At 46.5% G+C, this 57,671-nt stretch carries 56 protein-coding genes, 2 pseudogenes and 1 riboswitch (2 of these 59 cut by a window edge); of the genes and pseudogenes, 53 read left to right on the top strand and 5 right to left on the bottom strand.

The genetic code is table 11. From position 1 onward, the window contains the following. From AC6I2O_RS17090 to AC6I2O_RS16965, 26 genes and pseudogenes are all read left to right on the top strand, one after another. Positions 1–3,874 carry the 3' portion of a tape measure protein gene (locus AC6I2O_RS17090; protein ID WP_497743326.1) on the top strand. Its footprint begins 3,326 nt before the window's first position, so only the last 3,874 of its 7,200 coding nucleotides appear in the window; the start codon falls outside the window, past its left edge; the stop codon is at positions 3,872–3,874. Further along, positions 3,871–4,785: a phage distal tail protein gene (locus AC6I2O_RS17085; RefSeq protein WP_350336458.1), complete on the top strand. Its 915-nt coding sequence runs from the start codon at positions 3,871–3,873 to the stop codon at positions 4,783–4,785. The genes AC6I2O_RS17090 and AC6I2O_RS17085 overlap by 4 nt, the downstream gene beginning before the upstream one ends. Positions 4,786–4,787: 2 nt before the next feature. Continuing rightward, a complete protein-coding gene (locus AC6I2O_RS17080; RefSeq protein WP_497743325.1) occupies positions 4,788–5,861 on the top strand; it encodes a siphovirus ReqiPepy6 Gp37-like family protein in 1,074 nt (357 codons plus the stop codon). Then, positions 5,861–7,369, top strand: a complete 1,509-nt coding sequence (locus AC6I2O_RS17075) for a hypothetical protein (protein ID WP_497743324.1) — start codon at positions 5,861–5,863, stop codon at positions 7,367–7,369. The genes AC6I2O_RS17080 and AC6I2O_RS17075 overlap by 1 nt, the downstream gene beginning before the upstream one ends. A gap of 11 nt (positions 7,370–7,380) precedes the next feature. Continuing rightward, a complete protein-coding gene (locus tag AC6I2O_RS17070; protein ID WP_497743323.1) occupies positions 7,381–7,707 on the top strand; it encodes a hypothetical protein in 327 nt (108 codons plus the stop codon). A gap of 21 nt (positions 7,708–7,728) precedes the next feature. Next, entirely contained in the window at positions 7,729–8,709 is a 981-nt protein-coding gene (locus tag AC6I2O_RS17065) for a hypothetical protein (protein ID WP_497743322.1), read from the top strand. A 105-nt stretch (positions 8,710–8,814) separates the two neighbouring features. Beyond that, entirely contained in the window at positions 8,815–9,123 is a 309-nt protein-coding gene (locus tag AC6I2O_RS17060) for a hypothetical protein (protein WP_497743321.1), read from the top strand. A gap of 19 nt (positions 9,124–9,142) precedes the next feature. After that, positions 9,143–9,283, top strand: a complete 141-nt coding sequence (locus tag AC6I2O_RS17055; protein ID WP_120484335.1) for an XkdX family protein — start codon at positions 9,143–9,145, stop codon at positions 9,281–9,283. Beyond that, positions 9,283–9,774 (top strand): hypothetical protein, encoded by a 492-nt coding sequence (locus AC6I2O_RS17050; RefSeq protein WP_120484336.1) that lies wholly within the window; start codon positions 9,283–9,285, stop codon positions 9,772–9,774. The genes AC6I2O_RS17055 and AC6I2O_RS17050 overlap by 1 nt, the downstream gene beginning before the upstream one ends. Before the next feature lie 202 nt (positions 9,775–9,976). Then, a complete protein-coding gene (locus AC6I2O_RS17045; RefSeq protein WP_497743320.1) occupies positions 9,977–11,194 on the top strand; it encodes an RNA-directed DNA polymerase in 1,218 nt (405 codons plus the stop codon). Position 11,195: 1 nt separating this feature from the next. Next, positions 11,196–11,531 carry a hypothetical protein gene (locus AC6I2O_RS17040; RefSeq protein WP_497743319.1) on the top strand — a complete coding sequence of 112 codons (336 nt, stop codon included), beginning with the start codon at positions 11,196–11,198 and terminating at the stop codon, positions 11,529–11,531. Next, entirely contained in the window at positions 11,518–11,724 is a 207-nt protein-coding gene (locus AC6I2O_RS17035) for a phage holin (RefSeq protein ID WP_497743318.1), read from the top strand. The genes AC6I2O_RS17040 and AC6I2O_RS17035 overlap by 14 nt, the downstream gene beginning before the upstream one ends. A 124-nt stretch (positions 11,725–11,848) precedes the next feature. After that, positions 11,849–12,181, top strand: a complete 333-nt coding sequence (locus AC6I2O_RS17030; protein WP_289133331.1) for a hypothetical protein — start codon at positions 11,849–11,851, stop codon at positions 12,179–12,181. Position 12,182: 1 nt separating this feature from the next. Then, positions 12,183–12,488, top strand: a complete 306-nt coding sequence (locus tag AC6I2O_RS17025; protein WP_289133333.1) for a hypothetical protein — start codon at positions 12,183–12,185, stop codon at positions 12,486–12,488. Then, positions 12,475–13,053, top strand: coding sequence for a hypothetical protein (locus AC6I2O_RS17020; RefSeq protein ID WP_289133335.1), 579 nt, complete (start codon positions 12,475–12,477; stop codon positions 13,051–13,053). The genes AC6I2O_RS17025 and AC6I2O_RS17020 overlap by 14 nt, the downstream gene beginning before the upstream one ends. Before the next feature lie 4 nt (positions 13,054–13,057). Then, positions 13,058–13,309, top strand: coding sequence for a hypothetical protein (locus AC6I2O_RS17015; protein ID WP_289133336.1), 252 nt, complete (start codon positions 13,058–13,060; stop codon positions 13,307–13,309). Between the two features lie 220 nt (positions 13,310–13,529). Next, positions 13,530–13,895, top strand: coding sequence for a DUF3847 domain-containing protein (locus AC6I2O_RS17010; protein WP_497743317.1), 366 nt, complete (start codon positions 13,530–13,532; stop codon positions 13,893–13,895). Then, positions 13,895–15,622: a MobQ family relaxase gene (gene mobQ / locus AC6I2O_RS17005; protein ID WP_120392829.1), complete on the top strand. Its 1,728-nt coding sequence runs from the start codon at positions 13,895–13,897 to the stop codon at positions 15,620–15,622. Before AC6I2O_RS17010 ends, mobQ begins: the two co-directional genes overlap by 1 nt. Before the next feature lie 38 nt (positions 15,623–15,660). Continuing rightward, the gene (locus AC6I2O_RS17000) at positions 15,661–17,535 is read left to right on the top strand and encodes an AAA family ATPase (RefSeq protein ID WP_120392940.1); all 1,875 of its coding nucleotides are present in this window, start codon (positions 15,661–15,663) and stop codon (positions 17,533–17,535) included. A gap of 157 nt (positions 17,536–17,692) precedes the next feature. Next, positions 17,693–18,001: a type II toxin-antitoxin system RelB/DinJ family antitoxin gene (locus tag AC6I2O_RS16995; RefSeq protein ID WP_118640800.1), complete on the top strand. Its 309-nt coding sequence runs from the start codon at positions 17,693–17,695 to the stop codon at positions 17,999–18,001. After that, the gene (locus AC6I2O_RS16990; protein ID WP_120392828.1) at positions 17,998–18,330 is read left to right on the top strand and encodes a type II toxin-antitoxin system RelE/ParE family toxin; all 333 of its coding nucleotides are present in this window, start codon (positions 17,998–18,000) and stop codon (positions 18,328–18,330) included. The genes AC6I2O_RS16995 and AC6I2O_RS16990 overlap by 4 nt, the downstream gene beginning before the upstream one ends. 91 nt (positions 18,331–18,421) lie before the next feature. Beyond that, positions 18,422–18,631 carry a DUF6462 family protein gene (locus AC6I2O_RS16985; RefSeq protein ID WP_118640798.1) on the top strand — a complete coding sequence of 70 codons (210 nt, stop codon included), beginning with the start codon at positions 18,422–18,424 and terminating at the stop codon, positions 18,629–18,631. Positions 18,632–18,724: 93 nt separating this feature from the next. After that, positions 18,725–18,895 (top strand): hypothetical protein, encoded by a 171-nt coding sequence (locus AC6I2O_RS16980; RefSeq protein ID WP_441054100.1) that lies wholly within the window; start codon positions 18,725–18,727, stop codon positions 18,893–18,895. A gap of 36 nt (positions 18,896–18,931) precedes the next feature. Then, positions 18,932–20,166 (top strand): annotated as a pseudogene (locus AC6I2O_RS16975) (site-specific integrase). A 266-nt stretch (positions 20,167–20,432) separates the two neighbouring features. Beyond that, positions 20,433–20,816 (top strand): annotated as a pseudogene (locus AC6I2O_RS16970) (lysine--tRNA ligase); the annotation flags it as partial. 272 nt (positions 20,817–21,088) lie between these two features. Then, entirely contained in the window at positions 21,089–21,931 is an 843-nt protein-coding gene (locus AC6I2O_RS16965; RefSeq protein ID WP_120392825.1) for an RNA polymerase sigma factor, read from the top strand. Positions 21,932–21,999: 68 nt separating this feature from the next. Here AC6I2O_RS16965 and dinB read toward each other — a convergent pair whose 3' ends face one another. Next, positions 22,000–23,259: a DNA polymerase IV gene (dinB, locus tag AC6I2O_RS16960; protein WP_497743355.1), complete on the bottom strand. Its 1,260-nt coding sequence runs from the start codon at positions 23,257–23,259 to the stop codon at positions 22,000–22,002. Between the two features lie 196 nt (positions 23,260–23,455). Here dinB and AC6I2O_RS16955 point away from each other — a divergent pair, with 196 nt between their 5' ends. The 25 genes from AC6I2O_RS16955 to AC6I2O_RS16835 all read left to right on the top strand — a co-directional run bounded on the left by AC6I2O_RS16955 (position 23,456) and on the right by AC6I2O_RS16835 (position 51,366). Further along, the gene (locus AC6I2O_RS16955; protein WP_120392823.1) at positions 23,456–23,929 is read left to right on the top strand and encodes an LURP-one-related/scramblase family protein; all 474 of its coding nucleotides are present in this window, start codon (positions 23,456–23,458) and stop codon (positions 23,927–23,929) included. Positions 23,930–23,997: 68 nt separating this feature from the next. Continuing rightward, on the top strand, positions 23,998–26,583 hold the full coding sequence (locus AC6I2O_RS16950) for a response regulator (RefSeq protein ID WP_120392822.1): 2,586 nt from the start codon (positions 23,998–24,000) through the stop codon (positions 26,581–26,583). 86 nt (positions 26,584–26,669) lie between these two features. Further along, positions 26,670–27,989 (top strand): ABC transporter substrate-binding protein, encoded by a 1,320-nt coding sequence (locus tag AC6I2O_RS16945; RefSeq protein ID WP_497743316.1) that lies wholly within the window; start codon positions 26,670–26,672, stop codon positions 27,987–27,989. A 215-nt stretch (positions 27,990–28,204) separates the two neighbouring features. After that, on the top strand, positions 28,205–30,721 hold the full coding sequence (locus AC6I2O_RS16940) for a glycoside hydrolase family 3 N-terminal domain-containing protein (RefSeq protein ID WP_497743315.1): 2,517 nt from the start codon (positions 28,205–28,207) through the stop codon (positions 30,719–30,721). A 144-nt stretch (positions 30,722–30,865) separates the two neighbouring features. After that, the gene (locus tag AC6I2O_RS16935; protein ID WP_497743314.1) at positions 30,866–31,657 is read left to right on the top strand and encodes a sugar-binding protein; all 792 of its coding nucleotides are present in this window, start codon (positions 30,866–30,868) and stop codon (positions 31,655–31,657) included. Between the two features lie 177 nt (positions 31,658–31,834). Then, entirely contained in the window at positions 31,835–32,794 is a 960-nt protein-coding gene (locus AC6I2O_RS16930) for a beta-ketoacyl-ACP synthase III (protein ID WP_120392818.1), read from the top strand. A gap of 82 nt (positions 32,795–32,876) precedes the next feature. Further along, the gene (gene acpP / locus AC6I2O_RS16925) at positions 32,877–33,095 is read left to right on the top strand and encodes an acyl carrier protein (RefSeq protein ID WP_120392939.1); all 219 of its coding nucleotides are present in this window, start codon (positions 32,877–32,879) and stop codon (positions 33,093–33,095) included. 15 nt (positions 33,096–33,110) lie between these two features. Continuing rightward, positions 33,111–34,049, top strand: coding sequence for an enoyl-[acyl-carrier-protein] reductase FabK (fabK, locus tag AC6I2O_RS16920; RefSeq protein ID WP_120392817.1), 939 nt, complete (start codon positions 33,111–33,113; stop codon positions 34,047–34,049). Further along, a complete protein-coding gene (fabD, locus tag AC6I2O_RS16915) occupies positions 34,042–34,968 on the top strand; it encodes an ACP S-malonyltransferase (protein WP_497743313.1) in 927 nt (308 codons plus the stop codon). The genes fabK and fabD overlap by 8 nt, the downstream gene beginning before the upstream one ends. A gap of 30 nt (positions 34,969–34,998) precedes the next feature. Beyond that, the gene (gene fabG / locus AC6I2O_RS16910; RefSeq protein WP_497743312.1) at positions 34,999–35,739 is read left to right on the top strand and encodes a 3-oxoacyl-[acyl-carrier-protein] reductase; all 741 of its coding nucleotides are present in this window, start codon (positions 34,999–35,001) and stop codon (positions 35,737–35,739) included. A 9-nt stretch (positions 35,740–35,748) separates the two neighbouring features. Beyond that, positions 35,749–36,990 (top strand): beta-ketoacyl-ACP synthase II, encoded by a 1,242-nt coding sequence (gene fabF / locus AC6I2O_RS16905; RefSeq protein ID WP_497743311.1) that lies wholly within the window; start codon positions 35,749–35,751, stop codon positions 36,988–36,990. Between the two features lie 89 nt (positions 36,991–37,079). After that, positions 37,080–37,541 carry an acetyl-CoA carboxylase biotin carboxyl carrier protein gene (gene accB / locus AC6I2O_RS16900; protein ID WP_120392815.1) on the top strand — a complete coding sequence of 154 codons (462 nt, stop codon included), beginning with the start codon at positions 37,080–37,082 and terminating at the stop codon, positions 37,539–37,541. 15 nt (positions 37,542–37,556) lie between these two features. Continuing rightward, positions 37,557–37,985 carry a 3-hydroxyacyl-ACP dehydratase FabZ gene (gene fabZ, locus AC6I2O_RS16895; protein WP_120392814.1) on the top strand — a complete coding sequence of 143 codons (429 nt, stop codon included), beginning with the start codon at positions 37,557–37,559 and terminating at the stop codon, positions 37,983–37,985. A gap of 8 nt (positions 37,986–37,993) precedes the next feature. Then, positions 37,994–39,346: an acetyl-CoA carboxylase biotin carboxylase subunit gene (locus AC6I2O_RS16890; protein WP_497743310.1), complete on the top strand. Its 1,353-nt coding sequence runs from the start codon at positions 37,994–37,996 to the stop codon at positions 39,344–39,346. Then, positions 39,343–41,043 (top strand): acetyl-CoA carboxylase carboxyltransferase subunit alpha, encoded by a 1,701-nt coding sequence (locus AC6I2O_RS16885; protein WP_497743309.1) that lies wholly within the window; start codon positions 39,343–39,345, stop codon positions 41,041–41,043. Before AC6I2O_RS16890 ends, AC6I2O_RS16885 begins: the two co-directional genes overlap by 4 nt. Positions 41,044–41,149: 106 nt before the next feature. Further along, on the top strand, positions 41,150–41,635 hold the full coding sequence (locus tag AC6I2O_RS16880; RefSeq protein WP_120392811.1) for a MarR family winged helix-turn-helix transcriptional regulator: 486 nt from the start codon (positions 41,150–41,152) through the stop codon (positions 41,633–41,635). A gap of 41 nt (positions 41,636–41,676) precedes the next feature. After that, positions 41,677–42,759, top strand: coding sequence for a M24 family metallopeptidase (locus tag AC6I2O_RS16875; RefSeq protein ID WP_120392810.1), 1,083 nt, complete (start codon positions 41,677–41,679; stop codon positions 42,757–42,759). 152 nt (positions 42,760–42,911) lie between these two features. Next, on the top strand, positions 42,912–43,844 hold the full coding sequence (locus AC6I2O_RS16870; protein ID WP_120392809.1) for an ABC transporter permease: 933 nt from the start codon (positions 42,912–42,914) through the stop codon (positions 43,842–43,844). A gap of 14 nt (positions 43,845–43,858) precedes the next feature. Then, the gene (locus AC6I2O_RS16865; protein ID WP_120392808.1) at positions 43,859–44,737 is read left to right on the top strand and encodes an ABC transporter permease; all 879 of its coding nucleotides are present in this window, start codon (positions 43,859–43,861) and stop codon (positions 44,735–44,737) included. Positions 44,738–44,747: 10 nt separating this feature from the next. Then, entirely contained in the window at positions 44,748–45,761 is a 1,014-nt protein-coding gene (locus AC6I2O_RS16860) for an ABC transporter ATP-binding protein (RefSeq protein WP_120392807.1), read from the top strand. Further along, entirely contained in the window at positions 45,745–46,695 is a 951-nt protein-coding gene (locus AC6I2O_RS16855) for an ABC transporter ATP-binding protein (RefSeq protein ID WP_120392806.1), read from the top strand. Before AC6I2O_RS16860 ends, AC6I2O_RS16855 begins: the two co-directional genes overlap by 17 nt. A 68-nt stretch (positions 46,696–46,763) precedes the next feature. Next, the gene (locus tag AC6I2O_RS16850) at positions 46,764–48,305 is read left to right on the top strand and encodes an ABC transporter substrate-binding protein (protein WP_120392805.1); all 1,542 of its coding nucleotides are present in this window, start codon (positions 46,764–46,766) and stop codon (positions 48,303–48,305) included. Between the two features lie 18 nt (positions 48,306–48,323). Next, complete coding sequence (locus AC6I2O_RS16845) at positions 48,324–49,445, top strand: aminopeptidase (protein WP_497743308.1); 1,122 nt, start codon at positions 48,324–48,326, stop codon at positions 49,443–49,445. A gap of 122 nt (positions 49,446–49,567) precedes the next feature. Continuing rightward, positions 49,568–50,689 (top strand): aminopeptidase, encoded by a 1,122-nt coding sequence (locus tag AC6I2O_RS16840; RefSeq protein WP_497743307.1) that lies wholly within the window; start codon positions 49,568–49,570, stop codon positions 50,687–50,689. A 128-nt stretch (positions 50,690–50,817) separates the two neighbouring features. Next, positions 50,818–51,366 carry a GNAT family N-acetyltransferase gene (locus tag AC6I2O_RS16835; protein ID WP_120392802.1) on the top strand — a complete coding sequence of 183 codons (549 nt, stop codon included), beginning with the start codon at positions 50,818–50,820 and terminating at the stop codon, positions 51,364–51,366. A gap of 42 nt (positions 51,367–51,408) precedes the next feature. On the opposite strand, the gene AC6I2O_RS16830 is transcribed toward AC6I2O_RS16835, so the two are convergent. The 3 genes from AC6I2O_RS16830 to AC6I2O_RS16820 all read right to left on the bottom strand — a co-directional run bounded on the left by AC6I2O_RS16830 (position 51,409) and on the right by AC6I2O_RS16820 (position 54,257). Next, positions 51,409–52,164 carry an ABC transporter ATP-binding protein gene (locus AC6I2O_RS16830; RefSeq protein ID WP_497743306.1) on the bottom strand — a complete coding sequence of 252 codons (756 nt, stop codon included), beginning with the start codon at positions 52,162–52,164 and terminating at the stop codon, positions 51,409–51,411. After that, complete coding sequence (locus AC6I2O_RS16825) at positions 52,161–53,219, bottom strand: FecCD family ABC transporter permease (RefSeq protein WP_497743305.1); 1,059 nt, start codon at positions 53,217–53,219, stop codon at positions 52,161–52,163. Before AC6I2O_RS16825 ends, AC6I2O_RS16830 begins: the two co-directional genes overlap by 4 nt. A gap of 72 nt (positions 53,220–53,291) precedes the next feature. Beyond that, positions 53,292–54,257 carry an ABC transporter substrate-binding protein gene (locus AC6I2O_RS16820; protein ID WP_497743304.1) on the bottom strand — a complete coding sequence of 322 codons (966 nt, stop codon included), beginning with the start codon at positions 54,255–54,257 and terminating at the stop codon, positions 53,292–53,294. A gap of 201 nt (positions 54,258–54,458) precedes the next feature. Beyond that, a riboswitch (cobalamin riboswitch) is annotated at positions 54,459–54,644 on the bottom strand. Positions 54,645–54,965: 321 nt separating this feature from the next. Here AC6I2O_RS16820 and AC6I2O_RS16815 point away from each other — a divergent pair. Beyond that, the gene (locus AC6I2O_RS16815; protein WP_497743303.1) at positions 54,966–56,090 is read left to right on the top strand and encodes a metallophosphoesterase; all 1,125 of its coding nucleotides are present in this window, start codon (positions 54,966–54,968) and stop codon (positions 56,088–56,090) included. A 155-nt stretch (positions 56,091–56,245) separates the two neighbouring features. After that, positions 56,246–56,524, top strand: a complete 279-nt coding sequence (locus tag AC6I2O_RS16810) for a type II toxin-antitoxin system HicB family antitoxin (RefSeq protein ID WP_120392938.1) — start codon at positions 56,246–56,248, stop codon at positions 56,522–56,524. Positions 56,525–56,649: 125 nt separating this feature from the next. On the opposite strand, the gene AC6I2O_RS16805 is transcribed toward AC6I2O_RS16810, so the two are convergent. Then, positions 56,650–57,671 carry the 3' portion of a branched-chain amino acid aminotransferase gene (locus AC6I2O_RS16805; RefSeq protein WP_497743354.1) on the bottom strand. 4 nt of this gene lie beyond the right edge of the window, so the window shows 1,022 of its 1,026 coding nt (coding positions 5–1,026); its start codon lies off the right edge, out of view — the gene reads right to left on this strand; it ends in the stop codon at positions 56,650–56,652.

Raw genomic sequence — 57,671 nt, 5'->3', positions numbered from 1 at the left:
TGTAGGAGTATTTGACGATATAGCAAATCTGGATACTACAAAGATGAAAACCAACATGGAGGCTTTTGTAGGGATTTTTGGAACTTTTGCCGTCCTTATGATCTCTAGCAAGTTTGCCGGGGCAAATGCGGCTAAGGCTGGGGTTGGTATTCTGGCTATGTCTGCGGCGCTTCTTTTGATAACGGCAACCTTAAAGATACTTGGAAAAATGGAAGCCGGTGATTTGCGGAAAGCTACCGGTGCCGTTGCGCAGTTGCTTGTACTGTTTGCCGGAGTGGTCGCTGTGTCTAAGTTCGCGGGGGCAAATGCTGTTAAGGCAGGAGCGATGCTGTTGCTGATGTCAGGGGCTTTATTGATTTTATCCGGGGCAATGGTAATTATCAGTCACATAAAACCGGATGGATTAAACCAAGCATTAAAAGCTATAGCTCTGCTTGAGATTTTATTTGCGGGATTGATCGCTGTTTCATATCTGGCGAAAGACTGTAAGAGCACTTTAACCCTTATTTCTGTAACAATCGGAATTCTGGCAGTCGCGCTTGGTACGCTTTCTATGATTAACCCGGAAAATCTTTTCGCAGCATCTTTGTCATTATCCATGGTGATGGCGATGTTTGGTGTCCTTGTTGCCTCTACGTCACTGGCAAAAAAGGCTAATGGGACTCTTGTTGTTTTAACGGGGGTAGTGATAGCTTTGGGCGGGGTTTTATATTTATTGTCCGGCTTACCAGTGGATTCAGTAATGGGCGTTTCTGCAGCATTATCGTTGCTGCTATTGTCCTTGTCGGCATCCATGCTCATTATTAGTAAAGCCGGAAACGTAGCTCCGGGAGCGTACGTCACGCTTGGCGTTATGACTTTGGTTGTAGCCGGTCTAGCTGGAATTATAGGCGTGCTTGCTTACATGAATGTTGGATCTGTTTTGGAAATAGCGGAAGGATTATCGGTTCTGTTGTTATCATTATCGGCATCATGCCTGATATTGAGCGCTGTCGGCGCCACAGGTCCAGCGGCTTTTATCGGGGTCGGTGCGTTACTGACTCTTATTACCGCTGTTGGCGGGCTTATGATTGGAATCGGTGCACTTGCCGAGCATTATCCAGGAATGGAAGAATTCTTAAACAAGGGTCTTTCCCTTCTTGAAAAAGTCGGATACGGGCTGGGCTCCTTCTTTGGGAATATCATAGGCGGGTTTGTTGCCGGCGCGACGTCCGGGCTTCCGGAGATAGGGACAAATTTGTCTTCGTTTATGGAAAATGCCTCCCCGTTCTTTGAGGGGGTAAAAAACTTAGACGAAGCGGCAATGTCCGGGGTAAAAGCATTAGCTGAAACAATTCTGATTCTTACGGCGGCCGATATTCTTCAGGGTATAGCCTCTTGGATTACTGGTGGTTCATCCATGTCAGATTTTGCGGAGCAGCTCGTTCCATTCGGAGAAGCCATGAGGGACTTTTCGATTGCGATAGGCGATATGAAGAGCGAAGTAGTAGAGCAGGCGGCTACAGCAGGCAAGACTCTGGCTGAAATGGCCGCAACGCTTCCGAACAGCGGTGGTGTGCTTGGTTTCTTTGCCGGCGAAAACGACATGAAAGAATTTGGCGAGCAGCTTGTTCCGTTTGGCGAAGCTATGATGGGATTTTCTCTTGCTGTGAAAGGACTGGATGCTGATGCCATTGTTAATTCCGCGACGGCAGGAAAGTCTTTGGCCGAGTTGGCGAACACATTACCGAATAAAGGTGGTGTGCTTGGTTTCTTTGCCGGCGAAAACGACATGAAAGAATTTGGCGAGCAGCTTGTTCCGTTTGGCGAAGCTATGATGGGATTTTCTCTTGCTGTGAAAGGACTGGATGCTGATGCCATTGTTAATTCCGCGACGGCAGGAAAGTCTTTGGCCGAGTTGGCGAACACATTACCGAATAAAGGTGGTGTGCTTGGTTTCTTTGCCGGCGAAAACGACATGAAAGAATTTGGCGAGCAGCTTGTTCCGTTTGGAAAGGCGATGAAGTCTTACTCGGATGCAATATCCGGAATTGACGTAGACGCTATAACAAATTCCGCGACGGCAGGAAAGTCTTTGGCCGAGTTGGCGAACACATTACCGAATAAGGGTGGTCTTGTAAGTTGGTTTGCCGGAGATAACGATATCGGAGCGTTTGGCGAACAGCTTGTTCCGTTTGGAAAGGCGATGAAGTCTTACTCGGATGCAATATCCGGAATTGACGTAGACGCTATAACAAATTCCGCGACGGCAGGAAAGTCTTTGGCCGAGTTGGCGAACACATTACCGAATAAGGGTGGTCTTGTAAGTTGGTTTGCCGGAGATAACGATATCGGAGCGTTTGGTGAAAGCTTGGTACTGTTTGGCGAGAACTTTTCAAAATACTCTGATTACATGAAAAATGTTGATGCCGGTATCGTGACGTCAACCACAAATGCTGCAACTTCAATTGTCGAGCTTCAAAAGAGCTTGCCAAAAGAAGGTGGCTGGTTCTCCGATGACAAAACGCTTGCCGATTTTGGTAAAGATATGAGTTCTTTCGGTTCATATTTCAGCTCCTACTACAGTTATATCAGCAGCATTGATACCGGACTGTTATCGAGTGTGATTACACAGACAAACAGATTGGTTGATATGGCAAACGGTATGGCTGGATTGGATACCAGTGGAATGACATCGTTCGACTCCGCTCTGACGAAACTTGGAGAAGCTGGAATTACCGGTTTTATCAACGCGTTCAATAACGCAAATTCAAAGGTGACGGCGGCTGCGTCTAATATGCTGACGACCTTCGTGAATGCCGCAAACGCCAAGAAAGGCACGTTGACAACGACATTCACAGCATTGGTTCAGGCGGTGCTTATAGCAATCAATGCAAAGCAGCGAGATTTCCAAACTGCGGGTTCTACTCTGATGGTGAAATTCATCGCCGGGGTAAAAACCCAGGACAACAGCGCTCGGAGCACATTCACAAACATCATCAGCGGCTGTTTGACGGCGATCAAGAACAAGTATTCAGAGTTTCAGTCGGTTGGAACGCAGACGATGGTGAAGTTTATCGCAGGTGTTCGAGCAAAAGATGCAGATGCCAGAAACGCGTTTACGAATATCATCAGCGGATGTTTAACTGCGATTAAGAACAAGTATTCAGAGTTTCAAAGTGCAGGCGAACAGTGCATGGTGAAATTCATCGCCGGGGTAAGGAGTAAAGATGCTGATGCAAAGAATGCGTTTACATCCAGTCTCGGTGGAGCTATCACAGGGGTTAAGGATTACTACGGACAGTTCTACGATGCCGGTTCCTATCTTGTAGATGGCTTTGCGAAAGGTATCAGTGAAAACACATACAAAGCTGAAGCGAAAGCAAGAGCTATGGCAGCAGCGGCAGCAAGGGCCGCAGAGAAAGAACTTGACGAGCACTCCCCTTCCAAGGTGGGGTACCGGATTGGTGACTTCTTCGGTGTGGCATTTGTAAATGCGATTGGCGATTATACAGAGAAAGCGTATAAGGCCGGTTCTGGAATGGCAAAAGCCGCAAGAACGGGACTTGGTAACGCAATCTCCAAGGTCAAAGATTTCATTGACAGCGACATTGATACTCAGCCGACCATTCGTCCGGTTCTTGACTTGTCGAATGTGGAAGCCGGAACGAGCAGATTGAACGCAATGTTCAGCAGAACGCAGGCGATGTCCATCAGTACAGGCATGAATCGGCAGGATACCGCAGATGTTCAAAATGGAGAAAATTCTCCGAATGAAGGTAGTACGTTTAACTTTAATCAGTATAACTATTCGCCTAAGGCACTGTCGAGAGTTGAGATTTATCGGCAGACAAAGAATCAATTCTCGGCGATGGAAAGGATGGTGAAAGCGTGATTAAGTCAATCACCGTGACAAACTATCTTGGCGATAGTATTAAGTTGGTACTTGCGAGGCCGGAGGAATCCGGTTTCGTAGTTACCTCCGTAACCGGTCTGGGGTCTGGAAAAGCGAACATCAATACCACCGAAATTGCTACAACCGATGGAGATTTGTTTAATTCTGCCAGACTCCAGAAACGGAACATAGTTATTTCTTTGAAGTATCTATGGAAAGATTCGATCGAGGATGTGCGTCAGTTATCGTACAAGTATTTTCCGATAAAGAAAAAACTTACGCTGCTGATTGAAACGGATAACCGTTCAGCAGAAATTGACGGGTATACCGAATCGAATGAACCGGATATATTCAGTAAAGATGAGGGTTCGGATGTCTCCATTGTGTGTCCGAATCCTTTCTTTTACTCTGCTGGGGAAGATGGGATCAACACCACTATTTTCTATGGTGTAGAACCGTTATTTGAGTTCCCTTTCAGCAACGAATCCTTGTATGAATGCTTGCTGGAAATGGGCGAGATCCAGAATCAGATGGAAAAAACAGTTGTGTACAGCGGAGATGCTGAGATTGGTGTGACGATTACAATTCATGCCATCGGTGAAGCACGAAACATCACCATATACAATACCGGAACTCGTGAGATTATGCGCATTGATACTGATAAGATGAAGGCTTTTACGGGTTCCGGAATTGTAGCGGGCGATGAAATTACTATCTGTACTGTCAAAGGGAAAAAGTCCATTACTCTTCTGCGGAACGGAAAAACAATCAATATTCTGAACTGTTTGGATAAAGCTGCCGATTGGTTTCAGCTTGCGAAAGGTGACAATGTGTTTGCTTATACGGCAGAAGAAGGAAGCAGTAACTTGCAGTTCAAGATAGAGAATCGAATCATTTACGAGGGGGTATAGTGATGGATTTGATAGTTTTAAACACAAATCTGGATGCGGTCTCCATTGTGGATGTGTACGAGTCCTTTATCTGGACGGACCGGTATTACGAGTATGGCGATTTCGAGCTTTTTACATCTATGACAAGTACCATTCTCAGTTACATACGGCAAGATTACTATTTGCAGAATCGGGAATCGGAGCATTGCATGATTATTGAAAAGATAAGAATCACTTCGGATTCCGAGGACGGAAATCATATCACTGTAACCGGTAGGTCGTTGGAATCTATCTTGGACAGGAGAATTGTCTGGGGGCAACGGACCATAAGAGGAAATCTTCAAAATGGAATCCAGACGCTCCTTAACGAAAACATCATCTCCCCTTCCGACGGCAACCGCCGCATCAGCAATTTCATTTTTGAAGCATCTACGGACCCGGCAATTACAAAGCTGACAATTGATGCTCAGTATACAGGGGGCAATCTATATGATGTGATAAACAAGATTTGCAGTGAACGTGATATCGGTTTCAAGATTACACTGAACGATAAAAAGCAATTCGTGTTCAAGCTCTATGCCGGTGTTGACAGGTCTTACGACCAGACTGTGAATCCGTATGTGGTCTTTTCCCCCAATTTCGAGAACATCATCAACAGCAACTATGTCGAATCAAAGTCGGCGCTGAAAAACGTTACGCTGGTTGGCGGTGAGGGAGAAGGTTCTGCAAGAAGATACACGACAGTTGGCGGCGGAAGCGGTTTGAACCGCCGGGAGCTTTTTACCGATGCAAGAGATATTTCTTCGGATGTTGGCAACGATGTCACCCTAACCGATGCAGAGTATACGGCATTGCTGCAACAAAGAGGGAGAGAAAAGTTAGCGGAGAATACGGATGTTACATCATTCGAGGGACAAGTGGAAACCACCGTCATGTTCAAATACGGTGAAGATTTCTTCAACGGTGATGTCGTTCAGATTGCGAACGAGTATGGGCATGAAACGAAAGCCCGGATTGTGGAAATTGTCATGACCGAAGATTCTGAAGGAGCATCCGTATATCCAACATTTAAAACAACGGAAGGAGGCGATGAATAATGAGTGTTACCTATGGGTTTTACAATTCCAAAAACCATGACCGAAGATACGACGCAATTCAAATGTCCCGTATTTTTGATGGGATTATTCGGGATGGAGTTTTGCAGCACTATGGGACTGCCATGATGGTCAAGGAATCCGAAGGTATGATGGTGAATGTCGGAATCGGCAGAGCATGGTTTAATCACACATGGACATTGAATGATGCCCTATTGCCTCTGACGCTTCCCTTGTCAGAAGTAATTCTGAACCGGATTGACGCGGTTGTGTTGGAAGTTGATGCCAGGGAATCGGTGCGGGCGAACTCGATCAAGATTGTTAAAGGAACTCCCGCATCCAGCCCGAAGAATCCGACGCTGATAAAGACGAATGACCGCTGGCAGTACCCTCTTGCTTATATTCGTGTGAATGCCGGCGTGACATCAATCAGACAAGCGAACATTACGAACTGTGTCGGTACATCGGCGTGTCCGTTCGTCACAGCTCCCCTTGAAAAGATGTCCATTGATGCTTTGGTGGCGCAGTGGGGAGACCAGTGGAAAGCGTTTTATGGCGCTCAGACTGCCGATATGGAGGCGGCAAATTCTTTCTGGAAAAACCAGTGGCGGATATGGTTTGAAGCTCAGACAACAGAGATTCAGGAAGCCTATCTGAACTGGGAACATCAGTGGGAGGAGTTTTATAACGCACATGTGAATGAAATTACCGACACTGCTGATTACTGGAAAGACATGTGGCAAAAGTGGTTTTACGACTACGTCAACAACAGCAGCCGGGAACTGGCATACTGGAAAAAGCTTGTAACCGATGATTTCACAGAGTACAGCTCTTTCTGGAAAAACCAGTGGCGGATATGGTTTGAAGCTCAGACAACAGAGATTCAGGAAGCCTATCTGAACTGGGAACATCAGTGGGAGGAGTTTTTCAGCAGCCAGACCGTCGAAATGCAGGAGACGAACGCCAATTGGAAAGCGCTTTGGAGCGGTTGGTTCTACGATTATGTGAACGCCAACACCAAAGAGTTCACTGATTGGAAGAATTCCATCGACAAGGACTTCCGGGACTGGTGGGATTCCATTAAGGATCTCATTGACGGGGAGGACGTTTCGGCATTTGCCAACGAGCTTGTCATTCTCAATGAGCGGATAAACAAGCTTGCGGATTTTCAAAATGAGCTTACAAATACCCACTCGATTTATGACAGCCTTAACGACTCTTCTGACTCGTCGGTTCTGGATGGCGATAATAAGCCGATTGAGGGAAAACGGGTTACGTTCGTTGTTGAGAAGGGGTCCGACGTCAGCGATGAGCTCGAAGATGTGAAACGACGGTTGGCGGCCATCGAGCAGGCGTTTGACGGACTCGCCAATGAATTCACGGTTTATCAGATTCTGACCGATGGCGGTACATGGCTGTATGTGAACAATCCGGAGGCAGATCAGACAGAGCAGCTCCTTGATGATAAAGGTGATGTCATCAGAGGCAAAACCATATTTGTCACGAAGTAAAGGAGGAGCCTATGTTTGATAACATCTTTGTGTTCTTATCAGCAATTACAGATGCGGAGAAAAATCCGGTTATGGATAACAATGAGAATCCAATTGAGAGCCGGACCTACTCTGGTCTGTTGGCTAAATTCATGGAGGGCATACCGAAAGAATTTCAGGTGTCCGGATACCTCAGAGATAATGCAAGAAGAGGTTTATATTCTGTATTAGACTCAGTAGAGGATGCTGTAAAAGACAGCAATTCCAGGGGCTTGAACGGTCGGTCTTATTCAACCGAACAAATTCTTGACAGCGGGAACAACCCGATTTTCAGTCAGGCTATATTTGTTAGAAATTAAAAAAGAAAGGCGGATTAAGTAATGAAAATTACAGATTACGAAAAAGTAACGCAGCTCCTCGCCAACAATGTTCTGCTTGTGGACGGGGATGGCGGGACAAAAACAATCCTTGCGAGAGATTTGCTTGCGGCACTCGTGGCGGTTAGTTCGTCTCAGGACTATCTTGCCAAGATGGATGTTTCGCAGCTCACCCAGGTTTCGTCGGTTTCTGCGACGGACAAGCTGATGGTTTCTGCTGCGGACGGCAACAAGGGGATTACAGTCAACGATGCTTTCTGGGGGATTTTGGATGCGGTCATCTCTGTGGAGCAGCGCCGGAATATTTTCCGCGGAAAGAATCTTGGAACGGCTTTGACTGCGGCTCAGAAAGCCCAGATTAAGGCCGGGACATTCAAGGGGTTCTTCATCGGGGACTATTGGAGCATCGGAGACAGGATTTGGAGAATCGTCGATATCAACTACTGGCTGAACGATGGTGATACTGCCTGCACGACGCCGCATCTGGTAATCATGCCGGATGCCATTTTGTACAGCGCTAAGATGAATGAAACCAACATTACTACCGGCGGCTATGTCGGATCACTGATGTATACGGCTAACCTGGCTAACGCCAAAACTTTGGTGAACTCGGCTTTCGGTTCTGCCAATATTCTCACTCACAGGGAATATCTGACTAATGCCGTAACCAACGGTTATCCTTCTGCCGGCGCCTGGTATGATTCTACGGTTGAGCTTCCGAACGAGATTATGATGTACGGAAGTCTGGTGTTTACTCCGGCCGGAGACGGTTCTTTCGTTCCGAACCGTTACACCATCGACAAGACCCAGTTGGCGTTGATGAAGCTGTATCCGAGATTTATCAACCCGCAGAGACAGACTCAGTGGCTGAGAGACGTCGTTTCTTCGGCTAATTTCGCTCTTGTGGGCAGCGTTGGCGCTGCGGGCTGCTCCGCCGCTTCGGCCTCTCTTGGGGTTCGTCCGGTCTTCGGTTTGGTTGGTTAGCTAAATCTGGGGGCCTCGTGCCCCCTTGCTCCGGAAGAAAACACCGTACTCAGGTGACGAGCTTTTGTGTTATAACAGAAAAAATTAGTGAAAGGAAGAATCAAAATGGATGAGAAAACTTATAGAATCACCCTTGCCGATGGAACCGTCCTTGACAACCTTACCATGAACGGGAACAATTTCATTTCCGAGGAGGCTATTGACGCTTCCATCTTCGACGGAACGTGTTCCCCTGTCATCATCAGCGACGGAACCAATGAGGAAATTCATGAACATATGGATTTGGTTCAGGTAACGACCGTCGATGAAAAGTCGTGGTTTGTCCTTCGGGATATTCCGCAGAAAGAACTGGAACAGGCAAAGCTCAAGTCCGACCTCGAATATCTCGCTATGATGTGCGACGTCGAGCTTTAAGAAAAGAAAGGAGAGCACCATGGAACATAGCAAGAATTACGACAAAGTAAAGGGTTTCTACAACAGAAAGCTGTGGGATCTGACCCGCGTTCGTAATGCCGTAGTAAAGGGCTGGATTACCGAGGAAGAGTTTGCTGAGATTACCGGAGCCGCTTATTGATGAGCGTTCTGGCAAGTAAACGGAAGGAATCCAAATTTGAGGCCATTACCTTCTCGATAGATTTACATGACATGCTGCTTGACTTCATGCAGAGAAGTTTTGGGGTAAAAGATTTAGACCATCTGGTACGGGTCCGTTATGCCTATGGAAAGGATGAGACGGAAGACTTTGCGAAGTATCGATATTTGATGACTAATTTCAAAAATCGAATCGACCAGTTGGCATCCCAATTGACGAGCAACGTGAGGGCGGCTAATTCGACTTACCCCACTTCTATGCGTGAGTATGAACAGCGGCGGGACTACCAGAACAATGCAATTATAAATTGCGAGCAGATTCTCAAAGAGCTTCAGCGAATTGTGGAAATCTTCGAGGTGGACGTTAATACCTATGGCAGATATGTTAATGCTATCGACCGAGAAATCGGTTTGATAAAGAAATGGCGTCAGCGTGACAACAAAATCAAAGCATACCTACAGGGCAATGTCTAAATCGCGTCGTTTCTTCGGCTAATTTCGCTAATGTGAACAACAATGGCAATACGAACTACAACAACGCTTCGAACTCTAATTGGGTTCGTCCGGATTCTCTGTCTAACCAACTGAGAAGGAGACGTTGTCCTTTCCGTCAAGGATAAATGACAAAGCTGGACGCAATTTACTACGGTAAGTATTGCTATCACGGTGAATAATTATGACGTATGAAGAGATTTTGTCTGACGCCAACAACTTGTATAGGGCTTACAAGGCTTCCGTAAAAGGCAGCAAATGGAAAGAAACGACGCAGAAGTTCATCATGAACTTTCTCAGGTATATATTTTCTATCCAGGAAGACCTTCTTAACCGGACTTTGGAAAATGGTCCTGTTGAAGAGTTTTCTTTGTCTGAACGGGGCCGAGTAAGACCTATTTCAAGTATCCGAATCAGAGACCGCATTGTTCGCCATGCTTTATGCGACGAGATTTTGTTACCAGAGGTCAAGAAGCATATTATTTATGATAATGGCGCTTCCATCAAAGGTAGAGGAATTTCACACCAAAGAGAGCGTTTTGAGGTGCATCTCCGACGGTACTACAAGCAGTATGGCAACGAAGGATGGATTCTATTCGGAGACTTCTCAAAATTCTACGACAATATCATTCATGAGATAGCGAAGCGGGAACTGTTAAAGCTCTTTGATGATGACGAGTTTATCGACTGGCTTCTGACACTTATATTTGACGGGTTTAAAATTGATGTTTCTTACATGACGGATGAAGAATACGCCAATTGTATGACCGACACTTTTAATAAGCTGGATTACAGGGAGATACCAAAGGAACAATTAACCGGCGAGAAGTGGACGGAAAAATCGGTAAATATTGGCGATCAGCTTTCACAAGTCATCGGGATTTATTATCCATACCGAATTGACAACTATGTGAAATATGTAAGAAGCCAGAAATTTTACGGTCGTTATATGGATGACTGGTACATCATGAACCCAAGCAAAGAAGAACTGGTGGACTTGCTTGAGCATATTCGTGTAATCGCCAAAGAACTGGGTATTCACATCAATGAGAAGAAGACTCGCATCGTTAAAATATCCAGTACATACAAATTCCTGCAAGTGAAATACACACTTACCAAGGATGGAAAAATCATTAAAAGAATCAATCCGGATAGGGTTACGACTATGCGCAGAAAATTGAAGAAACTGGCTGTTAAAGTTGCAAACGGAGAAGTTCTCTATGAAAATGTGGAGAATATGTTCCGTGGTTGGATGGGTAGTTTCTACAAGATTTTATCCAGGCAGCAGCGTCAAAATCTTATGCGGTTGTATGAAGACCTATTCGACAAGACAGTAACAGTCGTAAACAAGAAGCTGGTTATATTTGATAGGTCGCCACAAAATATTTTACAGGAGGTATGAGATGGAACAATGGTTTCAAATATTACTTACCATATTTAGCTCAGTTCTTGCGTCTTCTGGGCTGTGGGCCTATATAACAAAGCGGCTTGAGAAAAAAGACGTGAAAACGGAAATGCTCATAGGGCTTGGACATGACCGGATTATGTATTTGGGCATGGTCTACATAGAGCGGGGATACATTACCTCGGATGAGTATGAAAATCTCTACGAATATCTCTATAAGCCTTATGAGAAGATGGGCGGAAACGGCTCCGCCAAACGGATCATGAACGAGGTAAACAAATTACCTATACACAAGTCACAATACAAGGAGGAAACCAATCATGAAGATGAGTAACAAAACCTACGATACCCTGAAATGGATTGCGCAGTATCTGCTTCCGGCAGCCGGCACTTTATATTTTGCGCTGGCCGGCATCTGGAATCTGCCTTGTGGTGAGCAGGTAGTCGGTACCATTACGGCTGTTGACACTTTCCTGGGCGTTCTTCTGGGAATCAGCGCCGCAAACTACAACAAGGACACCAAGTAATATCGCAAACGCAATCTTTACGGCTATACTCGTCTATGATTTGCTGCCTATCGTGTGTGGGCGGCTTTTATTATTGTAGAGGGTATAGCCGTTTTCGATTGCCAGACAGAAATGGAGGAGAGCTATGAGCTATAAGGTTTCCGGAACAACCATTACTCTTACGCGAGGCGACACTTTCATGGCTCAGATTTCTATTAGCCAATCAAATGGAGATCCATATGTGCCATCCGAAGGGGATTCTGTTCGTTTCGCGATGAAAGCCAACTATACGGATGAAGATACTTTGTTGGTAAAAGATATTCCGATTGATACGCTGAAACTGGTTTTGAACCCGGAAGATACAAAAGACCTCGCTTTTGGAACTTATGTGTACGATGTCCAATTGACGAAGGCGTCCGGCGAAGTGGATACGTTCATCACTGCCTCTAAAATTAAAATAACAGAGGAGGTGTGCTGATATGAGCGGTATACGGGCGCTGGATTCGTTAAGCGGAAAAATATCGGGAGAATCTGTTCTGAAAGGGACTCTTTCTGGGATTGAAAGTCTGAATGGGTCAATCTGCGTGACAAGGGAATATGACACTTATTCCGGGGATTACAAGGTCGTTCCCAAAGCATCCGGTTCTCAGATTTTGAACACCGCAAATAAGGTGCTGAAGGAGGATATTTTGGTTACGGGGGTTCCCTATTGGGAAACCAGCAACGAGTCCAACGGCACGACCGCTTATATTGCAAAGGAGGTGGATGCAAATGGCGATCAATAAGGTGATTTACGGGGGCAATACTTTGATTGATTTGACCGGCGACAGCGTTACGAAAGATAAACTGCTGGCTGGTTACACTGCCCACGACAAGAGCGGTGAAGTAATTGAAGGCACTTGTCAGTTTGATGTAGATTCTACGGATGCTACTGCAACCGCTGCTGAAATTCTCAACGGGCAAACAGCCTACGCAAGAGGTAACAAAGTTTCCGGTAACATGAAGAACAATGGGGCCGTTTCCGAGGAGATTACAGACAAAGATTCGGTCTATACGATTCCAATCGGTTATCACGACGGCTCAGGCACGGTACAGCTTGATGCAACTGAAAGGGCTAAGCTCATACCCGGCAATATTAAGAAGGGCGTCAATGTTCTGGGAGTAGAGGGTGACTGTGAACCATCTTCGGACGTTACGGCGCAGGCAAAGACCGTGACGCCTTCTACGGTAAAGCAAACAATCCTTCCTGATGACGGAGTTGATTATCTGTCCCAGGTTGTGATAAATCCTATTGCCTACGTTGAGTCTGCTAATTCGGCAGGGGGTACAACGGTGACGATTGCGGGGTGATTAGATGGCTGTAAATAAGGTCGTTTACGGTACAGAGATTCTAATCGACCTCACGAACGATACGGTTACTCCCGATACCTTATTCAAGGGTTGCACTGCACACCTGGCAGATGGTACAATAGTTACCGGAACGTTGTTCAGCAATTATCCGGACGAACAGTGCTTTTACGATACCCTTCAGGATTTGAATGGGAACAACATTGAAGATATTTCCGGCTCTGAAATAAAGGGTAAAACGGTGTATCGGAAAGTGTAGAAAAGTCGTTTATTTCTTGACTATTCCTACACTTCACCGATGAAAGCATTGAAAATGCTGGATTTTTTGTTTCTACTATATAATCTATTAAAAATTTAATAAGTATAACTTAGATTGAAGTTTTGAAATTTAGGAAATCATTTTAGTTTTTATAATAAGAATCGGTATTGGTGACAGTGCTGATTCTTTTTATTTGCATAAAAATAAGGAGGAAAAGAAATTGAGCAGAGCGAAAAATCCCAAATATGAATCCATGTCATTGGAAGAACTGAAAGCCAACATGGAAAAAAGTAAAAAGGAACTGGAACATGCGATCCACAATAAAAATCTTCTGGAGCAGAGAAAGAAGTTGGTGGAGCGAAAGGAACGTTCCCATAGATTGATTGTTAAAGGTGCAGAGTTTGAAAAAGCATTTCCATTATCCAGAGATTTGGAGCAGGAAGAAGTTCAGGATGTTATGGATCAGTTGAAGAACAGCAGTTACAACAAGAGTATTGTACGACAGGGTTACATGGCAGCTTTACACAAAGAACAACAGCAAATTGCAGAAGCAGTTGAAAAAGCAGAAAGAGGAGATGAAGGCTAATGGCACTGTATCATTTTTCAGTAAAGCAAGTTTCCAGAGGAAAAGGTCAGACAGTGGTTAATTCCGCAGCTTATATTTCGGGGCAAAAGCTTTATAACGATTACTATGGACAGACGCATGATTATACAAAAAAGTCGGGAGTGGTTTTCACAGAAATCCTGACACCGGAATATGTGCCGGAACGTTTGTCTGACCGGGAAACACTTTGGAATGAGGTAGAGCAGATAGAGAAAAGTAAACGGGCACAGTTAGCTTATTCTTTTGATATTGCTTTACAAAATGAACTGACATTGGATGAAAATATAGAATTGGCGAGAGAGTTTTGCTGGGAGCAGTTCGTAGCTCGTGGCATGATTGTAGATCTGGCAGTTCATGAGGGAAAATCAAAGAACGAAGATGAACCGGACAATCCACATTTTCATGTACTTGCTCCAATCCGTCCTTTTACAGAAGAAGGAAGCTGGGGAAACAAGCAGAAACGGGAATATGTTTTGGATGAATACGGAAATCGGATTAAAGATGCCAAAGGAAAGGATATATTCAATGCTGTTTCTACTACCGGATGGAATGATCCGGAGCTTTTAAAGGAATGGAGAAGAGCGTGGACAGAGAAGGTGAACGAAAAATTCCGGGAATGTCACATGGCAGCAAGAATTGATCACCGCTCTTACAAAGAGCAGGGAATTGATCTGCTTCCGACGATCCATGAAGGGTATGAAGTGCGAGCAATGGAGAAAAAGGGAATTAAAACAGTGATTGGGGAACTGAACCGAGCTATCCGGCAGTTCAACCAGATGTTTATTTCTCTGAAAGAATCTATTCAGTGGATGAAGACAGCGTATGAGGAAATGAAAGCCGAACTGGATCGCAGGCAGAATCCGACACTTCTGGAAAGCTTGCAAGATTATTATGATAAGAAAACGCAAGGCAGACCACCGCTTCCAAATTTCTATGCGGAGATGAAACGGAGAGGGAAGAATCTCTCCAACTTACAGGAGTTTGCAAAATCCATCAATTACCTCCAGACTCATAAGATAGAGACAATGGAGGATCTGCAGGAAAGGATTGATGAACTGAATGGTGTTGTATCAGTCAGCAAAAAAGAAATTTCCGAAAAGCGAGAGCAGTTAAAGAAATTGGAAAATCTGCAAAAGATGGCAGAAGTAATAAAGGCAAACCAGCCATTGATAGACGAGTACAACCATTTCTTTTTTCCGAAAAAACGAGAGAAATACTATCAGCAGCATAAGAAAGAAATCAATTATTATCGCAAATGTGAACGGGAACTGAAACAGCACTTGGATAAAAATGGAAAGGTGCCAACAGCCAGATGGAAACGCGAGAAAGAAGAACTCCGGTCTGTGATCGAAGAGCTGAAAGCAGATAATCAGCCTTATCAGGACGAACTTGCATTTGTAAAAAAGGTACAGAGTTGTGCAGACATTGCCAGATGTGACCGGGAAATGGCAGAAACAGATACCTCCGGGCGTTCAGAAGAAAAAAGGGAGAAGCAGGTGAAGTTCCCGGCATTTCACGCAGCCCAGACAGAAGATATTTTCGAAGAAAACAGTAAAGCAGAGCAACAGTCGGTGAATGAGACGGAGCGGAAACCAGAAAAGAAGACTTCTATTCGGAAACAACTGGCTGAAAAGAAGAAAGAGTGTGAAGAACGTGATGCAAAACAACAGACAGTGAGGAAAAAACGGAACTATGATATGAATTTATAGAAGTCTGTCAGCAGGACAGGCAGGAAAGGATGATGAAAATGCAGTATACAGAAGAACAGATTGCAAGAGCAAACCAGACCGATCTTGTGTCTTTTCTGAACGCACAAGGGGAACAGTTGGTGAAAAGTGGTAGGGAATACCGTTGGAAAAAGCATGACAGTGTAACGATATCCGGAAATCGATGGTATCGGCATAGTCAGAGTAAGGGTGGTTATCCGGTAGACTTTGTGATGGAATTTTATTATGCAACATTCCCAGAAGCAGTGAAAATTCTGATTGGGGAAGAAGGCGAAGGCAGGCAGAAGTCCTGCCCCGCCCCGTCTAAAGACTTCCGATTACCGGAGAAAAATGAGGATAATGAAAAAATCATGAAGTATCTGACAGAAAAAAGAGAGATTGAGAAAACACTGGTGGAAGATTGGATTGACAGAGGTGATATTTACGAAGAAAAGAAGCATCATAATGTTATATTTGTCGGCAGAGATGCAGATGGTATTCCAAGATATGCACACTGCCGGGGAACTGGTGAAATAAAATATCGTGGAGATGTAGCAGGTTCTGATAAATCTTATGGATTCAGTTACAGAGGAACGGATAATCAGTTGTTTGTATTTGAAGCAGCCATTGATTTGCTTTCATTTATCCAGTTATTTCCAAAAGATTGGAAGAAACGTAGCTATCTGAGTCTGGGTGGAGTCTCCAGTGTGGCACTGATGACTTTTCTTTCTGAACGCCCTCAGATTACTTCTGTTTTCCTGTGCCTGGATAATGACCAGGCAGGGAATGAGGCTTGTGAGAAGCTGGCAGAAGAAATTCTGGAAGGGTACAGTGTAATTCGTCTGAAACCATCACGAAAAGACTGGAACGAAATTCTCTGTGATAAAAACGCCGACAGAAAGAAAGCAATTGCAGAAACAATCACAATCAAAGTACCAGAAACAGAAGAGCTGGTGCCGATGTTGTGTTATGAAGACATTGAACAGACCAATGTGGATTGGTTGTGGTTCCCCTATATTCCATTTGGAAAACTGACAATTATTCAGGGCAATCCGGGAGAGGGAAAAACTTATTTTGCAATGATGCTGACGGCAGCCTGTACCAACAGAAAATTGTTTCCGAATATGGAAGATATCGAACCATTCAATGTAATCTATCAGACAGCGGAGGATGGTATGGGTGATACGATCAAGCCAAGACTGGTAGAAGCAGGAGCTGATCTAAGTCGGGTTATGGTGATTGATGATTCGGAAGAAGTGTTGACGTTATCCGATGATCGAATTGAAAAAGCAGTCAGACAGAATCAAGTGAGGCTTGTAATTATTGATCCGGTACAGGCGTTTATTGGAGCAGATGTGGATATGAACCGTGCAAATGAAGTACGCCCGGTGTTTCGAAAACTGGGAATGATTGCAGAGAAGACCGGTTGTGCCATTGTATTGATCGGACATCTGAATAAGTCCTCCGGAACACAGAGCACTTATCGAGGACTTGGTTCTATTGATATCATGGCAGCAGTGCGAAGCTTGATTTTCATTGGGAAAGTAAGAAAAGATCCAACCACGAGGGTATTGATTCATGAAAAAAGTTCGCTAGCGCCACCGGGGGAGACAATGGCGTTTAAACTGGGAGACGAAGAAGGTTTCCGATGGGTGGGAGCCTATGAGATTTCCGCTGATGAATTGTTAGATGGGAAAGAAGGAAAAGCAACAGAAACAAAGCTGGAGAGAGGGGCAAAGTTGATCAAGGAACTGCTTGCTGATAAAAAAGAAATTTCAATCAGGAAACTAGATGAAAAAGCAAAAGAGCAGGGAATCTCTGGAAGAACCATGCGTGATGTAAGAAGTCGGATGAAGAATGAGTTGGAGTATCAAATAAATGAAAAGCAGGAAAACAGTATTCGATTAAAAGAATGATGGGTGGCAGAGTCATTGAAGAAAATATAGATTTTTATAGATACCTTATCTGCCACCTGCCGTCTGCCAGTGTATGAAATTACGAAAACAGATTGCGAATCGCTTGCAACTTGCAATCAAACAAGATATAATGAAGAAAAAAGAGGAGGCGATATCTATGGCAAGAACAGCAAATGTATTTGCACGTGTCGAACCTGAAGTGAAAGAACAGGCAGAACAGGTGCTTGATCGACTTGGTATTCCAATGTCCAATGCAGTAGGAATGTTTCTGAGACAGATTGTACTCCAGAGAGGAATTCCTTTTGAAATGAAACTTCCAGCTTATGAAGAGCCTGTTGCATATGGCTCTCTGACAAAGGAACAGTTCGATGCAGAAATAGAGAAAGGCATGGAAGATATTAGGGCTGGCAGAGTATATTCAGCAGATGAAGTTGAAGCAGAAATGAAACGGGAATTTGGTATATGAAATATAAAGTGATGTATACAGCAGGAGCAAAGAAAGATCTGCGAAATATTTTCAGATATATTTCAGAGGAACTGTTAGCTCCGGAGAATGCTGCAGGACAGACAGAGCGGATTATGACGGCAATTCGGAAGCTGGATACTATGCCGAACAGAAATCGGCTCTATGAGGAAGAACCGTGGCACAGTAGAGGCCTTCGATTCTTTCCAGTGGGTAATTATCTGGTATTTTACAAAACAGATGATGAAACTGAAACGGTATATGTAGTGCGAATTATGTATGGTGGACGTGATGTTCATAAACAGTTAAGTCAAACAGAAGACGTTTCGTAAATTAAAACAGAATATGGAACAAAAACACGAGCAGTTAGTCTACGAAAAATAGGTTAGCTGCTTTTTTTATGCAAAAAAGGAGGTGCCGTGTATGGGATATGCACGTAGAGATGTAGAGAAAACAAAGAAAATAGCGAAGAAATTTGTCCGTTATCAGGAAGGGGCAGAGCTTTACAGCATTGGGCTGACGAAATTCCAGGAGTTGGCGAAAGAAGCTAAAGCAGTGTATAAGATTGACAAGGTTGCTCTTGTAAACTGTGAGATTTTTGAAAAATATCTGGAGACATTTCGGATTGCGTAGGGAACAGAAGAAAATCGTGGAAGGACGAAAAATAGGGATTGACTTCTTGTCATACGAAAATTATAATATGGATGTGGAGGAATAAGAACAGATATGGCGAAAATAGGAAGACCGAAGTCGGAAAATATAAAAAAGAAAGTGTTGAGTATCCGGGTGGAAGATTCTATGTATAAGTGTATCTGTGATTATGCCAGGAAACACAAAATGACTGTGACAGAAGTTGTCTTGCAGGGACTGGAAAAAGTATTGAACAGACCTGAATAATATGTAGTCCTTCCTTTATTTAAAGGAGGATTTTATATGGCACAGACAAGAAAAGATCTGCGGGGCAGAGTCCTGCGGAAAGGTGAATCACAGAGACGTTCAGATGGGAGATATGTATATACTTATACGGATCCTCTCGGAAGACGTAAATATGTTTATGCACAAGACCTTGTAACGCTTCGGGAAAAAGAAGCACAGCTCATGAAAGATCAGATGGACGGTCTGGATATTTATGTTGCCGGAAAGGCTACAATAAATTTTGTATTTGACCGTTACATGAGTCTCAAAAACAATCTGAAACCAACGACCAAGAGCAATTATCTTTATATGTATGACCGATTTATCCGGGATACATTTGGAAAGCGGAATATAGCAGAGATTAAGTATTCTGATGTGGTGCAGTTCTATAATCACCTGATTGAGAAGCAGGAACTGAAAATCAACACGTTGGAAACCATTCACACGTTATTGCATCCGACTTTTCAACTGGCTGTAAGGGATGACATTATCAGAAAAAATCCTACGGATGGAGTCATGGCAGAATTAAAGAAAAACTTAGGCATGAAAACCGGTGTGAGACATGCACTGACTATTCCACAGCAGAGAGCATTCATGGAATATATTGCTACGCATCCGATTTATTTTCACTGGTGGCCGATTTTTACGATTTTTCTTGGAACCGGGTGCCGAATCGGCGAAGTTTTAGGGCTTCGATGGGAAGACATCAATTATGAGAAGCGAATTATCAGCATCAATCATAATCTGACGTATTATCCAGTAGGAGAAGACCGGGCATCGGAAAATCACATTTCAACGCCGAAAACTGAAGCCGGAATGCGTACGATTCCCATGTTGGATACAGTGAAAGATGCTTTTGAAATGATCTGGGAAGAGCAGAAAGAAAATGGCTGGACAGATGCAGAGATTGATGGGATGACAGGCTTTGTTTTCTGTAACCGTTATGGAAATATAATGAATGCCCAGTCAGTCAATCGTGCAATCAAGAGAATCTCATCTGCTTATAATGCAACAGAAGAAGTAGAGGCAAAAAAAGAGCATCGAGAGCCGGTGCTGTTGCCGGATTTTTCAGCGCACAGCTTGAGACACACATTTTGCACAAGGCTTTGTGAAAGAGAAACAAACCTGAAAATAATCCAGTCGATCATGGGGCATAAGGATATTCAGACCACTATGGATATCTATGCAGAAGCGACAGAGGAGAAAAACAGGAAACATTTGAACATTTGGCTGCAACAATGGATGTATTTTAAGAAGGGCTTATGAACCCTTTCATCTGACAACAGAAATAACCAAATGACATCAAATTGACAACAGATATGATTTGACAATGATTCATCATGAATGGTGATGAAGAGAAGACAATTTAATAGGAATAGCTCAGCGAAGCATCACGAAGGGTAATGAAGAAAAATCAAAAAAATTCCCGACGATGAAATCGCTTGGAACAGACGCGGCTGCGAAAAAAGCGGCAAAGTCAGAGACGAAGGCAGCAGAAACAGTTGCTGAACCAGTAGAGGAAGTCATTGATTTCTCTAAAGTAGAGATTGAACCGTTGTTCAAAGATGAAGTGGATTTCGATACATTCAGCAAGTCTGATTTCAGAGCTGTAAAAGTGAAAGCATGTGTGGCAGTACCTAAGAGCAAAAAGCTTCTCCAGTTTACACTGGACGATGGAACAGACAAAGACCGCACAATCTTAAGCGGTATTCACGCTTTCTATGAGCCTGAAGATCTGGTAGGAAAGACACTGATTGCGATTACTAACCTGCCGCCAAGGGCCATGATGGGAATTGAATCCTGCGGAATGCTGCTCAGCGCCATCCACGAGGAAGAGGGAGAAGAAAAACTTCATCTTCTGATGGTTGATCATCATATTCCGGCTGGTGCCAAGCTGTATTAACAGAAAATGAGAGCGCTTCTCAGAGGTAATCTGAGGAGTGCTTTTTTGCATCTGCGGTGGCAGCTAATAAAATCGCATTGAAAAATAAAAAAATTCTGTCACACAGAAGAAGAAACATTGTCTAATTTCATGTACTTATTGAACTGTGATTTTATCACATAGGAGGGAATCGCTTTACGTGGAAGTGCCGCAAAGTTTGAAGTCTGATACAGATGTATTTTTTTCTGTATTTCCCAAAACCAATATCATTTGCACTTCAGAAAAGAGGAAGTATGAATCAGTTTACAAATGAAGAGTTGCTGGATTTTATCCAGAAAGCCACTGCAGGAGATAAGGAAGCCCTTGAGACCGTGATCCTCAGCGTACAAGATTTGGTGTTTAACCTTTCTTTGCGTATGCTGGGAACTTATCCGGATGCAGAAGACGCAACGCAGGATATTTTGCTGAAAATCATTACGCATCTGTCATCTTTCAAAGGGGAGAGCGCTTTTGGAACCTGGGTATTCAGCATTGCTTCGAACTATCTGAAAAATTATAAAAAGCATATGTTTGCCAGGTTCCCGCTTACCTTTGAATTTTATGGGGACGATATCAAAAATGCAGACATTACGAATGTGCCGGATTTGACACAGAATGTGGAACAGTCCATTTTGGCGGAAGAATTAAAGCTCTCCTGTACCAATGTTATGCTTCAATGTCTGGATGCCGAAAACCGCTGTATTTTTATTTTGGGAACAATGTTTCAGCTCGACAGCCGGATTGCAGCGGAGATTCTTGACATTACGCCCGAGGCTTACCGGCAGCGCCTTTCGAGAGTACGCCGAAAGGTGGCGGACTTTTTAAAGGAATACTGCGGTGCATATGGCAACGGCTCCTGCCGCTGTGTAAAAAGAGTGAATTATGCGATTCAGAATCATCGCATCAATCCGGCAAAGCTGGATTTTACGAATGCTGTACCAAAAGAAATAAAAGTGTTTAAAGCGGCAATGGAGGAAATTGACGGTCTTTCCCAGGAATTTTCTTTCTGTAAAACGTATCAGTCCCCACAGAGTCTGAAAAAGTTTATAGAAGATTTTTTAAATGGGCCGGCGTTTTCCGTTGTGAGAAAAGCATAGGAGATGAGCCGCCTTACTTTTCGAGTATTTTATTTCAGAAACAGTTTTGCATCCACAGGTGAGGCCTTCTAAAATGGGTCATTTGATTGTCTTTTTAAAAATGCTTCTGGATAAATCGTGTGTTCTGAAATTGGATCGAGATGAGATAAATTTTTATCTATGAGCATAATTCCGCGCTGAATGGCATAGTGGCCATAACGATGACGTATGTGATCAATACTCCGTTCCAGTTCTTCCTGGCGCTGGTCTTTGACGGCGTCTGCTAAAAAGGAAAGCTGACGATATTTCATATAAGAAAGGTTGCAGGCGCGTACCCCAAGACTGCGTACTGGATTCGATGGACGATTGCGGCAATACAATTCAAACGCTTTTTCAAAAATTGCCTGTGCGGTACAAGTCGGAAGCAGAAGCCTACCCTGACGTTCATAGGACGTCAGGGTATTATCACGTATGCTGATTTGAACACTGCGGCAGTAAAAGTGTTCCAGACGCATTCGTTCTGCAACACTTTCTGATAGAATATGCAGGATGATGCGGATGTCTGTGTCGCTTGTCAGATCGCGCGGCGTGGTGGTGCTGTTGCCTATGGTTTTGATGACCCGGTGAGAATAGACGTGCGAGACTGGCGAACGGTCAAGTCCATTGGCAAATGTCCAGAGCATGATTCCGTTTTTCCCCAGCAGTTGTTCTAAAAATGCAGGCTCACTGCGGGCCAGATCACCAATAGAGTGAATGCCGTATTTTATCAGCTTTGCATATGTGGCCTTCCCGACATAAAGAAGCATATCAGCGGGAAGTTTCCAGATTTTTTCCCGGAAATCGTCACCAATTACAGTGGTGGCATCTGGCTTTTTCAGGTCGCTTCCGAGCTTTGCAAAAATTTTGTTATAGGACACCCCAACACTCGCAGTAAGACCAAGTTCCTGTTTCATCCGGTCACGGATTTGATCAGCTATTTCCTTCCCATTTCCAAAGAGATTGATGGATTCACTTACATCGAGCCAGCACTCATCAAGGCCAAAGGACTCCACTCTGTCAGTATACTCCTCATATATTTCACTGGCGGCCTGCGAAAACTCGATATATCGCTCATACCTTGGAGGAGTAAATATGATATCCGGGCATTTTTGTCTGGCCATCCATAAAGGATCGCCAGTTGCAACACCATATTTTTTTGCCTCATAATTTTTGGCCAGAACAATCCCATGCCGGGCATCAGGATCGCCGGTCACTGCCATCGGTTTTCCGCGCAGGCTGGGATTATCCAGGCATTCAACGGAAGCGTAAAAATTATTCATATCGGAATGAAGGATTACTGGGTGCTGCATAATATGGGCGTCTCTTTCTAATTTGATAGGAATATTATGTGATCGTATCCTGGTTTTTATGTGTTCTGCTGGGCGAACAGAGAAATGTCCCTGTTTGTGTGGCAGAGATTTGAAAAGAAAAACAAAGAGCGTTTGAAAAAAATATAATTTCATGATAGATTAGAGACATAAATTAGGAAGGCAGGAGAGACTTAAGATGAAATTGTTGATAAAACAGAGAGTATTTTCATGGAGCGATACTTATGACATATATGATGAAAATGAAACAGAAAAATATTTTGTGAAAGCAGAGCTTTTTGCATTTGGACACCGTCTGCATGTTTACGACACTTCCGGAAGTGAGCTGGGGGTGATCCGGCAGAAATTGATCACGATGCTTCCTGCATTTGAGATTGAAATGGAGGGCAGATACTGTGGGAGGGTGCAGCGGAAATTTACATGGTTAAAGCCAAAATATGAGATTGATTTGAATGGCTGGAATGCAGAAGGAGATTTTATGGGCTGGGATTACGAGGTGTTTTCCGGCGACAGAAGTGTAGCGCATATCAGGAAGGAACTGTTTCACTGGGGAGATACATATGTGATTGATATTGTTAATCCGGAAGATGAATTGATGGCATTGATGCTGACGATTGCAATTGACGCGGCGAATTGCACGGATGGAAATTAAATAACTCTGTCGTATTTGTTTCCTTTTGGGGGAGGACACAGATGCTTTGATAGAAAGGGAGATTGAGGATGAAGGAGAAACAGAGCCGGAGCAGGAAAAACAGAGGGATTTCTTTGTTCATTCCGATTCTATTGGTTTTTAGTATTTTGGGAGCTGTTGTTTTTTCCGTGTCGCAGAAGATATCCCGGGAAATGTCTGCGTCCGCAATTCAAAATCTGAGCGAAAGTCTGAATCTGATTAAAAGCACAATCGAGGCGGTTCTGAGAAATGAAGCGGAATTTCAGACCATGATTGCAAGGGAAGTTGCATCGACAGAAGATCCTGAAGAATATATTCGTTCCTACGGGAAGAACCAGATGATAGCAAAAGTATCTCTGATCCAGTCGGGGCAGACGCAAGGAGTTTCCAATACAGGGGAAAACTTTTCAGGAGAAGCTCTGGACTTTACCCAAGGGGGAGAAGTGAATGGTCTTCCGATTTCAGAATCCTACGTCAATTATATGGGCGCATGGGCTTATTCCATGAAATGTCCTGTTGAAAAAGACGGTCAGGAGATCGCCACGCTTTATATTGAGTACGTCTATGATTTCCTGGACCGTTCATTACCGGACGGATTTTATAATCAGCGGGCTATGCTTTACATTATGGATGCAGAGACACAGCGTTTTGTGCTGAAACCAAAAGGCATGGGAAAACGCAGTGCGGGGCATTTGAATCTGGAAGATTTTTACCGGGCGAACAGCATTGAAGATGAGAAGCTTCAAAAAGAGGTTGCCGATTGTCTGGAAAACAACAGGGATCTTTTGTTTTATCATAATATTCAAGGCGTGCAGGCGCTGAATTATATGTGGGCAGTGAATGGAGGGACGATTTTTCTGGTTGGGTATGTACCGATTGAGGCAATTCAGCAGGAGGGCAGAACGGTCAACCAGAATATCTATATTGTTGTCGCTGTGATGCTGGTGGCATTTTTTGTGTGCTGCGTTTTGTATTACTGGAATCAGAGTCAGCAAAATAAGATCAGGTCGGAACGGGAAGCGGAGCGCGAAATTCATAACAAACAGCTTGCGGAGGCGTTGCAGGCCGCTCAGATTGCGAATCATTCCAAGACAACATTTCTCTCGAATATGTCGCACGACATTCGAACGCCGATGAATGCGGTTCTTGGTTTTACAAAGCTTCTTTCCATGGATGCGGAGAATCCGGTCAAAGTGCGGGAATATACGAAAAAGATCATGGCCTCCGGACAGCATTTGCTCAGTCTGATAAATGATGTTCTCGATGTATCTAAAATTGAAAGCGGGAAGGTTGTGCTTGCTTATGAGAGATTTACCCTGAATGATCTGGTATCGTCGGTGGATGCGATTATTCAGCCAATGGCGAAAGCAAAGCATCAGAATTTTTACGTCGAGGTCCGGGATATCAAGCATGAATATCTGATCGGAGACGAGATGCGGGTCAATCAGGTTCTGATCAATCTTCTTTCTAATGCGGTGAAATATACGCCGGATGGCGGAAACATCTGGTTCCGTATCATCGGATTGAAACAACGGTCAGGTCAGTATGAGCATATCCGGATTGAGGTGCAGGATGATGGCTATGGAATGACGCCGGAATACCTGACTACCATTTTTGATGCATTTACAAGGGCGGAAAACAGTACAACCAACAAGGTGCAAGGTACGGGGCTTGGCATGGCAATCACGAAGAATATTGTCGAGCTTATGGGCGGCACAATCGAGGTTTTCAGTGAAGTAAATAAGGGCAGTCTGTTTCGGGTTGAACTGGAATTCCGTATCCCGGAAGACCAGGCTGACAAGCGCTTCTGGAAGGAAAACGGAATTAGCCGGATTCTGGTTGTGAATCGGGATGAGCAGGCTTGCAAGAATATCCGGCTACTGATGGAAGAAGCTGAAATTCTGGTGGATACGGCAGATGACGAAGAAGAAGCCATACAGGTGATACGGGATGGGATGAGAGCAGAAAAGAATTATCATGTGATTCTCATGGATTGGTGTCCGCAGGGGGCGGAAAGAGATGAGGGTGCCAGAAAAGTAGGGGAAGCCGCGGCGAAGGCTGTACGGGAGACACTACCTGATCGTGTGCCACTGATTTTTCTGACCGATTTTGATGCCAACGGCGTAGAATCCGTTCTTCAGATCAAGAATACAGGTATTTTGACCAAACCGTTTTTTGTCTCTGCACTGAAGGACAAAATTCAGGAGCTGCAGATGGGAGATGCGGAAAAAGAATACAGTGTACAGGACAACAGTCTGGAAGGGCTGCATTTTCTTGCGGCGGAGGATAACGAGATCAATGCGGAAATTCTGACAGAGCTTCTGGATATGGAAGGCGCCAGCTGTGAAATTGTGGAAAATGGACAGAGGGCAGTGGAACGTTTCCAAAATGCTGATCCAGCTGAGTTTGATGCAATCCTGATGGATGTGCAGATGCCGGTAATGAACGGTTATGAGGCCACAAAGGCAATCCGGGCGCTGGATTGCAGCCGTGCAAAAGAGATACCGATTATTGCGATGACGGCAAATGCTTTTGCAGAAGATGAAAAGGCGGCGCTGGATGCGGGGATGAACGCCCATGTGGCAAAGCCTCTTGATATCGAGCTGTTAAAGGCGGTGATCAGAGCGTATCGATAGAGAAAGATAGAATGGTATTCTATCTTGCATAAACGCCTTTACAGATATTGGAATTGTATAGGAGAGGAAAGGGCTCAAAAATAGGAATGGTAAGAAAAAAATATAAGAGCAGCAGATTCGTTCAGGTAGCGCTGCTGGCAGCAATGGCGGTATTTGGCGTAACAGCGTGTGGGCAGGACAGACAAACAGGGGAAAATCTGATTGTGACAGAGGTTGGAAATAAAAAGACAGTAAATTTATTCAGCCCCATGGAAAAGATAAAACCAAATGCTGAAAATGTCGCGAGAAGTGCGTTTGACCAAACCGTAGCCATGGCAGAGGAGAAGCTGGGGGTTAATCTTGCGTATATAACCTATACGGCGGAAAACTATCAGGAAAAAACGTACGATGACGTGGCGCTTGAGCGGGCCCGCAACAATATGGATGATATTTATCTGCTGAATCCTGACGTGATTCAGGCCCTTGGGGAAGAGGAAAAGCTGCTGGATCTGTCCTGCCTTGACAGTGCAGAGAATTTAAGAGAGGTCGTGAAAACGGCAAATACCGTAAATGGCAGGTTGGTTGCGATTCCGCAGGAGGTTGTTGCATATGGGTTATTTGTGAATCAGGATATGTTTGAACAGTATGACCTGAAGCTGCCGGAGACTCCGGAGGATCTGCTGGAATGCTGTAAGGTGTTTCAGGAAAACGGAATTGATACGCCGATCGGTGCGAACCGCTGGTGGCTGGAAACCTTTGTTTTTGCCCAGGCGTATGCGGATTTGTACAATGGGGGAAACACAGAGGCGGAGATAGAGGCGCTGAACCGCGGGGAGCGAAAGTACAGCGACTATATGCGCCCCGGTTTTGAATTTCTTCAGAAATTGATCGACGAGGGGTATATTGATGCGAAGAAGGCAGCAGTCAGTGAGGCGATTGAGGGAGAAGGGGCAGATTTTCTGGCGCAGAAAACTCCGATCGTCATGGCCTACTGGGGGGCAGCCAATGCGGAAACGGCTTATGGAGCTCCGGATTTCAATCTGCAGGTGATCGGATTGCCGAGTAGCCGCGGGCAGATGCCGGTTGTATCTATGACAGGACTGGCAATCAGTTCAGAGGCTGAGCATGCAGAAGACGCAATGCGTACGCTGGAGGTGATTCTCTCAGATGAAGCGCTTCAGGTTTATGCAGAGACGAACAAAGTAATCTCTCCTTCCAGGAATGTTGAGGTGGAATGCATTCCAGCATTGAAGCCATTGAACGATAAAATTCAAGAAAATGTTTATGTGCTTGCCACAAATGCAGGAATGAAAGTGGAGCAGTGGGGCAACACGTGTCTGATCGTGCGTGATCTGCTCCATGGGGCTACGGTAGATGCGTGTATGGAGAAATTTAACAGCCTGCAGCGGGCATCCTTGGAGCAATAGAATTTTCTGGAAAGTGCTGCCATTCGTGACAATTAAGAACCACTGATGACAATCAAATTGAATGTAAAAAAATGGTGTGCTATGATGACGTTACTTCCGTTGGCCGGGTGAATTTGCCGGTCGGCAGGGGCAACGTCATTGAAACTTTGCGCGAAGTTTTCAAAAAGATAGAACCAGTAAAAACAATTCATAGAAAAGAAAAAGGTGGTAATCTTATGAAGAAATTTCCATTAGCGCTTGCGATGGCAGTGGCTGCGAATGCGATGTGTGTTCCGGCTTTGGCAGCAGAGAACGATTCGGTGATCAAAGAAAGCTCCTCAGGTTTTTATTATATTGAGGCAAACGGTGAGCAGGTTCGCCTGAGCAACAAAAGTGCGGAAGGTTTTATAGAAGCGGATGGCCTGTATTTCCGTGATCTGGATAAAGACGGTGAGCTGGATGTTTATGAAGATTGGCGTCAGGATCAGGAAGCACGTGTTCAGGATCTTCTGTCTCAGATGACCGATCAGGAAAAAGCAGGCACACTGATTTTCTCCTGTGTATTCGGAAGCAACGGAAGCACGGTCAGCAATCTGAGCAACGACATAGAGGACCGCGGTAATGTATCTGCTACCGGAACACCTTATGTAGATGATCCGGAAGCATGTCTTTATTCTACAGAGTCTCTTGTAAACGTAAACGGAACGAATATCGTACCGATGGCTTACCAGATCAAAGGAACGAATGTTACGACCTATATCGCAGCATTTACAGGAAATCCGAAAGATCAGCTGGATACATTTAATGCAATCCAGGGCATTGCAGAGGAGAACCGCCTTGGTATTCCGGTTGTATTTTCCGGTGACCGTTCCTACAATACATGGGGCGGCATGATCGATATGCCTCATTATGCATTTGGTGTGGCTCATGATGAAGAACTTCTGTACAATCTTGTATCAGAGTATTCCAAAGAATCCGCAGCACTTGGTTACCATCAGGTATTCCATGGCTATGGAAATGAGATCGGCAGCTTCTACGGAGATGATCCGCAGTACATCGCAAAGATGTCCGCGATCGAGACAAATGCTTACCAGGACAATGGCTGGAGTGCTCATTCCAAACACTTCATTGCCCGTGGCGGACGTAATGCATATGTAAAAGCAAAATCTCCGGCAAACCTTCTGGACAGCTGGATGGTAGGATGGAAGGCAGTTGTTGATGCAGGTACAGACTACATCATGACGAACAACAATGAAGGTATTACTCCGGGCGTTCAGGGTTACATGGACAAAGATACGTATGACATCCTTCGTGAGGATCTGGGCTATGAAGGCGTTGTCTGTCTTGACTGGCCGCTGGATATCACATGGATTATGAGCAACACAGGCGTTACCTCCGATGGTATCGACATCTCTACGTTGAACGCAACTGAGCGCTATGCAATGATTCTGAATGCAGGCGTTGATATGTTCAGCTGTTACAGTGCAATTCTTGGCGATGATCTGAGCGAGCATCAGGAAGAAATCTTCTGCCGTGCTTATCCGGATCTGATTATTGAAGCAGTAGAGCAGGGTCTTGTTACAAGTGAAGACTTTGACGAGCATGTGGCACGCGTTCTGCGCAACAAGTTTGATCTTGGTATCTTTGAAGATCCGTATTCAGACTGGGAAGACGCAGTTGCACTGCTTGGTTCTGAGGAATATCAGGCAGAGCCGTTTGCAGTAATGAGCAATGACGATATCAACCGTGCACGCCGCAGTGAACTTGCTGAGATGGAAGAACAGCTGATGGTTGAATCTACGATCCTTCTGAAAAATGAGAACAGCATTCTTCCGCTGGCAGCAGGTACAAAGGTATACGTAGATGGAACAACAGAAGATCTGAAGGCAAGCGACAGGACAGCAATTGGCGCATATGGCGAAGTAGTTGATACGATGGAGGCAGCAGACGTGTGTCTGTTCCATGTAACAACATTTGACGATGCTTATTATTATATGATTGAGGATGCGCAGGCAGCAGGCAAGCCAGTTGTTCTGATCAGCGAAGGAACAGAAGGGCGGAGCGGCCTTACGGAGCCGACGCTGGAGCAGGTAGAGGTATCTGACGCACTTTTGATGCAGACCTATAGCAACACACCGGATCACGGTTCGAACGTAGGAAGCTTCTATCGCTATACAACACCGTCCATTACGGCAGCGATGTTGTTCGGTGAGAAAGAACCGGCAGGAAGTACCGTATTTGAGGGAGCCTATTATGAGGATGATTACTATCTTTCCTGGGGCGAGCTGCAGAATGATATCGGCGTAGACGATGAGACACGTCTGTACATGGCAATGCTGGCTAAGGAAAATCCAAACATCGAAATGGCAAATAACCTTGGAGACGTTCTTTGGACAACCGACTATGGTATGAGCTACAGCAACCCGGCAGCGATCGAGCTGAGTCTGTTAACAGTACCGCGCACAACGGAAGAGGTTGAGGTTGAGACCAGATGGGGAACTCAGATGCAGACAGTAGCAGTAACTGCAACTCAGCAGGCAGGCGTTCCGTTCAAGGTTTCCTTCGTAGCAAAGAACAACGGCGGCGACGGACATATGACCGTTCAGGTAATGGATGGCGAAAACGTTGCAGCAGAGAAATTCGTAGCTCTGGATGAAGGACAGTTCCGTGTCATCAGCGTAGAGCTGACACTGGAAGCTGGCGAGCATACCATCAGCGTTGGCGATATGAGCGAGACAATCGTTGTCGAATAATCTGAAAACTGAAAATATTTCTTCTACTATTTTCAAGGGCGCTGCCAAAACAGCAGCGCCCGGTTTTTCATATCAGGAATTTTATATTACAAGAGTGTATGAGGCATACTTTTGTTTTATCACAGGAAAGGAATGTATACAAACATGAAGAATAAAGTAAGAAAAACATTACTAATACCAGGAGCTGCGACACTTTGCCTTGGGATGTTTTCCTGCACGGCACTGGCCGGAGAGAGTACGGCTGTTGCACATCAGGCACAGGGAGCCGTTACGATTGACGGAGATTTAAGTGAGTGGGATCTGTCCTCGCCTATCGAGATTAAAGACGAATCACAGGTGATCCGGGATGCAGAGCACTGGCTTGGCGAGACGGATGTAAGCAGTAGCGTTTATCTGATGTGGGATGAAGAAAATCTGTATCTGGCTGTAGATGCAAAAGAGGCAACGCCGTTTGGCGCAGTCGGGCAGCTTGCACATAATATGGAGGATAACTTCAAACTTTACATTTCCACCAATCCGGATGCAGACCCGGATCGTACCGCTTATGAGACAAATGATTTTCTGGTATACCTGATGATGGATAAGACAAACTGGTATACAGCGATTGACCGTTCTATGATCGAGCGGGAAAACCTTGCGCGTTTCAGCACCCAGGGGATGGAGGGGAGCGATAAGGTCCTGCAGGGGTATGAGAGAACTTACACAATAACTGATGAAGGTTTCATTTTTGAGGCTGTAATTCCGTGGGCCAATTTTTCCAATGACTACATTGAAGCCTATGTACCGACAGCAGGCGATACAGTTAATTTTGATTTTTGTATGACTGACAATGACTATCCTTTCCCGAATACGCAGGCCAGCGTACAGATCAGCTGGTCCGGATCGGCAGAAAGCGATAAAAATCCGAGCGTGTGGGGCCGGGTGACATTTGAATAGGAAAGAGAAATAAGCGCTGCAATGCAGGACTTATTGGATGATACAGGCTGTCCGCTTTGAAAAAAGTGTTGACAGCCTGTTTTTTTGTGATATACTTTTAAAATCAAAATATTTTAAAATCAAATATATTTAAAATAAAATAGAATAAAATAAATAAAGGGCAGATGGTGAAGAACAATGACTGGAGTAATAAAGGGAACGGGTTCGTACGTTCCACCGAACATTCTCACGAATGAGGCGCTCTCACAAATGGTAGAAACAAGTGATACGTGGATACGGGAGCGGACCGGAGTCGAGGCGCGGCATATTACAGAGACAGAGACAACTGTGTTTATGGCATCGCAGGCGGCAGAGGCAGCTATTTTGGATGCAGGGATTTTGCCAGAGGAGATTGACCTGATTGTTGTGGCAACGAGTTCCTCGAATGTGATCTTTCCATGTACGGCGTGTGAGGTCCAAAGAGCAATAGGCGCCGTGCATGCGTTTTGTTTTGATCTGAATGCAGCATGTACCGGCTTTTTGTTTGCCTATAATACGGTCTGTTCGTATCTGGAATCCGGTCTTTGCCACTGTGCGCTTGTGATTGGCGCGGAAAGCCTGTCGCATTTGGTCGACTGGCAGGACCGCAGCACGTGTATTTTGTTTGGCGACGGAGCCGGGGCTGCTGTGATCTGTGTCCAGGATGGACCGCGAGGGGCGTCAGTTTTGCATTCGGATGGGAGACTGGGGGATGCGCTGACGTGTGAGACACACCATCAGAGCCGCTGGCAGGAAAGAACAGAAATGACCCATCTGCGTATGAATGGAAGAGCTGTGTTTCAATTTGCAGTAAAGAGGGTGCCGGAGGTCATAGAAGAGGTACTGGAAAAAGCGGAGCTTTCCAGAGCTGAGATTACATATTATATTCTGCACCAGGCGAATCAGAGGATTGTAGAGTCAGTGGCGAAGCGGCTTGGGGAGTCACTGGAAAAATTTCCGATGAATCTTTCCAGATATGGAAATACTTCTTCTGCAAGCATTCCGATTTTGCTGGATGAGCTGAAGAAAAGCGGGAAGCTGAAAAAGGGGCAGCGTCTTGTGCTTGCAGGATTCGGGGCTGGCCTATCCTGGGGGGCGTCTGTAGTAACCTGGGGCTGATAAAAGGTAATTACCGGAATTGCCGGATTACAATAAAAAGAATATTTATGAACTTTGTATGAATGAAAAGGAGAATAAGATTATGTTTGAAGAATTAAGAGAGATTATTGCAGAGAGTCTGAATGTAGATGCAGAGAAAATCACAGAAGAGACTTCTTTTAAAGAGGATCTGGGGGCAGATTCCCTCGATCTGTTCGAGATGGTTATGGCGCTGGAAGAAAAATACGAGAAAGAGATTCCGACAGAGGATTTGGAGCAGCTCACAACGGTTGGAGCAGTTCTGGAGTATTTAAACCGGTAAAAGGAGAGACGCGTTATGAGGACAGAGATTACAGAATTGCTTGGCATACAGTATCCGATTATCCAGGGAGGTATGGCCTGGGTAGCAGAGCATCATCTGGCAGCAGGTGTGTCAGAGGCAGGCGGATTGGGACTGATCGGCGCTGCGAGCGCTCCGGCAGACTGGGTGCGCCAGCAGATCAGGGAAGCCAGGAAAAAGACGGAGAAGCCGTTTGGCGTTAACATCATGCTGATGAGTCCGTATGCGGACGAGGTCGCAAAGGTGATTGTGGAAGAAGGCGTAAAGGTCGTAACAACAGGAGCGGGAAGCCCTGAAAAATATATGGAAATGTGGAAGGCTGCCGGTGTAAAGGTTATTCCGGTTGTGGCGTCTGTGGCGCTTGCAAGAAGGATGGAACGCACGGGAGCGGATGCCGTTGTGGCAGAAGGAAGTGAGTCAGGGGGACATATTGGCGAGAATACGACGATGGTACTTGTGCCTCAGGTTGCAGATGCCGTCCAGATACCGGTGATCGCCGCAGGTGGAATTGCAGACGGCCGCGGTGTGGCAGCCGCTTTTATGCTCGGCGCAAAAGGGGTACAGATCGGCACTCATTTTGTCGTGACAAAGGAAGCGCAGGTTCATGAAAACTATAAACAGCGGATTTTGAAAGCCAAGGATATTGATTCCTGTGTGACAGGCCGCACAACAGGCCATCCAGTACGGGCACTGCGCAACCAGATGACCAAAGAATACCTCCGTATGGAGAAAGAGGGAACCTCTTTTGAGGAGCTTGAGCTTCTGACACTGGGCGGACTTCGAAAGGCAGTTGTCGAAGGAGATACGGTAAATGGAAGCGTAATGGCAGGACAGATCGCAGGAATGATCAAAGAAGAGCTTTCCTGTCAGGAACTGATCGAAAAACTCGTAAAAGAGACGGACGCACTGATCGGGGGAGCCGGATTCTATGAGTAAAACAGCGTTTCTTTTCCCGGGACAGGGTTCACAGAAATGCGGCATGGGAAAAGACTTTTATGAGCAGAGCAAAACAGCGAAAGTGATGTTTGACCAGGCGTCAGAGGCTTTGGGATTCGATATGAGGGCGCTCTGTTTTGAACCGAATGAGAAACTCGACCAGACGGAATATACACAGGCGGCGCTGGTAACAGCCAGCCTTGCGATGGCACGCACAGCCATGGAGAAAGGACTGAGGGCAGATATTACGGCTGGGCTGAGCCTTGGCGAGTATGCTGCGATTGCAGTAGCCGGAGGGATGAGCGATGAGGACGCGATCCGGACGACACGCGTGCGGGGAATTTTGATGCAGCAGGCTGTTCCACGGGGGGAAGGTGCTATGGCGGCCGTACTGGGGATGGAGACGGAAAAAATTGAAGCAGTACTGTCTGGAATCAGCGGTGTGACGATTGCCAATTATAATTGTCCCGGCCAGATTGTCATTACCGGGCGGACATTTGCAGTAGAGCAGGCAAAAGCGGCGCTTCTGGAGGCAGGAGCGAGGCGAGTGCTTGCGCTTAACGTCAGCGGGCCGTTTCACTCGCCGATGCTGTGTGGGGCGGGCGAAGCGCTCCAAAAAGAACTCGATCATGTTCGGTGGAGAAATCTTGAAATTCCCTATGTGACGAATGTAACAGCAGAGACTGTGACGGAGATTGGGCAGACAAAGACGTTGCTTGCACAGCAGGTGGCATCACCCGTTCGATGGGAGCAGAGCATTCGCCACATGATTGCATCCGGAGTCAAAACATTTGTAGAGATCGGACCCGGAAAAACATTGAGTGGTTTTGTGAAAAAAATTGACAGGGGCGTGAGATGTTTTTCTATTCAGACCGTGGAGGATTTGGAGAGCGTTTTGTCGCAGTTGCAGGATATGTGAAAACCACAGGAGAACAGGAGGAGAGTGAAGATGACGGAGGAAAAGATTGCAGTTGTTACAGGGGCGTCGAGAGGGATTGGAAGAGCAATTGCGTGCAGATTGGCCAGTGCCGGAGCGACGGTGGTTCTGAATTATAATGGGTCTGCGGAAAAAGCGCAGGCGGTGCAGGCAGAGATTGAGGCAGCAGGCGGCCGCGCGCAGGCAGTGCAGTGCAACGTTTCGGATTATGCTGCCTGTGAGACATTTTTTCAGGGTGTGATTGAGACATACGGAAGAATCGATATTCTTGTGAATAATGCTGGAATTACAAGAGACGGTCTGTTGGCGCGGATGACGGAGGAAGATTTTGACCGGGTGATTGAAGTAAATTTAAAGGGAACGTTTCACTGTCTGCGTTTTGCGGCAAGGCAGATGATCAGACAGCGAGGGGGGCGGATCATCAATCTGGCTTCTGTGTCCGGTGTGGCCGGGAATGCCGGACAGGTAAATTACGCGGCTTCCAAAGCCGGAGTGATTGGCATGACGAAGTCGGCGGCAAGAGAGCTGGCTTCCCGTGGCGTTACGGTCAATGCAATCGCGCCGGGATTTATTGAGACTGATATGACAGGAGCGCTTTCCGATGCAGTAAAGGAAGCGGCGGTCCGTCAGATTCCGCTTGGAAGATTTGGAAAGCCGGAGGAGATTGCGGCTATGGCCGCATTTTTGGCTTCGGAAGAGGCCGGCTATATTACAGGCCAGGTATTTCAGGTAGACGGCGGTATGGTCATGTAGGAGGGAAAGATGAAGAGGAGAGTCGTAGTGACAGGCCTTGGCGCTGTTACGCCAATCGGAAATGATGTGCAGCAATTCTGGGCATCTGTGAAAGAGGGAAAGGTCGGAATCGGGCCAATTACAAAATTTGATACATCTGCGTATAAAGTAAAGCTTGCAGCAGAAGTGAAAAACTTTACGGCAGGGGATTGTATGGATGCGAAGGCAGCCAGACGAATGGAGCCGTTTGCACAGTATGCGGTGGCGGCGGCCAAAGAGGCAATGGCAGATGCCGGGCTTGATCTGAATCAGGAAGATGTGTATCGCGTGGGGGTGATTGTGGGTTCCGGAATCGGAAGCCTGCAAACGGTAGAACGGGAATATAACAGACTTTTGGAGAAGGGACCTGCGAGGGTGGCGCCGCTTATGGTGCCGCTTATGATTTCGAATATGGCAGCAGGCAATATTGCAATTCAGATCGGCTGCAAAGGAAAATGTACGAGTGTGACAACTGCATGTGCGACGGGAACTCATGCAATCGGAGATGCAATGCGCGCGATTCAGTGCGGGGATGCGGATGTGATGTTTGCAGGGGGAACAGAGAGTGCGATCTGTCCGACCTCCGTTGCAGGCTTTGCGAGCCTGACAGCGCTTACGACGAGTACGGACCGGCTGCGTGCTTCCATTCCGTTTGATAAAGACAGGAATGGTTTTGTTATGGGGGAAGGAGCCGGTGTGGTGGTGCTCGAGGAGCTTGGACATGCAAAACAAAGAGGCGCGAGGATTTATGCGGAGGTGGCAGGCTACGGAGCAACGTGTGATGCGTACCATATTACTTCTCCAGCAGAAGACGGAGAAGCTGCGGCCAGAGCCATGCTGCTTGCCATGCATGAGGCAAATGTGGCTCCGGAAGAAATGGATTATATCAATGCACACGGCACAAGTACACATCACAATGATCTGTACGAGACGCGGGCAATCAGGCTTGCGCTTGGCGAGGCGGCCGAAAAAGTGGCGGTTAATTCAACAAAGTCGTTGATCGGTCATCTGCTCGGGGCAGCGGGCGGCGTAGAATTCATTACGTGTGTAAAGAGTATGCAGGACAGCTTTATTCACCAGACCGCAGGTACGGCGCAGGTTGACGAAGCGTGTGATCTGAATTATACCGTGGGTGCTCCGCTTCATAAAGAAGTGCGATGTGCGCTCAGCAATTCACTTGGTTTTGGGGGGCATAATGCAGCCGTTCTTATAAAAAAGTATCAAGGGGATTGAGCAACCGTGCAAAGGAGTTAATTATAGATAGTTTTGAGATTAGGGTTCGGATCTGGCTGTAAAAAATATGGAGAACAGGGAGATATGGTATGGACTTGGAGCAGTTATTGCGGCTGATTGATGCAGTGTCGAAGTCAGCGCTTACAGAATTTAGATATGAAGAGAGAGGTGTTCGGATTCGGATGGGCAAGGCGGGAACCAAGGCCGGTGCAACAGAGGTTGACCGTGTCCCTGATACAGCAACTGCCGGTGCAGAATTAGAGCAGCAGACGTGGGACGATCAGGAGAAAGCGGAAGCGTCTGGAATGCAGGGTGAGGGAAGGATGATCGTGTCTCCGCTTGTCGGGACTTTTTATGCGGCGCCGTCAGAGGAAGCGGAAGCGTTTGTGGCAGTGGGGGATCGTGTGAAAAAGGGTCAGGTACTGGCAATTATCGAGGCGATGAAGCTGATGAATGAAATTGAGAGTGATTGTGACGGTGTGGTCGAGCAGGTATTTGTGAAGAACGGGGAAGCAGTGGAATACGGGCAGCCGTTGTTTCGGATTCGTTAAATGCAGGAGGAAAGTATGAATCATTTGGACGTTAACCAGATCAAAGAGATTATTCCGCACAGACATCCGTTTTTACTGGTGGATTATATAGAAGATTATCAGGCTGGAAAATATGCAGTCGGTTATAAATGTGTGACGTATAGAGAGGATTTTTTTGCCGGGCATTTTCCGCAGGAGCCGGTGATGCCAGGCGTACTTACTGTAGAAGCGCTGGCGCAGGTCGGTGCGGTTGCAATTTTGAGCCAGGAAGAAAACAAGGGGAAAATTGCGTATTTTGGCGGGATTCAGAAATGCAAATTCAGGGGAAAAATCAGGCCTGGGGATAAGGTGAGACTCGAAACGAGAATAATAAAGCAAAAAGGGCCGGTCGGGATTGGCGAGGCTGTGGCCAGTGTGGACGGGAAGACGGTAGTGAGTGCAGAATTGACGTTTATGATCGGTTAGGTGATGGTATGGTAAAAAAGGTATTGGTTGCGAACCGGGGGGAAATTGCGGTGCGGATTATCCGGGCGTGTCGTGAGATGGGGATTCAGACTGTCGCGGTGTATTCGGAAGCGGACAAAGAGGCACTTCATACACAGCTTGCGGACGAGGCAGTGTGCATCGGTCCGGCTCCGGCGTCCGAGAGCTATCTGAGCATGGAGCGTATCATCAGCGCCACGATGATAACCGGAGCTGACGCGGTTCATCCGGGGTTTGGTTTCTTGTCAGAAAATTACAGATTTGCACAGCTTTGTGAGACATGCGGCATTGTGTTTATCGGTCCGCGTGCGGAAGTGATGCAGAAGATGGGGCAGAAGGCTGAGGCAAGAAGGACGATGATACAGGCAGGCGTTCCGGTAATTCCGGGAAGCCAGGAGGTTTATGATGCGAAGGAGGCGGCTGTCCGTGCGGATGAAATCGGATATCCGGTGATCATAAAGGCAGCGCTGGGCGGCGGTGGGAAAGGCATGCGCGTGGCGTTTGAACGGGAAGAATTTGAGAGCTGTTTTCTGACCGCGCAAAAAGAAGCCAGGGCGTCTTTTGGAGATGACACGATGTATCTGGAGCATTTTGTGGAGCATCCGAGACATATTGAGTTTCAGATTCTTGCAGATACGTACGGAAATGTGGTGCACCTTGGAGAACGCGACTGTTCCATTCAGAGAAACCACCAGAAGATGATCGAGGAATCGCCATCTGTGGCAATATCCGGGGAGCTGCGTTCTCACATGGGGGAAGCGGCTGTGAAGGCGGCAAAGGCGGTCGGATATACAGGAGCCGGAACTATTGAATTTTTGCTGGAAAATGACGGAAGCTTTTATTTTATGGAGATGAACACCAGGATTCAGGTCGAGCATCCGGTGACTGAGTGGGTGACGGGATTGGATCTGATTAAAGAACAGATTCGGATTGCATCGGGCCTGGAGCTGCCGTATGGTCAGCAGGATATCAGGCTGAAAGGACACGCAATCGAGTGCAGAATTAACGCGGAAAATCCGAAACAGAAATTTCGGCCGTGTCCCGGAACCATTACGGATCTATATCTTCCGGGAGGGCAGGGAATCCGGATTGACGCTGCCATATACAGCGGTTATACGGTGCCTCCGTATTACGATCCGATGATTGCCAAACTGATCGTGCATGCCGATACGCGGGAAGAAGCGGTTGCCAAGCTGCGCAGTGCGCTTGGCGAAACGATTATAGAGGGAATTGATACGAATATTGATTACTTATATGAGATTACAGGAAATGAGAGATATCGGCAGGGAAATTTTGATATCGGATTTATTGAAATGCTCGGGCAAGAGGAAGACAGCGTATGAAATTAAAGGGAATGTTTAAAAAAACATGTTATGAACCGCAGAAATCCACATCCGGTCACGGGACAGCGAATCAGAAACCGGAGGTGCCGGATGGGCTGCTGAAGAAATGCAATATCTGTAAGGCGGCGATTTTTTCGGAGGAAGTCAAAAACTGGCACTACATCTGTCCGAAATGTCACGGATATTTTCGAATGGACGCGTATCGCAGAATTGAGATGATTGTGGATGCAGGAAGTTTTGAGGAGTGGGATAAGGGCATTGCTTCCGGAAATCCGTTGCATTATAAAGGCTATGAGGAAAAACTGGATACCCTGCGGGAGAAGACGGGGCTGGATGAGGCAGTAATTACGGGAGAAGCAAAGATTTGTGGAAGCAGAGCCGTGATTGGTGTCTGTGACGGACGTTTCCTGATGGCCAGTATGGGAAGAGTGGTCGGCGAAAAAATTACGAGAGCCGTCGAGAGAGCCGTTGAAAAAAGGCTACCGGTCATTTTGTTTGCCTGTTCCGGCGGGGCGAGAATGCAGGAGGGAATTGTTTCCCTGATGCAAATGGTGAAAACAAGTGCAGCCCTGAAGCGTCACAGTGAAGCGGGACTGCTTTTTATATCTGTTCTTACAGATCCGACAACCGGCGGCGTGACGGCAAGCTTTGCCATGCTTGGGGATGTCATTCTCGCGGAGCCAAATGCACTGATCGGTTTTGCAGGGCCGCGTGTGATCGAGCAGACGATCGGACAGAAGCTGCCGAAAGGCTTTCAGCGTTCCGAGTTTTTGCTGGAACACGGTTTCCTGGACGCGATTGTCGGGCGTGAGGAGGAACGGGAGGTGCTGTCTGGCCTTTTAAAGCTTCATGAGCCGAGTGAACGACAGGGCTGTGAGAAGGATGAGGCAGAAAGGGCAGCGTATAGTGTAAAGGAAATAGATGCATGGGAACGTGTGCAGATCTCAAGACAAAAGGACCGTCCAGTCGGACGCGATTATATCGACGATTTGTTTACGGATTTTGTTGAGCTGCATGGGGACCGATATTATAAGGATGACACAGCGGTTATCGGAGGCATTGCAAAATTCCACGGACGCCCGGTTACTGTGATTGCGCAGGCAAAAGGAAGGGACGTAAAAGAAAACGTTAAGAGAAACTTCGGCATGCCCTCCCCGGAGGGGTACCGCAAGGCACTGCGTCTGATGAAACAGGCAGAGAAATTTAATCGTCCCGTTTTTTGTTTTGTAGATACGCCGGGCGCTTTCTGCGGTCTTGAGGCAGAGGAACGCGGGCAGGGAGAGGCGATTGCGAGAAATCTGTTTGAAATGTCAGATCTGAAGGTTCCGGTTCTTTCGGTTGTGATCGGGGAGGGCGGAAGCGGCGGCGCGCTTGCCATGGCAGTGGCCGATGAGGTTTGGATGCTTGAGAATGCAGTATATTCAATTTTGTCACCGGAAGGATTTGCAGCGATTTTGTGGAAAGACAGCAAACGTGCCAGAGAGGCTGCCGGCATTATGAAGCTGACGTCAGGTGATCTGAAAAAGCTGGGAATCATTGAGAAAATCATTCCGGAACCGGAGGTTTTAACGATAAATAATTTCAAAGAGCTGACCCGGGAGCTGGAATACAGGATGGATGAATTCTTAGATCGGTACGAATCGGTGGATAAGGAAACGCTCACAGCACGCAGGTATGAGCGTTTTCGGGCAATGTAACAGGCAAAGTGCAGAAAAATCTGTGTATTATGGAAAAGAAAAGATTGATTCTGGAAGCCCGGAGTGGTTATACTGTCAGTAAAGACAAAAGAGGGAGAGACGGACCTTGCAGACATATGAAGTAATCAATGATGTTCTTGTAAATCTTTTTAATGAAATCTGGAAAAAAGAAGGGGAGGCCATCATTACACAAGAATTTAAAGATATCAGCAACAATGATATGCATATCATAGAAGCCGTCGGCATGGGGGCTGGCAACCGCATGTCGTCGATCGCCAAAAAGTTGGATATCACAGTCGGTTCTCTGACAACTGCGATGGACAGTCTGGTAAAGAAAAACTATGTGATGAGGGAGCGCAGCGACCGTGACCGCAGAGTTGTTAATATTCGTCTGACGCAAAAGGGTGAAAGGGCGTTTTTGCATCACCAGGAATATCATCATAAGATGACGGAAGCGGTGATAAAAAGTTTGCGGGAGGATGAAATTGAGGTATTGTTGAAAACGCTCAAAAGTTTGGCAGAATTTTTCAGGAATTATGAGACAAATTGTAGGATGGAAGAATTTGTACTTGAAAAAAAACAGAAATTATAGTATGCTAATCCGAAAGATTCAATAAAAAGGAAGCGACAGAAATGAATAGTGAAAGACTGCAAAGAGTTCTGGCAGAGATGAAGAAAGAAGGGATTGGGCAGCTCGTGATCACCAATCCGCATTCCATTTGTTATCTGGCCGGACATTATGAGGAGCCGATTGAGCGGTTCTGGGCCCTGTATCTGAACGAGAGCGGGAGTCATCGGCTGATTGCGAACCGTCTTTTTACACTCAGTGAAGTTTCAGGTATTGAGATTCTCTGGTACGAAGATGGACAAGACGGCGCAGAATTGCTTGCTTCCTGCGTAGAGCACGACAAAGTGCTGGGCGTGGATGGAGGTATGAGGGCGAGATTTTTACTGCGCCTGATGGATTTGAACGCAGCGTCAGGATACCGCACGGCATCAGATTGTCTGGATACGGTGAGGGCGCACAAAGACGAAGAAGAAAAAGCGCTGATGCGCCGGGCATCTGAGATCAATGACAAGGCGATGGCCAAGTTTAAAGAATTGATTCGTCCGGGTGTGACGGAAAAGCAGATAGCGGGACAGCTGCTGGAGATTTACCGAAAGCTTGGAGGCAAAGATTTTTCATTCAGTCCTTCGGTGGCGTTCGGCGGCAATGCGGCGTGCGGTCATCATGAGCCGGATGACACGGTTCTGAAAGTTGGAGACTGCATCCTGCTGGATGTCGGATGTACATATGAAAGTTATTGCTCCGATATGACGCGAACGTTCTTTTTCGGAGAAGTCAGCAATGCGCACAGGCATGTGTATGAAAGTGTACTTGCTGCACAGCTTGCAGCAGAGGCGGCCATCAGACCGGGGGTACCGCTTAAGGATATCGACGGGATTGCGCGCCGGGTGCTGACAGAAGCCGGCTATGGTCCTAATTTTACACACCGGCTGGGGCATTTTATCGGCCGTGAGGTACACGAAAAAGGAGACGTATCGCCATCTAGTCCGTTAGTTGCCGAGCCTGGGATGATTTTTTCGATTGAGCCGGGAGCGTATCTGCCGGATGATATAGGCGTACGAATTGAGGATCTCGTTCTGGTTACAGAGGACGGCGTGGAACTGCTGAATCATTACACGAAGGACCTTCAGGTGATTCCGGCAGAATAATCACAGAACAAATCAGCAAAAAGAGAATAGATGTACGGCAAGGGCGCCGGTTTTTCAAAACGGCGTCTTCTATTTTAAACGGGTACTTTGCCTGTTTAATGTAAAAAAGCACCACAAATACTGGGAAAAGAGAAAACTGGAGGAAATGAAACATGTCAAAATACATATTAAAACGACTTCTGACACTCATTCCTACCCTGCTTGCGGTTATTTTTATCGTTTACTTTATCATGGATTTGACACCGGGAGATCCCGGTACGCTGATTCTTGGAGAGCGGGCGTCACAGGAAGAGATTGATGCAAAAAATGAAGAACTTGGGTACAACAAACCGCTTCCGGTTCGTTATGTGAATTACGTGGCAGACCTGGTGCATGGCGATATGGGTAATTCCTGGAAGTCAGGCCGTCCGGTTATGGGCGAAATTATTGCAAGGCTTCCGGTTACGGTTACGCTGGCAGTCGGGGCGATTCTGATTGGAACCGTGATAGGTATTCTTGTCGGCATTTTATCAGCGGTGAAGCAGTACAGTTTCTTGGATTTTTCCGCGACGGCAATTGCGATGGCGCTTGCTTCGTTTCCAGGATTCTGGATCGGTATGATGTTGATTCTGCTGTTTTCCTTATATCTTGGCTGGCTGCCTTCCTTTGGAGGCGGAGATCTGAAGCATTACATACTGCCGTGGATTACGACCGCGTGTCCGTTTTTGGCATCCCAGATGCGTATGACGCGTACCTCTATGCTGGAAGTGATCCGTATGGATTATATCCGTACGGCTAGAGCAAAGGGACAAAGAGAGAGTAAAATTATCATGCAGCATGCGCTGCGCAACGCGTTGCTTCCGGTTGTAACGATTCTCGGTATTAACTTTGGCGGACTGCTGGGCGGTACTGTTACGATTGAGACGGTATTTACACTTCCAGGTGTTGGCTCTCTGATTATTGAAGCAATCCGTACGAAGGATGTTCCCATTGTTACGGGAGCGACAGTTATGCTGGCGTCGTTCTTTGCCATCCTGATGTTGATCGTGGATGTGCTGTATGCATACATTGATCCGCGTATCAAATCAAGATATGAAAGAAAGTAGCGGAGGGAAAAGACATGGGTGAGAATACAGTAAAGGTAAAAATAAAGAAAAAAAGTCAGGCTGGCGATATCTGGCGCCGGTTTCTGAAAAATAAAACAGCGGTGTTCGGGCTGATCGTGTTTTCTCTGATTATGCTGGTCGTGCTTCTGGCCGATGTGATTGTCTCTTATGATTCAGCGCTGACACAGAACATCATGGACCGTTTGCAAGCTCCGGGAGCCGCACACTGGTTTGGTACAGATAATTTCGGACGTGATATTTTTGCGAGAATCGTTCATGGTTCGAGAAATTCTCTGCTGGTTGGTATCGGCGCAGTGGCAATCGGTATCACAGTCGGGGGCCTTCTCGGTTCCGTCGCGGGATTTTACGGCGGAAAAATTGATTCCGTGATCGGGCGAATCATGGATACCATCATGAGTATTCCGCTGATGCTTCTGGTGCTTTCGCTTGTAACAGCGCTTGGCAACAGTCTGATCAATGTACTGCTGGCTATGATGATTGCAAATATTCCTCAGTATGTACGTATCGTACGTGCAGCGATCCTCTCTGTTGTGGGACAGGATTATATCGAGGCAGCGCGTGCATGCGGCACATCGAATCTGAAAATTATTGTGAAGCATGTAATCCCGAATGCAATCGGACCGATCATTGTGCAGGCAACTATGGCAGTAGGCACCATGATCCTGAATGCGGCAGGCATCAGCTTCCTTGGCATGGGTATTCAGCCGCCGACACCGGAATGGGGTGCGATGCTCAACGAAGGAAAGCAGTTTATGACGATGTATCCGTATATCGTTGTGTTCCCGGGAATCGCAATTGGGCTGACGGCCCTGGCTCTGAACCTGATGGGAGATGGGCTTCGGGATGCGCTTGACCCGAAACTGAAAGACTGAGGTGATAAAGATGGATCATACGATAGAACATACAGACAAGATTCTGGAAGTAGAGAACCTCACAGCAGTATACAATACGGATGCCGGCGTTGTGCATGCGGTAAACGGCGTGAGCTTCAGTATCAATAAAAAAGAAACGATTGGCCTGGTAGGAGAGACCGGAGCCGGAAAGACGACAACCGCACTTGCAATCATGCAGCTTCTTCCGGAACGTACCGGTGAAGTGAAAAGCGGAAGCATCCGCTACCGTGGAGATGAACTGTTGACCAAAAATAAGGCAGAGATGCGCCTGATTCGAGGAGCATGTATTTCTATGATTTTCCAGGACCCGATGACGGCCCTGAACCCTCTGATGACAGTAGGCGAGCAGATTTACGAGTCACTTGCCATCCATAACAGCAACAAGACGCAGAAAGAACTGGAACCGCGTGTGGATGAACTGCTTGAACTGGTAGGAATTCCAGCCAGAAGAAAGATCAATTATCCGCATGAATTTTCAGGTGGTATGAAGCAGAGAATTGTCATTGCGATTGCCCTTGCATGCGAACCGCTTCTGCTGATTGCGGACGAACCGACGACGGCGCTCGATGTGACAATTCAGGCACAGGTTTTGAACCTGATGGATGAGCTGAAACAGAAGCTTTCCACTTCTATGATTATGATTACGCACGATCTTGGCGTGGTTGCTCAGACGTGTGACAAGGTAGCGGTCATGTATGCCGGAGAGATCGTTGAGTACGGTATGCTCGAAGAGATTTTTGATCCCAACCGGCCGCATCATCCGTATACCATCGGACTGTTCAATGCGATTCCGAGCCTCAGCGGAGAGAGCCGGAGACTGAAACCAATCGACGGGCTGATGCCGGACCCGGCGAATCTGCCGGAAGGCTGCCGTTTCCATCCGCGTTGTCAGGAATGCATGGAGTGCTGCAAATCCGGAGAGATTTATCAGTACGAAAACGGCACGCATAAAATTAAATGCAATCTGATGCGGAAAGGAGAGAACGATGGCAGAGCTGATTAAAACAGTTGATCTGAAAAAATATTTTAAGCTGTCCAAAACAGAATACCTGCACGCCGTGGACGGTGTGAATCTCTCCATTGAAAAAGGCCGGACACTCGGTGTGGTAGGGGAGAGTGGTTGCGGAAAATCAACGCTTGGCCGTACAATGATCGGTCTGAACAATGCGACGTCCGGTGAGATTTGGTTTGAAGGAGAGGATTTGCTGAAACTGAGTCCATCCCGTCGGAAGGCCTACCGCAGTAAAATGCAGATTATTTTTCAGGACCCGTATTCGAGTCTGGACCCGCGTATGTCGGTATTTCAGCTGATCGCAGAGCCTTTGATTTCCAATAAGGTACATAAAGCGAAAGGTGAGCTGGTAGATCACGTATCCTATCTCATGGAAAAGGTCGGACTCGATCAGCGTTTCATCAACGCCTATCCGCATGAGATGGACGGAGGACGCAGACAGAGAGTCGGAATCGCCCGTGCACTTGCACTGAATCCGGAATTTATTGTCTGTGATGAACCGGTATCTGCGCTAGATGTTTCAATTCAGGCTCAGATCATCAATTTGTTGATGGATATGCAGGAAGAGATGGGACTTACGTATATGTTCATTACGCATGACCTGTCTGTAGTGCGTCATATGTCGGATGAGATCATGGTTATGTATCTGGGCCAGTGCGTGGAAAAGGCTCCGGCAGCTGAGCTGTTCCGGAATCCCCTGCATCCGTATACGAAAGCACTTCTGGCCGCCATTCCGCAGCCGGTAATTGGCGAAAAAATGAACAAAGAAATTATCCGCGGCGAGGTATCGGACCCGATCAATCCTGCGCCGGGATGCCGGTTTGCATCACGCTGCAAGCATTGTTGTCCGCAGTGTACGCAGGCCGATGTACCACTGAAAAAGGTAGAGAACGCTCATGAGGTTGCATGCGTTTTATACAAATAAAAAGGTTACACTTCCGTCCTGCATGAGACAGGGCCGCAGTGATAACAGATTTATAAGGAGGAAAAAATATGAATACATCAATGAAAAGAGCGGTTGCGGCAGCACTTATGTGTGCTATGATGGCAACAAGTATGACGGTAAATGTATCTGCGGCGGGTGACAGACCGATCAACATTGCATATCCGGCAATTCCGGACGGACTGATCCAGAGACTGCACTCCCCGGGTGTTCCGGAGTCTATCGCATATGCACAGATTTCTGATACTCTGATTCACAAAAACAGTGATGGAGAGTATGAGCCGAGAATGGCAGAGAGCTGGGAAGTAAATGAGGAATCCACAGAGCTTACGTTCCATTTAAGACAGGATCTTAAGTGGTCCGACGGAGAACCGGTTACGGCAGAGGACGTTGTGTTTACGATGCAGATGCTGAAAGAAGAAGCGCCTGGATTTTCTGTAGTAGTGGCAGATCTGGATACCGTAGAAGCAGTGGATGATTATACAGTTGTCATGAAACTGACACGGCCGGACGTTGTGTTCCTGTCCAATCTGGCTACTGATATGTACGGTTCCATCATGCCGGCTCACGGCAATGAGCTTTGGGGCGCAGAGTACGGTACAACCGTTGATAAGACACTTTCCTGCGGTCCGTATATTCTGACAGACTGGAAACCGGATGTTTCCATGACCTTTGAGGCAAATCCGGATTACTATGCAGGCGAGGCAGATATCAAAGAAGTTGTTTTCCATGAGATGCAGGATACAAACGCAGCCGTTGTTGCACTGCAGACAGGAGATATGGATGTATGGTTCAATCCGATTACCGGAACCGCATACAACACACTGACAAGCTCAGACAATATCGCAGTAGAAGAATATGTCAGCGGACGTAACGAGGGTGTTTATATGTACACACCGGACGGTACATTCTCTGATCCGAAGATGAGACTGGCAGTTGCATATGCAATTAATCCGGAAGAAGCTCTGGCAGTTGCAGCAGACGGCATGGGCGTGCTGATCAGCTATCCGGGCGACATCGGAAGCGAGATGTCCGGTAATCCGGATTATGATTCCGAGTATGCTTACAGCTATGACCTGGATAAGGCAAAAGAACTCGTGGCAGAGTGCGGTATGGAAGGCGCAAGCGTTACCGTAAAATCCTACAATACAGAACCGTATGCAACACTCGGTGTATGGCTTCAGAATGTACTTGTAAACATGGGCCTGAATGCAACCGTTGAGCCGATGGAGCGTGCTGCGTTCCTGGAAGAAATGAGAGCAGGCGGCGTTGAGATTCTTCCGCTTTCATGGGTAGGACAGACCTATGATCTGGATGAGGTTCTGGCTGGCGCTTTATATTCTGAGAATGCAGGAAGCTCAAACTACAGCTTCTACAACGATCCGGAAATGGATGCACTTGTTCAGCAGTCCCGCGGAGAGTCTGATCCGGAAGCGCGTAAGGAAATCTTTAAGCAGATGATCGACAAGTTTATGCAGGATGTTCCGTTTGTTCCGCTGTACGCTGTAAAATTTGCGATTCCGCACAGCACGGACATTGTATGCGACAATGCAAAATCCTACTCGATGTTTGATTATCACTGGGCAGAATAAAAAAGGAGATTAAGAACAATGGAAGATCCAAGAATCCGTAAGTTTGCGAGATTTATTATCGAGAAATCCGTTGGTCTGAAAAAAGGGGAAAAAATTCTAATCGAGCTTCACGGAGATCCGAAGGCGGCTCCGCTGGCGAAAGCAATGATTGAGGAAGCCTACGCTTTGGGGGGCTTCCCCTTTTTCCAGAAATTTGATTATGAGCTTGAGGGTGCTATCTTAAAAGGAACATCCGAAGAGCATATGCATAATATCGCAGCGTATGAGCTGAAGCGTATGCAGGATATGGATGCATATGTAGACATCCGTGCGTCGAAAAATATCCACGAGTGGAACGACGTACCGAAAGATAAGATGGCTATTTATAACAAGGAATACTGGGGACCAATTCACCTATCCGAGCGCTGCAATCACACAAAATGGACGGTAATTCGTTATCCGAATGAAGCGATGGCACAGCTTGCAGGCATGTCTACAGAGGAATATGAGAACTTCTATTTCAATGCGTGTCTGGTAGATTATGAGAAGATGGGCAGATCCATGCAGCCGCTTGTGGAGCTGATGGAACGTACGGACAAGGTACGTATTACAGGTCCGAAGACAGATTTGACGTTCTCAATCAAGGGAATTCCGGCAATTGGTACAACCGGCGAGAACAATGTTCCGGATGGAGAGATCCTGACCGCACCGGTAAAAGATTCTGTGAACGGATTTATTTATTACAACGTTCCGTCACCGTACGGCGGAGAAGTATTTCGTGACGTAAGATTGGAATTTAAGGATGGAAAAGTGGTAAATGCCACCTCCAATCTGACCGATAAGATGAATCTGATCTTTGATACAGATGAAGGAGCACGTTATGTGGGCGAGTTTGCGATTGGCGTGAATCCGATCATCACGTCTCCGATGCTTGACATTCTGTTCGATGAGAAGATGGCAGGCAGCTTCCACTTTACACCGGGCAATGCATATGATGTAGCGGATAATGGCAATCGTTCTGCACAGCACTGGGATCTGATTTCCCTGCAGACACCGGAAGCGGGCGGCGGTGAAATATACTTTGATGATGTGCTGATTCGCAAAGATGGCCGTTTCGTTCTGCCGGAGCTGGATTGTCTGAATCCGGAGAATTTGCTGTAGATTTGTGAACTGTATCATAGGAACTTCACGCAAGGTGAAAGGGATATAGTACACCATAGAAGGGCTGTCGCATTAGGAAGATAATGTGACGGCCTTTTTTTAAAATTTAGAGAGGATAGAATATGGAAGATAACAGAATTCGCAGATATGCGCAGTTTTTGATCAATAAGGCCGTATATTTGCAAAAGGATGAGAAAATACTGATTGAGCTTCATGGTGATCCGGATGCAGTGCCGCTGGTGCGGGCGCTGATTGAGGAAGCATATGTGGCAGGCGGACAGCCGTATGTCCACCAGTTTGATGAGCAGCTGATGGGAGCGGTGATTGCAGGGGCGAATGATGCGCATATGGCTGCGGTAACGTCTTACCAGCTGGAGCGCATGAAAAATATGGATGCCTATATCGACGTGCGTGCAAGTCTGAATATTCATGAATGGGACAATTATCCGATTTCACAGATAGATGTCTACAAACGGAATTACTGGGGACCGCTGCATCTGTCGGAACGCTGTAACCACACAAAATGGTCCGTACTGCGTTATCCGAACAGCGCGATGGCACAGCTTGCAGGCATGTCCACAGCAGAATTTGAGGATTATTATTTTAAGGCATGTCTGGTGGACTACGATAAGATGGAAAGGGCCATGCAGCCGCTTGTGAAGCTGATGGAGCGTACCGATAAAGTCGATATTATCGGACCAGGAACCGATCTTCATTTTTCGATCAAAGGAATTGGCGTATATCCGTGGCACGGACAGTGCAATATTCCAGACGGGGAGGTCTCTACGGCGCCGGTGAAGGATTCTGTCAACGGAGTCATTCACTACAATATCCCGTCGCCGTATAATGGAGCAGTCTATTCGGATGTGACACTGACTTTTAAAGATGGAAAGGTGATAAAGGCTGATTCCAATCTTCCGGATCGCATGGACGAAATTTTTGACACAGATGAGGGTGCCCGCTATGTGGGAGAGTTTGCAATCGGATGCAATCCATATGTGACACGTCCGATCTGTGATATTCTGTTCGATGAAAAAATGGTAGGAAGTTTTCATTTTACACCGGGAAATGCGTATGAGCGCAATGAGAATGGCAATCATTCCGCACAGCATTGGGATCTGATCTGTTGCCAGATGCCGGAATTTGGAGGCGGAGAGATGTGGTTTGACGGTGTGTTGATCCGCAAGGATGGGAGATTTGTTCTGCCAGAGCTTGACTGCCTGAATCCGGAAAATCTCAAATAAGAATGGATGGGCTGCCGCCGCTTCGGAAAGGGGAGGGGGTAGCCCTTTTTATAAACATCTGGAGTTTTTGGAAAAGTTTTGCAGTTGAATTAGAATATAGATGACAGAAGAAATGGGGGATTGTGGTTATGCTGTATGAAAAGCAGGAATTTACGATGAAGAATGGGAAGACTGCCGTTTTGCGGAGTCCGAGGAGAGAAGATGCCGAGGCGATGCTTTTGTATATTCGCAGGATGTCGGAGGAGACAGAGTTTGTCGGACGGTATCCAGAAGAGATTACGGAGACCTTGGAATCAGAAGCAGATTTTCTCGAACAGTGTGTGGAGAGTAAAAACAGTATTCAGATTTCGGCTTTTGTGGAGGGAGAACTTGCCGGAAATGCGAGCATCAGTCCATTTAGTGAGCGTATAAAACTGCGTCATCGTGCCGATTTTGGGATTGCGGTGCTACAGCCGTGGTGGGGACTTGGGCTTGGACGAGCTCTCACGCAGGCATGCTTGGAGAGGGCGAAGGAGATGGGATTTGCGCAGGTAGAGCTGAGTTTGCTGAAAACAAATGAAAAAGGGCTCAGGCTGTATCAGAGTACCGGATTTGAAGTGTGGGGCGAGCTGAAAAACGGATTTCATTTAAAGGATGGGACGTGTGAGAGTGAGCTGTGCATGGTAAAATATTTCTGAAAAGAAACAGAACTTTGTTTTACGGGTACATCGGCATGGACTTCACTGGAAGTCCATGCAAAAGTCCCTGGTACCATCCGGCAAATAACTGATTTTTCCGGAGATTCCGAATACCTGCTTCACATTTTTTGGAGTCAGTACGTGCTCGGGGATTCCACTGGAGGCGACGCGACCGTCCTGCATCAAGAAAAGGTGATCGCAATAGTGGGCTGCAAGGCGGAGATCGTGAATAACAAGGAGAATGGTCTTACCGCTTCGCTTCAGATAGTTTAACAGAAAAATCTGGTGGTAGATATCAAGGTGGTTGGTCGGTTCATCCAGTATGATAGTATCTGCACCCTGTGCTACAGCACGGGCCAGAAAAACCAGCTTTCGTTCCCCTCCGGAGAGTGTCTGAATGCTGCGTCCGGAAAATTCCAGGATATTCAGTTCTTCCATGGCGAGACGAATTCGCTCTTTTGATGGGAGATCTGTCTTTTTTTGGTGGTAAAGAGCCATGCCAATAATATCCTCCACAGAAAAGTCAAAAACCACAGAGGTATCCTGTCCGACATATCCTAACTTCCTTGCGACATCCTTTCGGCTGAACGATTGCAGGTTTTTTCCGTCCAGAAAAATAGCGCCGGATTTGCAGGGTACTATCCCGAATAGTGTTTTAACCAGTGTCGATTTTCCGGAGCCGTTTGGTCCGACAATTCCGGTGATTTTTCCCCGCTCTGCCTGCACGCTCACGTTGTGCAGGATTTCTTTTTTTCCATAACCGGTCTGTATATTCTGAAATTCTATTGCTGTGGTCATGCGCCACCTCGATTCTTTCGTATCATCAGATAAAAGAAAAACGGAGCTCCAACAAATGCGGTAATGATGCCAAGCGGGAGTTCGGCAGGGCCAAACAGGCTGCGCGCAGCGGCATCGGCCCAGATCAGATAAGAAGCGCCGAACAGTGCGCTCAGAGGCAAAATGATTCTGTTACTGCTTGTCCCTGCGAGCAGACGAACCATATGGGGGACCATAAGGCCTACAAATCCAATAATACCGGTGACAGAGACAAGAGATGCTACAATGAGGGCACAGATGATGAACATCATACCACGAAAGCGTTTTACATGCAGTCCCATGGCAGCAGCATCGTCGTCTCCTATCATGATAAGATTAAAATTGCCGCTCTGGCAGAAAAAGACGATACAACCCAAAGCGGTGCCGAGAGCCGGAATCCGGAGACTGCTCCACTGGGCGGAGGCAAGGCTTCCCATTTGCCAGTTATAGACAGCAGAAATGCTCTCAGGACTTTTGGCCATAAAGATTAAAAAGCTGGTAACGGCGCTCATCACGGCATTTACGGCTGTGCCGGAGAGCAGGAGGGCAACCGGCTGTATTTTACCGCCGCCACCGGCTTTTGCCATGCGATAGACGCAGAAAAAGGCAAGAAGTGCACCAAGCAGGGCAAAGGCAGTGGTGCGGTATTGTCCGCTGAAAAAGGGGAGCGGTGTCAGAAGCGCCAGAGCAGCTCCGGCCGATGCACCGGAAGATACGCCTAAAATATAGGGTTCTGCGACAGGGTTTAGGACAAGGGCCTGCATGGCTGCGCCGCAGATAGAAAGGCCGGCGCCGCAGCATACTCCGAAAAGAACTCTGGGCAGCCTGATATTCCAGATAATCTGGTAGATTGATTTATCCCATGCACCGGCAGCTGTCTGTGCTCCACTGAAAAAGATCTGATCTGCCATGACCTGATAGACTGTTTTGATGTCTATCGGGGTAGTGCCGATTGATACCACATACAGGATGGAAAAGATCAAAAATGCAGTCAAAACAGGAAACAGCAGACCGCTGCGAATATGCTTCCCCTTCATATTGTCTCCTTAAGTAAATTGCGTTTCATTGGGCTATGCGTATGAAAATGGTGTTTGATCACAGGCTCATGCCTATAGGAAGCGTTCCGGGTAGAATGCTTCCGCGAAAATCTCACATGCTTCTACTGCGCTTAAATCATGCATCGCATAAGCGAGCGGAATAATGATATAATTCTGATTTGCGACTGCCGGCACATCGGCCAGCGCTTCGTTATTATTGATAAAATCAAGGCTTTCCTGCAGCATTTCCTCATTGCCATAGTCGTTGAAGATCATAACGTCCGGATTTGTGGCAACAATGGTCTCCACGCTTGTTGTGAACCATCTGGAATCAGCCATTCCCTTTGTGGCATTGATGCCGCCGGCCAGTTCGATCAGATTGCTTTCCAGGCCCGCGGAAGTGGTATAAACTTCATTACCGCTCACGCTGTCCATAACGAAGGCGGTTACTTTTTCTTCTTCCTTAATATCAGCTACAGAGGCTTCAATCGCGGCAATCTGTTCTTTTGTCTCAAAAATCAGTTTCTCCGCGCGCTCTTCCACTTTGAAAATTTTCCCCATATTCTCAATATCCTGATAAATACTGTCCATTGTTTCATCTTCCACGACAGTACCGGTGAGCACATACGAGGTGATTCCCTTTTCTTCAAGCATATCGTACGTTCCCCAGCGGTCTTCCTGGAATGCGCTGACTTCCCCAACAATCAGGTCTGCACCGCAGGCAACTGCGTTTTCGTGTGAACGCTCAATCTCCGGGATCCCTTCAAAGAGCTCGGCTACGCCTTCAAGCGGCGAGATACGGCCCTTGTTGTTTGTGCTTGTACCGATGATGTACTGGTCAAGTCCGAGTTTCATCAGTACCTCTCCACTGTAACAGCAAAGGATACCGGTCGGCATTTCCGTGAAGGTCAGAGTGCGGGCACCGTTTTCGATGGTTACTTCGCTGTAATCTGCTGTCTCACTGGCAAAAACCCCCGTACCAAAAGAAGACAGAATCATCATACCTGCAAGTAGTGATAGAACAAATTTCTTTTTCATTTTGAATCCTCTCTTTCTGCTGTGTGAAATGACTGGACTGATGCAGAAGTATGCGGTACTGCAACAGTCTGTACGCATAAAAAAAGAGCCTTTTGGTGGCTCATCAGATCTGAGAAGTAAAGTGAAAATATAAAACTTCACAATCTGCGCACAGCAAAAAAGCATTTCTGCTATGTCTATGTAAGCCTCCCCACCGAAAGCAACAGTATTGATAATATAGCAGGTCTCCTGACTCGACTTCATCCTACTTTCTCCGTCTTCCCGGTTTTCCAGTGACTTTTGGGAGAGTTCGTCTGTCACACAGTAGCGGGGGCTGTCAAAGCTTCTACTTTGTTCCCTTTGCCCCAAAGGGGGCAGCCTTTCGGCACTATATTAACATACGCAGTATTTTTATGCTGTTTTTATCTTAGTATAGAGAAGCGTTTGCTGTCAAGTACAACTTTTATAGATCCGAGTCCCATTTATTTTGTTAGAAAACGAAGGAATTCACAGTATTTTCACATATTATGTATTGACCTGTAGCTTAGTCGAACTGTTATAATGTTACCGCCAACTGGGGGACCAATGTGTCCTGGCTGGCGGTAATATCGTTTGCGGGCAGAAGTTTGAGAAGATAGGATGAGGAAGAATGAAATTCCGGATTTTGGATATTCTGTATTTTGTTAGCAGATCGTGAAATATTGATAAGGAAAAGCAGGGAGAAAGAGAATGCGGTTTTTTGTGAGAACGGCGGGAATCTTTATGATTCCACTTTACATTTATTTGTATTTTATTATCAGAAGGATTCAGATACTGCTGTTTGGCGGGAAATGGAAGTATGTGCAGATGGTGCTGGCAGTGGTACTATCTGTGCTGGTGATTCTTCCGGCGCAGAATCTGTTTGGTTTTTGGGCGCTTATTGTTCTGCATTTTCTTGCAGCGTCGGCGATTGTGGATGTTGTGAGACTGGTTCTGAAAAAGTCAGGACACGGATTTCACAGGTACGTGGAGCTTGCATGGCGCAGCGGTACACTGGCAGCAGCGGTCACGACTGTTGTTCTTGGGTATGCATATTGGAATATGCACCGGGTGGTTGTGACGGAATACACGGTTTTTACAGAAAAGGAAATCCGGGAAGAAGGATATGACCTTGCCTTTTTGTCAGATCTGCATTTTGGGACAACCATGAATCCGGAACAGCTTCAGAATTATTGTGAACGTATAGAGAAAGAACAGCCAGATCTCGTTGTGCTTGGCGGGGACATTGTAGATGAGGCTTCGACGCTGGAACAGGTGAAGGAGGCGTTTAGATGCCTGGGTCAGATCAGAAGCACGTACGGAACGTATTACGTTTATGGCAATCACGACAAGGGGCGCTACTTGGATGCGTGTGATTTTACGGAAACGGAACTGGAGGAAGCGATTACCGCAGCAGGAATAAAGATTTTGGAGGACGAGACGGCTTTGATCGGCGAAGAGCTCTGTGTGGCCGGCCGGCGCGACCGGACGGATGCCAGGAGAGATGAGATGGAGCGCAAGTCATCTGAAGAACTTCTGGCGGATGTTTCTGAACAGCGATTCTGCATTTTGACAGACCATCAGCCGCGGGAGATAGAAGAAAATGAACAGGCCGGATATGATTTGATGCTTTCCGGGCATACGCATGCCGGTCAGATGTGGCCGGTGGGACTTATTACTACTTTATTCGATAAAGATACGTTTAACTATGGCAGAAAAACAATTGGCGATATGGAGCTGATTGTATCGTCAGGCATTGGAGGTTGGGGATACGCGTTTCGAACCGGAAAGCACAGCGAAATTGTCGTTGTGCATGTGGCCGGGAATCCTGCATAGAAGACAGCTTTCCAGCTTGACTTCTATGGGAAAAAAAGCATATAATATCAAAGAAAACGCTCAGAGATCCGTTTGCACTGTAAAAGGATAAGGCACATTATGTGATAGCAGATATCTGAGATAAAGTTTGAACATGAGAAAGCTGAGGTATGTTTATGAAATTTATATATCCTGCAATTATTCAAAAAACACCTTCCGGTACCTTTCGGGCAGTATTTCCGGATCTTGCCTGCTGTGAGGCACAGGGAGACACCCTGGAAGACGCTGTGGACGCTGCAAATGAAGCAGCTTATAACTGGATTGAGCTGGAGCTTTCGGAAGAAGGCGCTCATCTGCCGCCGGTTTCGGATGTGGCAGATCTGAAGCTTACAGAGGGAGAAGTTGTGCGCAATATCTGTGTGAATGTACGTCTGTCAGACGGATGGGACGAATAGAGAAGTTCAAGAAATAAGGCGAAGAACAACAGAAAAGAACAGAATTAAAAAAACAAGGAGCTGCCGCGAGAAATAGAAACAAGCACGGTAACTCCTTATTTTGTTTTTGGTGTGTAGTATATTTATTAGCCGATCACTTTAATCCAGCCTTCCGGCGCTTCCAGGCGTCCCATCTGAATACCGGTCAGTGTTTCATACAATTTCTTTGTAACAGGACCCATCTCGGTCATGCCGCTTGGCAGGCAGATTTCGTTGCCGTGGTCCACAATTTTGCCAACCGGAGAGATCACGGCTGCTGTTCCGCAAAGTCCGCATTCTGCAAAATCCTTTACCTCATCGAAGTACACTTCGCGTTCTTCTACTTCGAGTCCCAGATAATCCTTTGCCACAACGAGCAGGGAACGGCGGGTGATGGATGGCAGGATGCTGTTGGATTTCGGGGTGACAACTTTGTTGTCTTTGGTGACGAACAGGAAGTTCGCTCCACCTGTTTCTTCTACCTTGGTTCTGGTAGCAGCATCAAGGTACATGTTTTCGTCAAAGCCCTGACGATGCGCGTCCATAATTGCATAGAGGCTCATTGCATAATTGAGACCGGCTTTGATATGGCCTGTTCCGTGAGGTGCCGCACGATCGAAATCGCATACGCGGATGGTAAGCGGTTTTACGCCGCCTTTAAAGTACGGACCAACCGGTGTTGTAAAAACACGGAATTGGTATTCATTTGCCGGTTTTACTCCGATGACGGGATCGCTTCCGAACATGTAAGGGCGGATATAAAGCGTGGCGCCTGAACCATAGGGCGGAACGTAAGCGGTATTTGCTGCAATGGTCTGCACGACAGCATCGACGAAACGCTCTTTGGGGAATACCGGCATTTCGAGACGCTTGCAGGATGCTTCCATTCGTTCTGCGTTGAGATCAGGGCGGAAGGTGACGATGCGTCCGTCTTCGGTTGTATAGGCCTTCATGCCCTCGAAACAGGTCTGTGCGTACTGAAGTACACCGGCACATTCGGAAATCGTTACGTTAGCGTCAGAAGTGAGGATACCGTCATCCCAGGCTCCGTTTTTATAATTAGCGACAAATCTCTTGTCTGTCGGCACATAGCCGAAACCAAGTTCCGACCAGTTGATGTTTTTCTTTT

This window comes from Blautia sp. St.27G3, assembly GCF_059728505.1.
Note: the sequence above shows the minus strand (reverse complement) of the source record. Positions and strands in the feature narration are given on the sequence as shown.

Bases quoted from the DNA above. Each gene is read 5' to 3' on its own strand.
- AC6I2O_RS16830 (WP_497743306.1), bottom strand. From the start codon at position 52,164: ATGACCACAGCAATAGAATTTCAGAATATACAGACCGGTTATGGAAAA.
- AC6I2O_RS17025 (WP_289133333.1), top strand. From the start codon at position 12,183: ATGAGCGGTATACGGGCGCTGGATTCGTTAAGCGGAAAAATATCGGGA.
- fabF (WP_497743311.1), top strand. From the start codon at position 35,749: ATGAAGAGGAGAGTCGTAGTGACAGGCCTTGGCGCTGTTACGCCAATC.
- AC6I2O_RS17070 (WP_497743323.1), top strand. From the start codon at position 7,381: ATGTTTGATAACATCTTTGTGTTCTTATCAGCAATTACAGATGCGGAG.
- fabG (WP_497743312.1), top strand. From the start codon at position 34,999: ATGACGGAGGAAAAGATTGCAGTTGTTACAGGGGCGTCGAGAGGGATT.
- AC6I2O_RS16930 (WP_120392818.1), top strand. From the start codon at position 31,835: ATGACTGGAGTAATAAAGGGAACGGGTTCGTACGTTCCACCGAACATT.
- AC6I2O_RS16885 (WP_497743309.1), top strand. From the start codon at position 39,343: ATGAAATTAAAGGGAATGTTTAAAAAAACATGTTATGAACCGCAGAAA.
- AC6I2O_RS17075 (WP_497743324.1), top strand. From the start codon at position 5,861: ATGAGTGTTACCTATGGGTTTTACAATTCCAAAAACCATGACCGAAGA.
- AC6I2O_RS16980 (WP_441054100.1), top strand. From the start codon at position 18,725: ATGGCGAAAATAGGAAGACCGAAGTCGGAAAATATAAAAAAGAAAGTG.
- AC6I2O_RS17060 (WP_497743321.1), top strand. From the start codon at position 8,815: ATGGATGAGAAAACTTATAGAATCACCCTTGCCGATGGAACCGTCCTT.
- AC6I2O_RS17045 (WP_497743320.1), top strand. From the start codon at position 9,977: ATGACGTATGAAGAGATTTTGTCTGACGCCAACAACTTGTATAGGGCT.
- AC6I2O_RS16865 (WP_120392808.1), top strand. From the start codon at position 43,859: ATGGGTGAGAATACAGTAAAGGTAAAAATAAAGAAAAAAAGTCAGGCT.
- AC6I2O_RS16990 (WP_120392828.1), top strand. From the start codon at position 17,998: ATGAAATATAAAGTGATGTATACAGCAGGAGCAAAGAAAGATCTGCGA.
- AC6I2O_RS16965 (WP_120392825.1), top strand. From the start codon at position 21,089: ATGAATCAGTTTACAAATGAAGAGTTGCTGGATTTTATCCAGAAAGCC.
- AC6I2O_RS16815 (WP_497743303.1), top strand. From the start codon at position 54,966: ATGCGGTTTTTTGTGAGAACGGCGGGAATCTTTATGATTCCACTTTAC.
- AC6I2O_RS17040 (WP_497743319.1), top strand. From the start codon at position 11,196: ATGGAACAATGGTTTCAAATATTACTTACCATATTTAGCTCAGTTCTT.
- fabZ (WP_120392814.1), top strand. From the start codon at position 37,557: ATGAATCATTTGGACGTTAACCAGATCAAAGAGATTATTCCGCACAGA.
- AC6I2O_RS16840 (WP_497743307.1), top strand. From the start codon at position 49,568: ATGGAAGATAACAGAATTCGCAGATATGCGCAGTTTTTGATCAATAAG.
- AC6I2O_RS16950 (WP_120392822.1), top strand. From the start codon at position 23,998: ATGAAGGAGAAACAGAGCCGGAGCAGGAAAAACAGAGGGATTTCTTTG.
- AC6I2O_RS16945 (WP_497743316.1), top strand. From the start codon at position 26,670: ATGGTAAGAAAAAAATATAAGAGCAGCAGATTCGTTCAGGTAGCGCTG.
- AC6I2O_RS16820 (WP_497743304.1), bottom strand. From the start codon at position 54,257: ATGAAAAAGAAATTTGTTCTATCACTACTTGCAGGTATGATGATTCTG.
- AC6I2O_RS16870 (WP_120392809.1), top strand. From the start codon at position 42,912: ATGTCAAAATACATATTAAAACGACTTCTGACACTCATTCCTACCCTG.
- AC6I2O_RS16995 (WP_118640800.1), top strand. From the start codon at position 17,693: ATGGCAAGAACAGCAAATGTATTTGCACGTGTCGAACCTGAAGTGAAA.
- AC6I2O_RS17030 (WP_289133331.1), top strand. From the start codon at position 11,849: ATGAGCTATAAGGTTTCCGGAACAACCATTACTCTTACGCGAGGCGAC.
- fabD (WP_497743313.1), top strand. From the start codon at position 34,042: ATGAGTAAAACAGCGTTTCTTTTCCCGGGACAGGGTTCACAGAAATGC.
- AC6I2O_RS16845 (WP_497743308.1), top strand. From the start codon at position 48,324: ATGGAAGATCCAAGAATCCGTAAGTTTGCGAGATTTATTATCGAGAAA.
- acpP (WP_120392939.1), top strand. From the start codon at position 32,877: ATGTTTGAAGAATTAAGAGAGATTATTGCAGAGAGTCTGAATGTAGAT.
- AC6I2O_RS17080 (WP_497743325.1), top strand. From the start codon at position 4,788: ATGGATTTGATAGTTTTAAACACAAATCTGGATGCGGTCTCCATTGTG.
- AC6I2O_RS16985 (WP_118640798.1), top strand. From the start codon at position 18,422: ATGGGATATGCACGTAGAGATGTAGAGAAAACAAAGAAAATAGCGAAG.
- AC6I2O_RS17065 (WP_497743322.1), top strand. From the start codon at position 7,729: ATGAAAATTACAGATTACGAAAAAGTAACGCAGCTCCTCGCCAACAAT.
- AC6I2O_RS17055 (WP_120484335.1), top strand. From the start codon at position 9,143: ATGGAACATAGCAAGAATTACGACAAAGTAAAGGGTTTCTACAACAGA.
- AC6I2O_RS17015 (WP_289133336.1), top strand. From the start codon at position 13,058: ATGGCTGTAAATAAGGTCGTTTACGGTACAGAGATTCTAATCGACCTC.
- AC6I2O_RS16810 (WP_120392938.1), top strand. From the start codon at position 56,246: ATGAAATTTATATATCCTGCAATTATTCAAAAAACACCTTCCGGTACC.
- AC6I2O_RS16875 (WP_120392810.1), top strand. From the start codon at position 41,677: ATGAATAGTGAAAGACTGCAAAGAGTTCTGGCAGAGATGAAGAAAGAA.
- dinB (WP_497743355.1), bottom strand. From the start codon at position 23,259: ATGCAGCACCCAGTAATCCTTCATTCCGATATGAATAATTTTTACGCT.
- accB (WP_120392815.1), top strand. From the start codon at position 37,080: ATGGACTTGGAGCAGTTATTGCGGCTGATTGATGCAGTGTCGAAGTCA.
- AC6I2O_RS17020 (WP_289133335.1), top strand. From the start codon at position 12,475: ATGGCGATCAATAAGGTGATTTACGGGGGCAATACTTTGATTGATTTG.
- fabK (WP_120392817.1), top strand. From the start codon at position 33,111: ATGAGGACAGAGATTACAGAATTGCTTGGCATACAGTATCCGATTATC.
- AC6I2O_RS17000 (WP_120392940.1), top strand. From the start codon at position 15,661: ATGCAGTATACAGAAGAACAGATTGCAAGAGCAAACCAGACCGATCTT.
- AC6I2O_RS16855 (WP_120392806.1), top strand. From the start codon at position 45,745: ATGGCAGAGCTGATTAAAACAGTTGATCTGAAAAAATATTTTAAGCTG.
- AC6I2O_RS16890 (WP_497743310.1), top strand. From the start codon at position 37,994: ATGGTAAAAAAGGTATTGGTTGCGAACCGGGGGGAAATTGCGGTGCGG.
- AC6I2O_RS17035 (WP_497743318.1), top strand. From the start codon at position 11,518: ATGAAGATGAGTAACAAAACCTACGATACCCTGAAATGGATTGCGCAG.
- AC6I2O_RS16850 (WP_120392805.1), top strand. From the start codon at position 46,764: ATGAATACATCAATGAAAAGAGCGGTTGCGGCAGCACTTATGTGTGCT.
- AC6I2O_RS16825 (WP_497743305.1), bottom strand. From the start codon at position 53,219: ATGAAGGGGAAGCATATTCGCAGCGGTCTGCTGTTTCCTGTTTTGACT.
- AC6I2O_RS16955 (WP_120392823.1), top strand. From the start codon at position 23,456: ATGAAATTGTTGATAAAACAGAGAGTATTTTCATGGAGCGATACTTAT.
- AC6I2O_RS16935 (WP_497743314.1), top strand. From the start codon at position 30,866: ATGAAGAATAAAGTAAGAAAAACATTACTAATACCAGGAGCTGCGACA.
- AC6I2O_RS16860 (WP_120392807.1), top strand. From the start codon at position 44,748: ATGGATCATACGATAGAACATACAGACAAGATTCTGGAAGTAGAGAAC.
- AC6I2O_RS16835 (WP_120392802.1), top strand. From the start codon at position 50,818: ATGCTGTATGAAAAGCAGGAATTTACGATGAAGAATGGGAAGACTGCC.
- mobQ (WP_120392829.1), top strand. From the start codon at position 13,895: ATGGCACTGTATCATTTTTCAGTAAAGCAAGTTTCCAGAGGAAAAGGT.
- AC6I2O_RS16940 (WP_497743315.1), top strand. From the start codon at position 28,205: ATGAAGAAATTTCCATTAGCGCTTGCGATGGCAGTGGCTGCGAATGCG.
- AC6I2O_RS17050 (WP_120484336.1), top strand. From the start codon at position 9,283: ATGAGCGTTCTGGCAAGTAAACGGAAGGAATCCAAATTTGAGGCCATT.